The 57,671-nt window shown below is 53.5% G+C and carries 44 protein-coding genes and 4 pseudogenes (1 of these 48 running past the window's edge); 26 read left to right on the top strand and 22 right to left on the bottom strand.

Annotation, left to right across the window (positions count from 1 at the left end):
• Positions 1 to 39: the start of a helix-turn-helix transcriptional regulator gene (locus F3H10_RS07060; RefSeq protein WP_004599500.1), read on the bottom strand. Its footprint begins 243 nt before the window's first position; only the first 39 of its 282 coding nucleotides appear in the window; its start codon is at positions 37 to 39; its stop codon lies beyond the left edge, outside the window.
• 661 nt (positions 40 to 700) lie between these two features.
• Here F3H10_RS07060 and F3H10_RS07050 point away from each other — a divergent pair.
• Positions 701 to 1,561: pseudogene (locus F3H10_RS07050) on the top strand (IS5 family transposase).
• A gap of 596 nt (positions 1,562 to 2,157) precedes the next feature.
• Here F3H10_RS07050 and F3H10_RS16565 read toward each other — a convergent pair.
• Positions 2,158 to 2,418 carry a MarR family transcriptional regulator gene (locus F3H10_RS16565; RefSeq protein ID WP_149784091.1) on the bottom strand — a complete coding sequence of 87 codons (261 nt, stop codon included), beginning with the start codon at positions 2,416 to 2,418 and terminating at the stop codon, positions 2,158 to 2,160.
• A gap of 121 nt (positions 2,419 to 2,539) precedes the next feature.
• On the opposite strand from F3H10_RS16565, the gene F3H10_RS07040 reads away from it, so the two are divergent.
• The 3 genes from F3H10_RS07040 (at position 2,540) to F3H10_RS07030 (ending at position 3,862) form a co-directional block, all read left to right on the top strand.
• Positions 2,540 to 2,779 (top strand): HalOD1 output domain-containing protein, encoded by a 240-nt coding sequence (locus F3H10_RS07040; RefSeq protein ID WP_149784090.1) that lies wholly within the window; start codon positions 2,540 to 2,542, stop codon positions 2,777 to 2,779.
• A gap of 475 nt (positions 2,780 to 3,254) precedes the next feature.
• Positions 3,255 to 3,461, top strand: coding sequence for a hypothetical protein (locus F3H10_RS07035; protein ID WP_149784089.1), 207 nt, complete (start codon positions 3,255 to 3,257; stop codon positions 3,459 to 3,461).
• Between the two features lie 164 nt (positions 3,462 to 3,625).
• Positions 3,626 to 3,862 carry a HalOD1 output domain-containing protein gene (locus F3H10_RS07030; protein WP_149784088.1) on the top strand — a complete coding sequence of 79 codons (237 nt, stop codon included), beginning with the start codon at positions 3,626 to 3,628 and terminating at the stop codon, positions 3,860 to 3,862.
• Positions 3,863 to 3,901: 39 nt separating this feature from the next.
• Here the strand turns inward: F3H10_RS07030 and F3H10_RS07025 are convergent, their stop codons facing one another.
• Entirely contained in the window at positions 3,902 to 7,228 is a 3,327-nt protein-coding gene (locus F3H10_RS07025) for a PAS domain S-box protein (RefSeq protein WP_149784087.1), read from the bottom strand.
• Positions 7,229 to 7,861: 633 nt separating this feature from the next.
• Here F3H10_RS07025 and F3H10_RS07020 point away from each other — a divergent pair.
• Entirely contained in the window at positions 7,862 to 8,092 is a 231-nt protein-coding gene (locus F3H10_RS07020; protein WP_149784086.1) for a HalOD1 output domain-containing protein, read from the top strand.
• A gap of 169 nt (positions 8,093 to 8,261) precedes the next feature.
• Here F3H10_RS07020 and F3H10_RS07015 read toward each other — a convergent pair whose 3' ends face one another.
• On the bottom strand, positions 8,262 to 8,918 hold the full coding sequence (locus F3H10_RS07015; protein ID WP_149784085.1) for a helix-turn-helix domain-containing protein: 657 nt from the start codon (positions 8,916 to 8,918) through the stop codon (positions 8,262 to 8,264).
• Between the two features lie 215 nt (positions 8,919 to 9,133).
• Here F3H10_RS07015 and F3H10_RS16020 point away from each other — a divergent pair, with 215 nt between their 5' ends.
• From F3H10_RS16020 to F3H10_RS07005, 3 genes are all read left to right on the top strand, one after another.
• A complete protein-coding gene (locus tag F3H10_RS16020) occupies positions 9,134 to 9,310 on the top strand; it encodes a hypothetical protein (RefSeq protein WP_188127891.1) in 177 nt (58 codons plus the stop codon).
• 89 nt (positions 9,311 to 9,399) lie between these two features.
• A complete protein-coding gene (locus F3H10_RS07010) occupies positions 9,400 to 10,455 on the top strand; it encodes an ATP-binding protein (protein ID WP_149784084.1) in 1,056 nt (351 codons plus the stop codon).
• A gap of 213 nt (positions 10,456 to 10,668) precedes the next feature.
• Complete coding sequence (locus tag F3H10_RS07005) at positions 10,669 to 11,841, top strand: PAS domain-containing protein (RefSeq protein WP_149784083.1); 1,173 nt, start codon at positions 10,669 to 10,671, stop codon at positions 11,839 to 11,841.
• Here the strand turns inward: F3H10_RS07005 and F3H10_RS07000 are convergent.
• Positions 11,838 to 13,112: an IS4 family transposase gene (locus F3H10_RS07000; RefSeq protein WP_128904732.1), complete on the bottom strand. Its 1,275-nt coding sequence runs from the start codon at positions 13,110 to 13,112 to the stop codon at positions 11,838 to 11,840. The genes F3H10_RS07005 and F3H10_RS07000 overlap by 4 nt on opposite strands.
• 270 nt (positions 13,113 to 13,382) lie before the next feature.
• Here F3H10_RS07000 and F3H10_RS06995 point away from each other — a divergent pair, with 270 nt between their 5' ends.
• Entirely contained in the window at positions 13,383 to 13,874 is a 492-nt protein-coding gene (locus F3H10_RS06995; RefSeq protein WP_149784082.1) for a redoxin domain-containing protein, read from the top strand.
• Positions 13,875 to 14,948: 1,074 nt separating this feature from the next.
• Here F3H10_RS06995 and F3H10_RS16610 read toward each other — a convergent pair.
• The 4 genes and pseudogenes from F3H10_RS16610 to F3H10_RS06970 form a co-directional block, all read right to left on the bottom strand.
• Positions 14,949 to 15,074 (bottom strand): annotated as a pseudogene (locus F3H10_RS16610) (IS5/IS1182 family transposase); the annotation flags it as partial.
• A 76-nt stretch (positions 15,075 to 15,150) separates the two neighbouring features.
• Complete coding sequence (locus F3H10_RS06980) at positions 15,151 to 16,980, bottom strand: PAS domain-containing protein (RefSeq protein ID WP_149784081.1); 1,830 nt, start codon at positions 16,978 to 16,980, stop codon at positions 15,151 to 15,153.
• Positions 16,977 to 18,518: a sensor histidine kinase gene (locus F3H10_RS06975; protein ID WP_149784080.1), complete on the bottom strand. Its 1,542-nt coding sequence runs from the start codon at positions 18,516 to 18,518 to the stop codon at positions 16,977 to 16,979. The genes F3H10_RS06980 and F3H10_RS06975 overlap by 4 nt, the downstream gene beginning before the upstream one ends.
• Before the next feature lie 50 nt (positions 18,519 to 18,568).
• Entirely contained in the window at positions 18,569 to 20,047 is a 1,479-nt protein-coding gene (locus F3H10_RS06970; RefSeq protein WP_149784079.1) for an ATPase domain-containing protein, read from the bottom strand.
• Between the two features lie 297 nt (positions 20,048 to 20,344).
• On the opposite strand from F3H10_RS06970, the gene F3H10_RS06965 reads away from it, so the two are divergent.
• Entirely contained in the window at positions 20,345 to 21,013 is a 669-nt protein-coding gene (locus tag F3H10_RS06965) for a tyrosine-type recombinase/integrase (RefSeq protein WP_149784078.1), read from the top strand.
• An 88-nt stretch (positions 21,014 to 21,101) separates the two neighbouring features.
• On the opposite strand, the gene F3H10_RS06960 is transcribed toward F3H10_RS06965, so the two are convergent.
• Positions 21,102 to 21,425 (bottom strand): hypothetical protein, encoded by a 324-nt coding sequence (locus F3H10_RS06960; protein WP_149784077.1) that lies wholly within the window; start codon positions 21,423 to 21,425, stop codon positions 21,102 to 21,104.
• A gap of 109 nt (positions 21,426 to 21,534) precedes the next feature.
• On the opposite strand from F3H10_RS06960, the gene F3H10_RS06955 reads away from it, so the two are divergent.
• On the top strand, positions 21,535 to 21,879 hold the full coding sequence (locus F3H10_RS06955) for a winged helix-turn-helix domain-containing protein (protein WP_149784076.1): 345 nt from the start codon (positions 21,535 to 21,537) through the stop codon (positions 21,877 to 21,879).
• A 680-nt stretch (positions 21,880 to 22,559) separates the two neighbouring features.
• Here the strand turns inward: F3H10_RS06955 and F3H10_RS06950 are convergent.
• Both F3H10_RS06950 and F3H10_RS06945 read right to left on the bottom strand, forming a co-directional pair.
• Entirely contained in the window at positions 22,560 to 22,997 is a 438-nt protein-coding gene (locus tag F3H10_RS06950) for a TRAM domain-containing protein (protein ID WP_149784075.1), read from the bottom strand.
• Between the two features lie 514 nt (positions 22,998 to 23,511).
• Positions 23,512 to 24,495: a hypothetical protein gene (locus F3H10_RS06945; protein WP_149784074.1), complete on the bottom strand. Its 984-nt coding sequence runs from the start codon at positions 24,493 to 24,495 to the stop codon at positions 23,512 to 23,514.
• Between the two features lie 705 nt (positions 24,496 to 25,200).
• Between F3H10_RS06945 and F3H10_RS06940 the strand changes: the two genes are divergently transcribed.
• From F3H10_RS06940 to F3H10_RS06930, 3 genes are all read left to right on the top strand, one after another.
• On the top strand, positions 25,201 to 27,258 hold the full coding sequence (locus F3H10_RS06940) for a CapA family protein (protein ID WP_149784073.1): 2,058 nt from the start codon (positions 25,201 to 25,203) through the stop codon (positions 27,256 to 27,258).
• Positions 27,255 to 28,472 (top strand): poly-gamma-glutamate biosynthesis protein PgsC/CapC, encoded by a 1,218-nt coding sequence (locus F3H10_RS06935; RefSeq protein WP_149784072.1) that lies wholly within the window; start codon positions 27,255 to 27,257, stop codon positions 28,470 to 28,472. Before F3H10_RS06940 ends, F3H10_RS06935 begins: the two co-directional genes overlap by 4 nt.
• Positions 28,473 to 28,696: 224 nt before the next feature.
• On the top strand, positions 28,697 to 30,055 hold the full coding sequence (locus F3H10_RS06930; RefSeq protein WP_223174241.1) for a folylpolyglutamate synthase/dihydrofolate synthase family protein: 1,359 nt from the start codon (positions 28,697 to 28,699) through the stop codon (positions 30,053 to 30,055).
• A gap of 145 nt (positions 30,056 to 30,200) precedes the next feature.
• Here the strand turns inward: F3H10_RS06930 and F3H10_RS06925 are convergent, their stop codons facing one another.
• A complete protein-coding gene (locus F3H10_RS06925) occupies positions 30,201 to 31,025 on the bottom strand; it encodes an IS5 family transposase (RefSeq protein ID WP_149784070.1) in 825 nt (274 codons plus the stop codon).
• 159 nt (positions 31,026 to 31,184) lie between these two features.
• Between F3H10_RS06925 and F3H10_RS06920 the strand changes: the two genes are divergently transcribed.
• Positions 31,185 to 31,709, top strand: a complete 525-nt coding sequence (locus F3H10_RS06920) for a hypothetical protein (protein WP_149784069.1) — start codon at positions 31,185 to 31,187, stop codon at positions 31,707 to 31,709.
• Positions 31,710 to 31,754: 45 nt separating this feature from the next.
• Positions 31,755 to 32,210 (top strand): hypothetical protein, encoded by a 456-nt coding sequence (locus tag F3H10_RS06915; RefSeq protein ID WP_149784068.1) that lies wholly within the window; start codon positions 31,755 to 31,757, stop codon positions 32,208 to 32,210.
• Between the two features lie 163 nt (positions 32,211 to 32,373).
• Here the strand turns inward: F3H10_RS06915 and F3H10_RS06910 are convergent, their stop codons facing one another.
• Positions 32,374 to 34,023, bottom strand: coding sequence for a sensor histidine kinase (locus tag F3H10_RS06910; protein WP_149784067.1), 1,650 nt, complete (start codon positions 34,021 to 34,023; stop codon positions 32,374 to 32,376).
• Between the two features lie 156 nt (positions 34,024 to 34,179).
• Here F3H10_RS06910 and F3H10_RS06905 point away from each other — a divergent pair.
• Positions 34,180 to 34,820: pseudogene (locus F3H10_RS06905) on the top strand (IS6 family transposase).
• 208 nt (positions 34,821 to 35,028) lie between these two features.
• On the opposite strand, the gene F3H10_RS16305 reads toward F3H10_RS06905, so the two are convergent.
• The gene (locus F3H10_RS16305) at positions 35,029 to 35,841 is read right to left on the bottom strand and encodes a uracil-DNA glycosylase family protein (protein WP_223174240.1); all 813 of its coding nucleotides are present in this window, start codon (positions 35,839 to 35,841) and stop codon (positions 35,029 to 35,031) included.
• 143 nt (positions 35,842 to 35,984) lie between these two features.
• Here F3H10_RS16305 and F3H10_RS06895 point away from each other — a divergent pair, with 143 nt between their 5' ends.
• A complete protein-coding gene (locus F3H10_RS06895; protein ID WP_149784066.1) occupies positions 35,985 to 39,590 on the top strand; it encodes an Eco57I restriction-modification methylase domain-containing protein in 3,606 nt (1,201 codons plus the stop codon).
• A gap of 10 nt (positions 39,591 to 39,600) precedes the next feature.
• Here F3H10_RS06895 and F3H10_RS06890 read toward each other — a convergent pair whose 3' ends face one another.
• The 3 genes from F3H10_RS06890 to F3H10_RS06880 all read right to left on the bottom strand — a co-directional run bounded on the left by F3H10_RS06890 (position 39,601) and on the right by F3H10_RS06880 (position 45,584).
• A complete protein-coding gene (locus F3H10_RS06890) occupies positions 39,601 to 43,413 on the bottom strand; it encodes a helicase-related protein (RefSeq protein WP_149784065.1) in 3,813 nt (1,270 codons plus the stop codon).
• 183 nt (positions 43,414 to 43,596) lie between these two features.
• The gene (locus F3H10_RS06885; RefSeq protein WP_223174239.1) at positions 43,597 to 44,484 is read right to left on the bottom strand and encodes a hypothetical protein; all 888 of its coding nucleotides are present in this window, start codon (positions 44,482 to 44,484) and stop codon (positions 43,597 to 43,599) included.
• Between the two features lie 5 nt (positions 44,485 to 44,489).
• Positions 44,490 to 45,584, bottom strand: a complete 1,095-nt coding sequence (locus F3H10_RS06880; protein ID WP_149784063.1) for a hypothetical protein — start codon at positions 45,582 to 45,584, stop codon at positions 44,490 to 44,492.
• A 467-nt stretch (positions 45,585 to 46,051) separates the two neighbouring features.
• Here F3H10_RS06880 and F3H10_RS06875 point away from each other — a divergent pair, with 467 nt between their 5' ends.
• The 3 genes from F3H10_RS06875 to F3H10_RS06865 all read left to right on the top strand — a co-directional run bounded on the left by F3H10_RS06875 (position 46,052) and on the right by F3H10_RS06865 (position 48,883).
• Positions 46,052 to 46,582: a hypothetical protein gene (locus F3H10_RS06875; protein WP_149784062.1), complete on the top strand. Its 531-nt coding sequence runs from the start codon at positions 46,052 to 46,054 to the stop codon at positions 46,580 to 46,582.
• 100 nt (positions 46,583 to 46,682) lie between these two features.
• Positions 46,683 to 47,768, top strand: coding sequence for a hypothetical protein (locus F3H10_RS06870; protein ID WP_149784061.1), 1,086 nt, complete (start codon positions 46,683 to 46,685; stop codon positions 47,766 to 47,768).
• Entirely contained in the window at positions 47,765 to 48,883 is a 1,119-nt protein-coding gene (locus tag F3H10_RS06865) for a hypothetical protein (protein WP_149784060.1), read from the top strand. Before F3H10_RS06870 ends, F3H10_RS06865 begins: the two co-directional genes overlap by 4 nt.
• Before the next feature lie 15 nt (positions 48,884 to 48,898).
• Here F3H10_RS06865 and F3H10_RS16445 read toward each other — a convergent pair whose 3' ends face one another.
• Positions 48,899 to 49,033 (bottom strand): hypothetical protein, encoded by a 135-nt coding sequence (locus tag F3H10_RS16445; protein WP_262488561.1) that lies wholly within the window; start codon positions 49,031 to 49,033, stop codon positions 48,899 to 48,901.
• 214 nt (positions 49,034 to 49,247) lie between these two features.
• Here F3H10_RS16445 and F3H10_RS06860 point away from each other — a divergent pair, with 214 nt between their 5' ends.
• On the top strand, positions 49,248 to 50,207 hold the full coding sequence (locus F3H10_RS06860; protein ID WP_149784059.1) for a metallophosphoesterase: 960 nt from the start codon (positions 49,248 to 49,250) through the stop codon (positions 50,205 to 50,207).
• Positions 50,208 to 50,554: 347 nt separating this feature from the next.
• Here F3H10_RS06860 and F3H10_RS06850 read toward each other — a convergent pair whose 3' ends face one another.
• Positions 50,555 to 51,829: an AAA family ATPase gene (locus tag F3H10_RS06850; protein WP_149784182.1), complete on the bottom strand. Its 1,275-nt coding sequence runs from the start codon at positions 51,827 to 51,829 to the stop codon at positions 50,555 to 50,557.
• Between the two features lie 864 nt (positions 51,830 to 52,693).
• Between F3H10_RS06850 and F3H10_RS16495 the strand changes: the two are divergent.
• The 3 genes and pseudogenes from F3H10_RS16495 to F3H10_RS06835 form a co-directional block, all read left to right on the top strand.
• Positions 52,694 to 52,798: pseudogene (locus tag F3H10_RS16495) on the top strand (AAA family ATPase); the annotation flags it as partial.
• Positions 52,799 to 52,908: 110 nt separating this feature from the next.
• The gene (locus F3H10_RS06840; RefSeq protein ID WP_149784058.1) at positions 52,909 to 53,202 is read left to right on the top strand and encodes a hypothetical protein; all 294 of its coding nucleotides are present in this window, start codon (positions 52,909 to 52,911) and stop codon (positions 53,200 to 53,202) included.
• Positions 53,203 to 53,480: 278 nt separating this feature from the next.
• Positions 53,481 to 54,509 carry a Cdc6/Cdc18 family protein gene (locus tag F3H10_RS06835; RefSeq protein ID WP_149784057.1) on the top strand — a complete coding sequence of 343 codons (1,029 nt, stop codon included), beginning with the start codon at positions 53,481 to 53,483 and terminating at the stop codon, positions 54,507 to 54,509.
• A gap of 346 nt (positions 54,510 to 54,855) precedes the next feature.
• On the opposite strand, the gene F3H10_RS06830 is transcribed toward F3H10_RS06835, so the two are convergent.
• Together F3H10_RS06830 and F3H10_RS06825 are read right to left on the bottom strand one after the other, a co-directional pair.
• Positions 54,856 to 55,365, bottom strand: coding sequence for a DNA-binding protein (locus F3H10_RS06830; protein WP_188127890.1), 510 nt, complete (start codon positions 55,363 to 55,365; stop codon positions 54,856 to 54,858).
• Positions 55,358 to 56,053 (bottom strand): nucleotidyltransferase domain-containing protein, encoded by a 696-nt coding sequence (locus tag F3H10_RS06825; protein ID WP_188127889.1) that lies wholly within the window; start codon positions 56,051 to 56,053, stop codon positions 55,358 to 55,360. Before F3H10_RS06825 ends, F3H10_RS06830 begins: the two co-directional genes overlap by 8 nt.
• 396 nt (positions 56,054 to 56,449) lie before the next feature.
• Between F3H10_RS06825 and F3H10_RS06820 the strand changes: the two genes are divergently transcribed.
• Positions 56,450 to 57,457, top strand: coding sequence for an IS110 family RNA-guided transposase (locus F3H10_RS06820; RefSeq protein ID WP_149784056.1), 1,008 nt, complete (start codon positions 56,450 to 56,452; stop codon positions 57,455 to 57,457).
• Positions 57,458 to 57,671: the final 214 nt, after the last annotated feature.

Below are 57,671 nucleotides of genomic sequence, written 5' to 3'. Positions count from 1 at the left end.
GTACAGCAGATCGCGCTGAAAGCCAGTGAGATCGTACATGTCGCAATTTACTCATTCGAGTTTTGAAATACTACTGATCTAGCCCTGTATAGAGCGAAGGGATTCATCACTCTCCTCGTGGGTCACCAACCGGTATTTCACCATATTCTGGACATGAGACCCATCCCTGTCCGAATGCCCCACCCATCCCTTGGTCCGGGCTCCATTCGTGTTCATCCCCACAATGTGGACAGTCTACCAGTGGCGGGTCAATCTCCAGTGCCTCTTGCTGGATGAAATGATTTCCTTGGTAAGAATCACAGTGCTGACAGACGTTCCCCCAGACTTTCTTGCCGAGGGTATTGCTGTAGACCCGTTCAACAGGGGTTTCGTAATTCGCTAATATATCTCCGAGGGGCGTATCAAGATGGTCTCCTCGTGGCCAGACCACAGGCGTTTGCTCGCCACACTGCCAGCATTCTGTTTCCCACGTCAGCAATTTCTGGCGATCAACTGGGAGATCGTCTGGAAGCATGACAATAAATTATACTCTGATTGACTATTTGATTCTTTGTCTCTGATTCTCTGTTGAAATGTTTAAGAGCCGAAAGGATCTGCTTGCGAGATACAGAGCGCGGGCCTTGTTTAGACGAGAAAGTCGCTCAGTGTAACTAGTGTCGTCTTGCTAGTAGCTCCGACAAAGTACCAAATTTACTAAGAAGTGAAGCGGGACAGATTGTGTGTGCAAACCAAGATCTCCCGCTTCGCAGAGATGGTTGTATCGCTCTCCAAAAAAGCCGTCGCTGGCGAGCCAGCTCCGGCATACCGACCCGGAAAAGAAGGGTATGCCGACTGGGTGATTCTTGCTGTACAAGGCTTCAAAGAGTATCTTGACCACGATTACCGGAAGCTGATGGATGTTCTGCGAGAAATGCCGAGAGTCGTTGAATCGATTGGTTTGACGGTTGAGACGCTTCCTCACTTCTCAACAGTTTGTGCGCGGAAGCAAGTGATTCCGATGAAGCGGTGGCGAGCGATCCTTGACGGATCGGTTGAATTATACGAACTCGGAGATGTTCAGGCAATCGACGCAACCCGCGTGGATCGCGTTCAAGCGAGCCAGCATTACGCGAAGCGGACGGATTACACGTTCGAGGCGGTCAAAACCACGCTGCTCATCGATTGTGAAACGAGTGCAATTCTAGACATACACTGTTCGATGAAACAACCGCACGATACACAGGTCGGTTTACAGGTTTTGGTGCGGAATCTCGACGATCTGACGGCTGTAGCGGCTGATAAAGGATACGACTGGGAAGCACTTCGGACGAGGGTGCGTGCTGAAAGTATCACACCGCTGATTCCGCAACGCGGCCCCGGTTTCCGAGGATGGGCGAGAAACTTGCTTATCCACGACCGGGCGTATAATCAGCGTTCGAACGCTGAATCGGTGTTTTTCGGCTTACGGCAGCGATACAGTGAGACGCTGTGGTCGAGAATGTGATTCGGTCAATTCCGCGAACTTGTCATGAAATCAGCGGTGCGAAACATTGAACGCGCGATCGAGGGGGCACACCGCTGAACGCTGGCGTCTAAACAAGGCCCAGGGGCTGTAGTCAACAGAGAGACGTCCCGATCTGTCCTGAACGCAAATCGGCTTTCAGACATCGAGCCGTTGATAGCCAGTCTACTGTGTTGTTCATCGGGAGAACAAGCACAGCCGGCGCGGTCGGAGTGATCACGGGCGATATTGTCGGTATCGGCACCCGAATGCTACTGTGTCTGTGTGGCTCAGATAGTGCCCACAATGAACCCAACACGCTTAGTGCGGATTGCTCTGCTTTCATTTTGTCTACCTGAAATATAAGGTGGATGGATAGTTATATCGCTACAGGGGGGGGCAAAGCAGGCTTCGCTGAGGACGGTCCAGCTCCGAGCAGTGTTACACGCTTCCCCTCATTCCCCTAAAAACTGTAACCGATCGAGATATGCTACTCAATAATCAAACGGGAGGACTTGGTGGCTATCCACTCTACGAAGCAGTAGTCGAAGATTGGCGAACCTCTAGTGTGAAACTCAACTAATTATGGGAGAATCTAGTAACGACACACCGTTTCCAGCGCTTCCAGATACTGACGAGCATACTATCCTCAGCTTTCTCGTCCCTAGCAGCTAACACTATTCAGGCTTGAGGTCACGAACATCGAGGTCTCCAGCGAGATACTGTTCTCCCAGTCGGGTTATATCGTAGACTCCGTTGCCAAGGTGGACGAGAAGACCGTAGGTGATCAAAGTCTTACAGCGAGCATTGATGTGTTGCCGAGAGAATCGAACCCGATCGCTGTCTGCCATTTCCTTCGGAGTGTCAGGCCCATCCTCAGAGAGATGCTCAAGAATCCGGTCATCGGCGCGAGACATCCATTCAGCATCAAAGCGCATAATCGCTTCTGGTTGCGCCGACGCTATCCCAAACGCGCTAAGTCAAGTAACAAATCTCTAAGCTTCTGTAATTGACTCCGAACTGTTTAAACGCCTTCTAACTAGTGCTTCAAGTGTTCAAATGTATACCTCGCCATCGAACAGTTCCAACGGACCAGATGATCTCGTGGTCGAGATCGTCGAAACACTGGAGGCCTGCGGACTAGAGTACGACGCTTATCAACTGCATGAGTACGTCGATGTTGAAGCACTCGATAAGTTGATAGCCTCACCAGACGGCAATGTGACTGTTAAATTTACTGTCGAGGGGATTCGACTGAGTGTGTCAGCGGAGGGCGTGGATATTCTTGTGGAAGAGTAGCCCAGTTTCATTGGTAAGTGGGTCGGGAAGTGCCAAGAGCTACTCACCCTGGCTCGAGGATATCACTACAGGAAGCAATTTTCAGCCAGTCGGAGATACCTTAGTGAACGACCCCACCCTACTCGCTTACCGATGACGTGATTAATTGTAGATCCTGATTTCTTTTGCAGTAATAACGACCCGATGGTCCCAGATCTGGGTGCTGAGATAGAGCGGGCGATTCGAGGACCATTGGAGGGTATCAAAGACATCAGGATTGATCCAATCGACGAGCCGTGTTGGACGGATTGATCGGCAGTAAGCTCTGATTACTGGAGTCCTTCCAAAACCACTGATTGTAGGAAGTAGAAGACCCACAGTATAAAATATACTTTGCTTACCATGGGATATACACATTATCTTCGATTAATAACTTCATAATATGATACAATCAAGCAGATACACCGCTATAACAGATCTAAACAAGCATGGCACGATGATGCTACAAGGAAAGCCTCCTAATGGGACGATATACATTGTTGAGTGCGTAGACGCCGACGTGGAGACTAAACTCGAGAGAGTCAAAATTGGCACAGATCTCGATGTAGAGGTAAAACGAGTGGGGCGGCGCGGTAATGCGTGGCGTGCAACAGCAGTAGAGGAGTTGAACACTCGTAAACAAGACGAAGAATATGAGATCTGATGTACCAACTAGTGGCGGGCTTCGAAAGCTTAGAACTGTGTTATAACATAGATCAATCACCGCACGTATCACAGCGAGTTAACGAGCAAATCAATGTTTTACAATTGAGCCGCAAAATTTAATATAAATTTTGTTATATTTGATTACAATTAAGCCATTTCAATATGAACGAAATTCTCCTTGAGTCGATCATCGAGAGCATTGCGGAGGTAGAGGGCGTTGAACCCAGCGACCTTGATTCGCAAATCTATTACTACGTCTCAACTGACGCAATTACTAACTTGAATAATCATGAGAGTAATTCATGGCGACTCCAGTTTGAAATTCCAAACCACGTCGTAGAAGTCACAGGAAACGGTGAGATACTCATCGACGGAGTACAAATGGAAAAGGTAGATTGAGAATTACGTTGTGTTTTTGAAATAATCTGAGGCGAGATTTCACTCTGCGGTGAACTTTATCCCGGTGACCTCGAACCGTGCGCCCCCGTCAGGTCCGTCTGTTACACGGATATTCCAGCCGTGAGCCTCGACGGTCTGCTTGACGATCGTCAGCCCGAAGCCTGTTCCTTCCTCTCTTGTCGAATACCCGTCCTCGAACACGTACTCACGTTCGGCGGTATCAATACCGATACCGTCGTCTTCGACGTAGAATCCATCGTCTAATTCACCAACCGTTACCGTCACGTTTTCGCCCCCGTGTTCGATGCTGTTTCGGAATAGATTCTCGAAGAGTTGTTTTAGCCGTCCCTCATCCGCTTGAATCGGCTGCATACTCTCGACGGAAAGCGTCGCAGTGCCCGTTTCAACATTCGCCCAGCACCTAGTGATAATCGTGGAGAGGTTGATCTGTTCGGTGTCTGCGACTGTCGAAGGGGACCGTGCCAGCGTGAGTACGTCGTCGATCAGCGATTCCATCCGCCTGTGAGCGCGCTCGATCGGTTCGAAATGCTCGCTGTCGAGTTCGTCGGATGCGAGGTCTAGTCTCCCTTGTGCGACACTTAGTGGATTTCGGAGGTCGTGTGACACCGTCCCTGCGAACTTGTTCAACCGTTCGAGTTTTGCTTCGAGCTCCCGTTGATGAGATTTCCGGTCAGTAACGTCACGGCTGACGATGAGATGCTGGTTCGGCAAAAAGTAGGGCACAGCCGTGTACTCAATCGTCTGTGGACCCCCGTCAGCACTCAACACGTCTACTTCGTCGCGTTTCATCTCCGCGGCCTGGGCTGCCCCCCACTCCGCCTCGAAGTCGAACTCTGTCGGTAGAAACTCTTGCATCGAGCGGCCCAGAAGCTCGCTTCGTTCCTCGCCGTAGATCTGTGCCGCTTCCGCGTTAACTTCTAAGATACTCCCTTCGTCGTCAGTGATGGTGATGCCATCGCCCGCCTTTTTAAACGCCGCCTCGTACTGCTCTAGCTTCTGGATACGGTTCGTTCGCTCTGTAACGTCTTGGGCCGCCGCGACCACTCCCGTGACCGTTCCAGCGGCATCTCTGAGCGGTGCTGCCGAAAGTTCTAGCTGTAAGACGTCGCCATTCTTCGCTCTCCTCGTGACTCTCAGATCACGAATTGTTTCACCCGATAGCAAACGGGCGAACCGATCTTCAAACGATCCGCTCTGGACGGCGTCCAACAGGCCCAGTGACTTTAACTGTGTCCCGATCACCTCATCTCTGGAGTAGCCGAACACGTCTTCCGCCGCGTCGTTCCACAGTTCGATCCGCCCGTCGACGTCCAAAACGAAGATCGGGTCCGGCGAGATCTCAACGACCGATTCGAGCCGCTGAGTGGCTTCGGCGAGTTCGCGTTCTCGGCCTTTCTGAGCGGTGATATCCGTTGCAATACCGCACGTGGCCGACACGATTCCGTCGTCAAAAATCGGACAGATCCGCGTTAGAAACGTTCGGGTACTGTCGCTCGTTTCGACCGTTTCTTCGATCTCGACCGGCTCGCCCGTTTCCCAGACGCGCTGATCGTTTGCCTGGAATTGCGATGCAATGTCTTCCGAGAACAGATCGTCGGCCGTCTCTCCGTTGACCGGAGCGTCAGTTTCGATGCCGAACAGCTCTCGGAAATGTTGATTTATCAGGACGTATCCGTCGTCGGCGTCTCGGATCCACATCGCCGCGTCCACGTTGTTCATTACGGTTCGGAGCTGTCGAGTCCGGGAGTCGAGGATCCGTTCGCGTTCTTTTCGGTCGGTGATATCACGGCTGATGATGAGCGACTGGCCGGGCACAAAATCTGCTTTCGCCGTACATTCGATCAGACGACGCGTCCCGTCTGTGCTCTGTACCGACATCTCACAGTGTCTCGAATCACTGTCGGCGTTCTCCCAGATCGTGTCGTAGCCGACGTTATCAGGGAGAAACTCTCCGATCGAACGGCCGAGCAATTGCTGTTTATCCAGCCCATATGTCTGGGCTGCTTCGGTGTTCACGTCCAGAATGTGTCCCTCTTGATCGGTGATCGTCATCCCGTCGCCGGCCTCTTCGAAGGCGGATTTGTACCGATCGCGCGCCCGGGAAAGCGAAGCAACTTGGTCTTCAGTAGTCGAAACCTGCTGTCCCGGCACGGACACGGTCACCGTGGTCCCGTCGTCACTGGATGTGGCGTCGATCGAGCCGTCGTGGTTGGTCACGATCCAGTAGACGAGCCACAGTCCCAGCCCTGACCCGTGAGTGAGTGGAGTCTCGGAACCTGCCTCGAATACGTCTATTTCGTGTTGGGCTAACCCCGGCCCGTCGTCCGAGACAGTGATCTCGACCGCGTTCGGCACGCGGGTAACGGTGATCGTGACCGTGGGAGTGGTACCGCTGTGCTTGACCGCGTTCTTGATCAATTCTGTGATTGCTCGCTCGAAACTCGGCAGGAGGTCGGCGGTGATTTGTTCGTCCGAAAGTACTGAGATCGAAGCTTGCGGGTGTTCTTGCTGGATTTCGTCGGCAAGTTCTTGAACGAGCGCTTGGACATCGGTCTGGACGCTCTCCTCTGTACTGGCGATGATACGATCCAGTTCGCCCGCCTTTTCGCCAAGGTCTATGAGGCGATCGATGTTGCGAAGCGAGATCTCCCCAATGGTTTTGTTGTCCAGCTTATCGGCCATAATCTGGGTATATCCGCGGATAACGGACATGTTGTTCCGCAGGTTGTGCCGGAGAACGCGGTTGAGCACCACAGCGAGATTGGTCTGTCGAGTGAGTAATGACTCGTGGCGCTCGTTCTCGAGTTCGCGTTCGAGCATGCGGGCGATCAGTTCCGTAAACATCGTCTCGCCCTCATTGTACGGATCAGCACGGGGATTCTCTGAAACGAAACAGAGCGTACCGTACGGTTCGCCATCGAGGACGAGCGTCGTGCCGTGATAGCAGTGGAGTCCGTGCGCCTCGAATGCAGGGTCATCGGCCCACCCTTGGTTTGGGGCGTCGTAGAGTGCGATCTGGTCGTCGGCTCTGATCGTTCGTCTACAGTACGTTGTCTCGAGATCGAGTTCCAGCCCGGGCGGGAAGTCTCCGTCGGCCGAATCTGTACTCATGATGGCTTCCCAGTGATCGGTCTTCTCGTCGATCCGTGTGAGGTGCGCGTTGTCCACACTTAGATACCGTCTCCCGAGTTCGAGCGCAATCCGAGCTTTCTGGTCGAATGAACGATCACTGCGCATCACCTCGTAGAGTTGCTGTCTCGCCTGACTTGGCGAAGGCGTCTTGTCTTGGTTGTCACTTAATTCAGAGAGATCAAAATCAATTTCTGTTTCGATACTGTCACTCATATTTTACTATCACGACATCGGATCCGACCAACTCTGAGACACCTCTGTGATCGTGATCTGCCTATTCGTCGACAGTGAGTGTTCTCAAGAGTGGAACTGAGGGCCAGGAGAAGCTGTACCGCTTGTGAACTGGTACTAGAACTTACTTCCCAGTGATTGGGTTCCTCGATACTTATTGGATATTTATCGTTTACTGATAGAAATTCTCTACCGAACTCCAGGACCTGCTTGATTTTGTCTTTAGAGATGTAATTCAGATGTGTTACGTCAGTCAGTTGTTCTCTAACCCGCTCCGAGCCCCCTATTGATTCGTCGTCAGCCGGTTTACTCTTTTCAGGCTCAGAAGTCTCTTTCATATATTATGTCTAATCATATCAACAGTTAGATTGAGGGCTTGGTCAACAATCCAATTTATATGTAGATATTACTCTGAAATCAAAATTTGACGGGGAATAGTAGCAAAAACGAGCGACTGAACGATCAACGCCCCTCTTCCGGGGTCGGGCAACTAATTAGACTTCAATGTTTGTCTTTGGGGTTGGTCTACAATGGAATTTATAAGATTTGACTCAGACGATCAGTTAAGATTACATTAGGGAGGGATTATTACATTAGAACGTCATTACCCATTTGATGAAATATGAGATTGATACTGAGGAGTCAGTAAGTCACGGAGTTACGATTGCCGTAAGTAAATTGGAGAATATCGCGATCTCTGATCTTCCGGAACTAATCACGGCGATAGACCCCGATGCATTAGATACAATATTTGTAGATAGAACAAATGCCTGTGTCTCATTTGCGTACAGTAACTCCATTGTTAAGGTATACAATGGAGAATATCTCACAGTCAATGCTGCTTGAAATCCTCCCCGCCCTGAACAGTAGCTGCCGAGCCTCTCAACGCGCCGCATATCGAGGATGCTGATCGCCAAATTCGGCGCATTCTATTTATACATCCCATTATTGAACAATAACTGAAGACTGTTGGCCGATACAAACTGATTCGGCAACTACTGTAAGGATCCAGGTTTTAGTCTTCCTGTTTATCGACCAACAGCGTGTTCATCACTATCGTGGATATTCCCCGCCGAAGACGTTCAGTGACGGCCTGATCAGAGATGTCAAACGTGTCTGCGAGCTCTTGTGTCGATATCTGCCGCGGCAGCGAGTAGTATCCAGCCTCTACAGCGTGCGTAAGCGTTTCGCGTTGCGGCGGTGTTAATCCGTACCAAGGCCCTGCATCGGGTTTCGTTGGATTGTAGATTCGTTTGATCGACACCTTGATCTCCTCCGTAATATAGAATTCCTGGAATTTCGAGAGCGCCTCATGACTCGGAAATCTAAGTTCGAGTTTCCACGTGTCGGCGGTTCCGGTTGCATCCAGTAGTACCGCGTCCAGATCGAGAATCCGCCGCAGCAGCGAGGAGTCAGATGGTTCCCAGTCCAGCGAGTATAGCGTTTCGTCCCCGTGTGTGTTGACGAGTTGGATCGCGTTGACTGACGGGTGCTCGCGGACGGAGCGTTCGAACATCTCCCGTTCGTCGTTCCGGATCCGAATGAAAGGTGTAGGTCTCCCACCTAACGGCACCATTGTTTCGAGCGTGATCTGAGTTGCCCCTTCGACCCGGAGGATCCGTCCCAACTCGAACGCCCCGGATGGAATAGTTAGCTCGACAATAACACTCATTCAATACGTGTCCGTTCTGACGCAACTGCGTTAAAGCCTCGGTAGAGGTCTTCTTCTGACGAATGTGTCCATGGTGTACCATGCTTTTCGGTAGTGTTATGACGTGTGAGGATGTGAGTAATAATGTAAGAGACACGCGACTACGGTCCCGTTATTTGTACAGCGGCAATTCCCACACGGCTCCAACCAGAGCCCAGTCGCATGTGTCCCACACTATGACAACTGAGTTCACACCCGACGACGAGCTGTCGAGTACAGAGGAGTTCGAGGCCGCCCTCGGTCGGGTGATCCTCGCCGCGCTTGAGAACGATATAGATCCGCTCGGAACGTGGGAATACCGCGCCGACAAAGGCTCGGACATGGAGGTCATGGTCGTCGAGCTGGCGGACTAACGCTCGGCTACCCACGCCGGTGGGTGCTATGTTAAGTTCCATGGTCGACCATCCCGAGAGGGTTCACATACAGGGACTGATATTCTTGTATGATGGATGCTCTCGATTCACCTAGTCATCCGGATGAACAGTCCGAATCGGGAGAGGCTGTCGCCCATCGTCTTCTCGAAGGTATCTCCAGTCACGCGATCTTCATGCTCGACGCCGACGGAAACATAATCTCGTGGCCCGCACCAGCGGTAGCACTCTACGGACACGACGCAGAAGCGGTGATCGATCGGACCGTGAGGCTGTTGTTCGCCGACGACGAAGACGGGTCAGAGCCCAATCCCCTCCCTGAAGAGTTCTTTGAGGAACCGAAAACTGACGTGGTTGAGTTCGAACACTGGCATCGGCGGGCCGACGAATCCGTCTTCTGGGGAACGCTGACGCTGTCTCCTCTGTGGAACGAAACGTTTCACGGGTACGCAGCGGTTAGTCAAGACACAACAACGACGAAGGAGTACGAACGGATGTTGGAGCGCCAAAACGACCGTCTCAAAGAGTTCACCGATATCCTCGCGCATGATCTCAGGAACCCACTAAACATTATTGAAGGGAATATGACCCTGTACGAGGACACCGGTGACGAGAAGCATCTCAAAACGATCAACGAGACGATCAAGAGGATGGGACGGCTCGTCGAGGATCTGCTCCGCGTGGCGCGACAGGGCAACGTCATCACCGACCCAGAACCAACTGATATCGGTGACGTCATTGAGACGGCCTGGCAGAGCTTGAACGCCGACGCCGGTGTAACCCTCCGATACGAGACGATTCCGTCGGTGAGCAGCGAACCCGACCGACTCTGTGAGCTGTTCGAGAACCTGTTCCAGAACGCCGTGGACCATGGTGGGGGTGACGTAACGGTCCGTGTCGGCCCGCTCGACACAGGTTTCTTCATCGAGGATGATGGTCCAGGAATCTCCGACGAGCACAAAGGGGATGTCTTCAATCATGGGTTCACCACAAGCGACGACGGCCACGGCTACGGGCTTTCAGTAGTTCGGACGATCGTCAACGCACATGGGTGGGATATCATCGCCACCGACGCGCGATCCGGTGGGGCGAGGTTCGAAGTGACCGGAATCGACTTCCTCGGCTGATCTCGGCATTAGGTCATTGGCCCTGTTGAAATCCTCTTCTTCAGACATATTCTCGCCTGAATTAGCCGGTCAATGAGAGCTGCGTATTGAGCAGCACACTATTGATCACAATCAGTGAGACTCCAGGCTGATAGACCATCCAGGGCTCGTATTGCACGCTTGTGCGGAGTAGAGAACCCCCTGCTACTTCCCTGTGGGGAAACATAACATACTATGAGCAGGGAATCGTCGGATTCCGAAGAAACCTCTCGGAAACAGGGAGTGGAAGACCCGGACCACCGGTCAGGCCACGAGTACGAGCAGTTCGTCGATTTCTTCGAGAACTCGCCGGTGCCCATGCATTGGGTTGGACCCGACGGAACCGTCATCCATGCCAATCAGGCCGAATTGGACGCTCTCGGATACTCCCGTGAGGAGTACGTCGGGAGTCACATCGCCGACTTCCATGCGGATCAGGACGTTATCGACGATATTCTCGACCGACTGCGTTCGGATGAGGAATTGAACGACTACGAGGCGCGGATGGAGCGGAAGGACGGCTCTATTCGACACGTCTTGATCGATTCCTGCGTGAACAGGGAGGATGGCGAATTCGTTAACACCCGCTGTGTCACGCATGACATCACCGAACGCAAAGAGCACGAACGTGAACTGGAGGAAATCTACGGGCGAATCTCGGACGCGTTTTACGCACTCGACGAGAACTGGGAGTTCACCCATCTCAACGAGCAGGCCCACGACGTGATCAATCCAGATGGACGTGAACTCGAAGGAAAGAACGTCTGGGACGAGTTCCCGGCAGCGACAGAGCGGAAGTTCAAGCCGAAGTTCGAACAGGCGATGTACGAACAGGAAACCGTCTCCTTCGAAGAGTATTACCCCGAACCGTTGAATGCCTGGTTCGAGGTGCGGGCCTACCCCTCCGAGACGGGGCTATCGGTGTACTTTCGAGATATCACGGACCGCAAAGAGCGTGAGCGTCAACTCCGTGAATCGGAACAGCGCTACCGGACGCTCGCCCAGTCGTTCCCCAACGGAATCGTCACGCTGTTTGACGAGGAGTTGCGATACACGCTGGCTTCTGGACGCGCCTTCGAGTACCTCCCCGTCGCCGCAGCGGACGTGGAAGGATCTACCCCGAGAGAAGTCTGGGGGGATGTCGGTAGAGACGTATTAGAACCGGCGTTTGAGGCCGTCCTTGACGGGCAAGAGCGGTCCGTGGAAGTGGAATATAGTGGTTGGTACTGGGTGATTCATGCAGTCCCGATCACGGATGAGTCGGGGAACGTGCTCTCGGGCATGACAATAGCCCAGGACATCACCGAGCGGAAACACCGTGAAGAAGAAATTGCCGACCGAGAACAAGCACCATCCGTCTTCAGTTAAGACTCACACCTCGGTTGTGTAGCGGTAGCGAGTGTCTCTTGTAAGATTGGTCGTTGCTTGTGGACCTTTTGAGCGTCTTCGATCAGCCGGTCGAGCAGCGGCGGTGGTGAGTAGCCGAGGAACTCACCGAGTTCGTGGAGCAAAAGCTGGGCGTGCGACCGAAAGGTCGCCGCCCAGCGCTCTGTCGGAAACACAAGCTCATCATCCGCCTGCTCAGTGACTAGATCCAACAGATCGCGGCTTACAAGCAGCGACAGCAGCGCTGCGTACAATAAGATCCTCACCACGTGTTCGTCACTCGTGTCGAACTCGTCTAGTTCGTACTGTGTCTTCAGCTCCCGGAACAGCAACTCAACTTCCCACCGACAGCGGTAGATCTCCGCTAAATCCGCCGGAAAGAACTCTTTCCTCGCTAAATTCGTCATGTACAGGTGGTAGTCGTCGGCGTCCTCGTCGCGGACGCCGACGACGCGAAATCGCTTCGTATCTAGCGACTGCGTCCCATTATACGGCCCTCGTTTGAACTCTACTTCGACTTCTACATCGATGTACTTCCGATCGAGATCGTTGAGAACAGCTCGGAGCTGCTTGCCCTCTAAGGGAATGGCGCGGCCGCGCCATTCCCGTAATTCTGCCGTAATCACCGGGTTCGCGTTCTGCTTCAGCCGACTCACGAAGTAGCCGTCGTTCTCGTCGATCAGCGCAAACCGGCGGTACTTGAAGTAGGCGAGATCGAACAGCATGAGGCGATTCTCAAGCCACGGCCCTGTGTTGAACAAGGTGCTGTCGTGTGTTTTCTCGTCAGCAGTATCGATCCGTTCGATCGTCTGCTCTGTGGCATTGTGGAGCAGGTGGAGCTTCGCTCCAGCCTGCTCCTCATGGCGGGCTTCGAACTGATCTGAAAGAAACTCATGTAACCGCAACACCGTTCCATCGGCGATCATCACGTCTCTAAATCGGTCGATATCAGCGTCAACAGCATCAGGAACAGCGACCTCGTCGAGACCGCGCTCGACGAGGTCGCGGAGGTACTCCGCAAGCGTCGGCGTCAACCGCTGATAGAACCCGCTGGGCGAGATTGTCTCATCGGCAGTTGAGTTGTAAGATCGTCTGAACCCGGCGAGTGTTCGGCTTTCGCCTGCGGCGAAACCGAACACAAATGTCCAGACAAAGGCAGGGATCTGAAGCTTGCGGTCACGTTCGACCACGCCGAGTTCCTCGGCGTGCTCTTCGAGAAACTCAGAGGGAAACAGTGTAGTGAGCCGACGCATAATCCGAGATGAGGAGCCGTTGGGCACAAACTCGGCTTCCTCATTCCTTCCGAAAGATGTCTCGATAAGCCTCCGCTATCACGCGGTTTCTTGCTTAACTGAAGACGGATGGTTCACTAAGTGAGTACCGTGCGACAAGCCCACGGTAACACGGCTGATTCGCTCCGATTTCGGGCACATCTAGACGTACTGTGTGCGAATTTTTGAATTATATAAATAGCATTGCTGACCATCCCTAAGGGGTACTTGTTGTTGAAAGAAGTATAATCCATGATAGACGCTGATTCATTAGCCTTTGATTTCTCGTTACCGGGCACGGAAGGCGATGAAATCAGCAAATACCGATTGAGCAACCACACGAACGGTGGGGCAGTAGTGCTCGTGTTCTACCCGTTCGATTTCAGCCCTATCTGTACCGAGGAACTCTGTGGATTTCGGGATGCCGAGTGGCTCACATTCACCGATGATGTCGAGGTCTTCGGGATCTCCCGTGACTCGTGTTACGCCCACAAACGATTCATTCAGAAGTACGATCTCTCGTTTCCCCTATTGAGCGACACGGAAGGCGAGGTCATCAAGGAATTCGATCTCATGTACGATGAGTGGGAGCATCACACAGGAGTTCCGAAACGAGCGCTTGTGACACTCAACGAGTCGCACGACATCTGCTACAAGTGGCAAACGGAAGACGCGTATAACAGTCCCAATATGGATGAACTTGAACAGAGTGTGCTCTCCTTAGTAGACAAACAGCCTCAATGATTTCCTCTGCTCCGAGAAATGTCAATGCCTAACGTTCTCCATCATATATGTGCCGCAGAAGGAGGTTCTGCTCAGCTTCAGTACCACATCCAAGATCCCGAGTGGGTAACCATTCAATTCGTCTTAGTTGATGATGGCCAGTTCGGCGGGCGCTTGGAATCGCTGGATGACGGGAGCAAGTACAATATTCTCGTCAACATGTCGGATTGGCTCTCGAATACCGCTGATCAGCGAGTACCACTCTACCGAGAGAGTATCCTCGATGAGCCAATCAAACGAACAATTCTCCCACCTTGCCCCGACCAAAAGCCCTCACGATGGATCGTCGCTTCCTACACGTCGGAAAACTCTTACTAGAGTTTCCTTGACCGTTCTTCGGTAGCAGATTGTTGACCAGTTCTCAGCAGTAACTGGAAGTCACAGCGGGCAAGGATGACGCGGTCGCGTCACCCGACGAACGATGTTCCCAATCAAGACGTTCGTCTCGAAGGGCTGCGTTGGTCACCAGATGGTCCAGACAGCTGAATAGAGAACGAATACAAGTCGATCAAGAACGATTTTCTCGCGAAGACCTCGTCGGGTGCTCTCACGGAACTATCGGTACCAGAACTGCGAACGCAGGACTCCGTCCCGCGTTCGCCTGACCGTTGAGTAGGACGTTTCCGACATCCACCGCTGTGTACCCTTTGCTCAGATGAGCGCGTTATTCGCTGATCTCGTATCGAGCGAACGAATGGTAGAACGTGGTTGGATCAGGTGAAGTGTCCGAGCTGATCTCAAGTCGGCCACACACTTCCGGCATGAGACTGAGCCGATCGACGAGCCCAGCGTAACTATGGCCTTCTTTTCCGAATACAGTGTACTGCTCTGTTGAATCCGCTGAAGGCGTCGGGATCGAGTCATTCTGTACTCGGTTCTGGACCGTTACCGAGAGAATTCAGAGATGGAATCTTGGCAAAGAGCGAGAGGATCAAGATCACTGGATGGATCGATCCAATTCATCGACGACGAAGAGCGAGATAACCGCGCCTTCAGAGATCGTAATCCCTGTGCCGTCATCGGATTCAACAGAGCACAGTGTACGACGATGTGTGCTTCGCGGGCAAGCCCACCTGAGTCGGGCTTGCTCGCTCGTTACCCCAGCACTTGTTTGGCTACACGTAGTGCTGTCTCAACGAGGTTGAGCAAGGCGACGCCCATTATCGTCTTCTCGACCTCGTTTTCCTAAACTCATTACGCCGTGATCCCGCTTCTGTCTTCCATTTTCAATAGAACACTATACATCGGTTTCCAGCGGAAGCCAGATTGTAATTTCGGTGCCGCGTGGCTCGCGCTCGTCAACGTGAATCTCACCTCCGGAATGGTTAATTATCCAGTAGACCAGCCACAGTCCCAGTCCACTACCGTGTGAGAGTGTCTCAATAGCCTCTCCCGCTTCGAGGACATCTGTGTCGAACTCCGGAATGCCCGGACCGTTGTCCCGCACGCGGAGAACGCCGCACGATCCGTCGACAGTGAGGTCGACACACACATGGGGTTCTTCGCTGTCGTTGTGGATTACAGCGTTGGTAAACAGTTCTTCGAGTGCGGCACTAATCGATTCGTTTGCGGAGACGACGAGCTCTGTCGGGCCTGTAACGTCAATCTCTGCGTTGGGCCAGTCGCCGGCTATCTCTTCGGCGAGAACCCGAACCACCTGCCCGATATCTGCTGAGATCGGCTCGCGTGGGTCACTGAGAACAGTCGTAATCTTCCGCGACTTCTCGCTCGTCGTCAACAGTGTTTCGGCCCGGTCGACGATGGTGCCGGCAGCGGCTTCGAGTTCGCCCTCTAGATCGCCTCGGAGCTGCTCACCCCGACCATGGATCACGTTCAGCTCGTTGCGGATATTGTGCCGCAGGATATTATCGAGTACGTGGAGCTGTCGGGTCCGTTCTTCGAGATCAGTCACGTTCCGGCAGATCGCCAGCGTCCCCGCGAGCTCTCCGTCCTCGTAGTAGGGGTACCGACTCGTATAGAAGATCGCCTCTCTGTCGCTGTGCTTGAACGTCGGCTCAACGCTGTATTCGACCGGCTGTTCCGTTTCGATCACGCGCTGTTTCTGTCGGGCGATCGTCGTGGCAGTTTCTTCATCCATAAACGTGTATTCGCCGTCGCCGAGCAGTTCATCTCTCGATAGCCCGGCGAACGAACACAGCGCGTCATTAACCAGCCGAAACTCCCCCTCACAGGTCTGGATCATGATCGGATCCTCAAGCCGTTCGATGATATCGCGGTACAACGAGAGCCGACCTTCGAGTTCTTTCCGTTCGGTAATATCGGTCTGGACGGCGACGAACGCTCTCGGCTCCCCGTCTTCGACGATGGGTGCGATCGTCTGATCGGCGACGTATTGCGAGCCGTCGCTGCGTTGGTTGGTAATCTCCTCGTGCCACGTGTCACCAGCGGTAATCGTCTCCCAGAGGTCGCTGTAGAAGTCGTCGTCCATCTCTCCGGAGTTGAGAAGATTCGGTGACTCGCCGACAGCCTCGTCTCGGCTGTAGCCCGTGATCGATTCGAACGCCGGATTGACGTAGTTGATCGTTCCGTCCGTATCGGATATCCAGATGGCGTGACCGGAGGCTTCGACGGCCTGCTTGAACAGTTCCAGCGTCTCTGTCCGTTCTTTGAGGCGCTGCGACTGGGTTCGCAGCCTGACGAGCGCCTGTGTCCGCCACTCTAGTTCAGCCTTTTTAATCGGCATCGAGACCACCTCGTCGGCGGTTTCGAACACGACGCTGTCGGCAATCTCCCCACTGTCAGTTTCAATGAGTGAAAGGTCCGCCTCCGGTATGAGGAGAAGACACGGCAACAGAGCCGGCTTCGCCTTGCGTTTTCGGGCTCGAAGCGTCTCAGCGTGTGTCTGTAGCATCTCCCCATCGAGGATACAGCAGTCGAACGTCGCTGTTTCGACCGGCTGGTCCGGATCGACCAGCGTATAGCGGTCATGGGCTTGGATCCACTCAACCACCAACCGTTGATTCCCCTCTCCAGAGAGTAATGGGAACAAGGCTGCCTGCCCAGCGCCATCATCGGGTGAATCGTCCGTAGGGTACGCGTCGTTCATTCACGTCCTCGATCGATTTTGTCCTGTTTCGCCGTCGTCCGTAACTCGACGATAAAAACCGTGCCGGCTGGATCCGCTTCGTCAGGAGTATCGAACAATTCGCTCTCCACTCTGTCCTCGATCCAGACATTTCCGCCGTAACTCTCAACAAGACTGTCGACGAGAAACAGGCCCATTCCGGTTCCCCCGCTTTCAAGCCCTTTCTTACCCTCTCGGAACAGGCTTTCTTTCACATCGTCTGAGATTCCTGGCCCGTTATCGGCCACTCTGATGCGGACTGACTCGTCAGATTCCTCAACAGAAATCATCACCTTTGGTTGAGCTGTATGGTTGTGCTGGACGGCGTTGTTGACGAGGTTCCGAAACACCGACGAGAGCAACTCGTTCGCCAGCACGTGTGTCCTCTGATCGGGAGGATCTGCCATCGTGATCTCGGCATTTGCGAACGTTTCCCGGCGCTTTTCGAGTTCCTCACTAAGGAGCTGTCGAAGTGAGATCGGCTTGAGGTCCGGCGTCCCGTCACCATGAATGATTTCTGAGAGATCTCGGGCGACATTCGTGAGTTCGACGACGTGTCGCCCCGCCCGGAGAATCCTGTCGAGTTTCTCCTGTCCAGTTGGCGTTACCTCATCTTCAAGCATTTCGCCCCACGCGACAACAACGTTCATATCGTTCCGGATGTCGTGTCGGAGAACTCGGTTCAACACGTCGAGTTGCTCGCGTTGCTGGCGGAGACTCTCTTCTAGCTCTCTCAGCTCAGTAATTTCGTGGTTGACGGCGATGAACTGCGTAATATCTCCATCAGGGCCTTCTACCGGAGCGATCGTCTGTTCGATAACATACCGATCCCCATCTTTTCGACTGTTGATGACTGTACCGTCCCAGACGTCACCCGATGTGATGGTGTTCCACAACTCCTCATAGAACGCCTCATCGTGTTCACCTGATTTGAGAATGCGCGGGGTGTTACCGACAACTTCCTCGCTCGTATAGCCTGACTGAGATTCAAATCCTTCGTTCACGTACTCGATTGTTCCGTCTGTGTCGGTGACTAACACCCCGTGACCGGCGTGTTGATTCCGGATCTGCCGGAGTTGTGCTCGCTGATTGTATGCGGCGATCGACTGATCCCGAAGGCGTAGAAATGTCTCTAGCTGTTCACTGAGTTGACTTTCTGCGAGTGGCATGTCGATCAACCCGTCAATCGCATCCCACAGTTCCGGATGTTCATCCCGGAGACGATTACGGATCTCTCGATGTCTTGACTCCGGAACCAACAAGAGATACGGGAGAATAATCTGCTCGCTTTCTTTTCGGTTCAGGAGTTTCGACCGGTGTTTGTCCAACTGCTTTCTGTCGAGCAGACAACAGTCGAATGCAGCCTCGGCGATATCCGAGGTTTCGACGAGCGTGAACTGATCGTGTGCGGTTAGCCACTCTTCGAGGACACGCTGATTTCCCGGGTCAGTGACCAAAGTGAGCACGCGCTTGGATTCGTCGACTGCTTCTCGATTCGTATGCTGTTCGTTCGTGGGCATGATGTTCGGATCGGCGACTCCTATGACTGTTCTCTCATTTCGTGCGACAGTTACGTCTGTTCGTCGTTGTCAACGTCGTGTTTGCTGGCAGTATCCGTATCGTTCCACTCCGGCGTCCCGGTGAGAATACCCCGAAGCTGCGGAAGAGGCTCTCCGACACGGATCCCGTCCGCCGTAATTTCGAGTTCCCGGAGGCTACGTTCGAAGTCGCTCGTCCGCATCTTCAGCGTCCCGATGACCTTCCGCACCTTCCCGCGATACTCAACATGACGCAAGAACATGATGTTGTCCGCGAGATTGCTCGTCCGCTCTTCGGTCGCATGGAAGTCTCCAGTGATATTGTGAACCTCATTGACGAGGATCGTGGAGACGCCAGCGGCCCGCAAGAATCGGCCGATCCGCAACAACGCACCCGTCGTGTTGTCAAGCCCACGGAGATTCTCCTGAAAGCCCTGTGAGCCATCGATCATCACCACTTCGGTACCGTCGGTGACCGCCTCGCGGACGAGATCCTCAAATTCGCCGACCGTATACTCTTCCGGATCGATTTCGACGATGGAGAGCTGTCCGCTGTCCAGCGCATCCTGTAGCGGGAGGCCGATCGCGTCGGCTCGTTTGCGGATGGTCCGCTCTGCCTCTTCAAATTGGAATAGAATGCTCTGTTTGCCCTCAAGAGCCGCCTGAATGAGAAACTGGAGACCGGTCGTGGTCTTGCCGACGCCAGTCGGACCGCTGAGTATTGTTACGGTTCCCTGATCTAAGCCACCGTGGAGCAAATCGTCAAGTTCCGCCACACCCGAAGAGAGCGTCCCCGATTCGACCTCTCGCTCCTGTTCGCCGGGAACGAGTGTCGGCCAGACCGTCAGTCCCTCGTCAGTAATATCGTAGGAGTGATTTCCACGTCGGAACGACGACCCTCGGAACTTGGAGACGTTGACTGCCCTGCTTTCGGGAGTCACATCAAGTGAGATGACAGCGTCGACGAGGAACTGAATATCGTCGTCCGTGATTGAACCGCCAGCCTGCGAAGTGAGCATCACCGTCGCGCCAACCTCTTTGAGATAGTCGAGGAGGCCAAGAACACCGGAGCGGAATTGCCGTTCATCGCTGGTAAGATATCGAAACTCTGTGATCGGGTCAAGCAACACACGATCTGGTTTGATTTTGTCGACTTCGTCGCGTAGATCTTCAATAAACTCCGGCTGTTCGACTTCAGCTGATTCGAAGACGCTGTAGGAGTTGCGCTCTGAGAACTGCTCTTGGGTCGGCGAGAGGTTATGAAATTGTATCTGCTCAGTATTGAGACCGAACGCGTCGGCTGTTTCTTCGACGTACGCCTGCGGCTCACCCATATTAATGTACAGAGCGGTCTCTTCGTCATCTATCCCAGCCGAAAGGAAGTGTAATCCGAAGATTGTCTTCCCCGAACCCGGCGACCCACGGACGAGAACATTTCGGCCCCGAATGAGACCACCGTCCAGAACCTCATCCAAACCACTAACGCCCGTTGATATCCGTTCAACTGACATAATCTGGTTTTATTCTTAGTCTACAAGTATCTTTTTTGTGGAGAACGTATCCGTTTGTTCTAGCGCGAGTACGCGTTCACAATCACTGAGTGTCGATGTGCGATACGCGCGCTGTATCTTGTATACCAGTACAGATATTATTCTTAGCTAGCAGTTTTATCACCGAACAGTTCGCACTCTCTTCTTTTGAGGGAGAAGATAGATCTGCCTGTGCTCACTGAGTTTCCGACTTTGTTAAGAAAATCAGAAACTCAAAGGACCAAGCGGCCCAATCAGCGCCACGAGTTATTTAAAGAGATGAGCGAGTCAACGAATTCGGAAACTCAGAGCGAGCAGGCCAGAGTCTGGCTTACGCCCGAGCAGGTCGACGCGATTCGAGACGCCGCCACCGACACCGGCGCCAAGTACCTCCGGGCTCGGAACGAGACCATCATCGCACTCCTCGCCGATACCGGCCTCCGCAACGAGGAGCTGACTCAACTCACCACCGAGATGTACCTCCGCGACGCCGGCGAGCTGTACCTCCCAACAAATATCCAGAAACAGTCTGGGAATGGTCGCGATGACTGGCCCCGCTCACACCACCTCGAGCTGGACGTCGACGGCACGATCGGCACCCAGCGGTCGCTCAATACCTATCTCGACAGCCGGTGGAAGGACAGTCCCTACCTCTTCCCCTCACGACAGTCCGACCAGATGACGACTCGATCCGTCCGGAACGTCGTCAAGCAGCTTGCGCACGAGGCCGATATACAGCCGTTCAGGTACGATGAAAGCGGCGAGTTCGGTCGGGGAGACCCAGACGACATCCACCCTCACGTCTTCCGACACAGCCTCGCCTATCGACTTCTCCACGATCGCGACCGCGATGACGGCCAATTCGATATCTACTTCGTCCGGAACCGACTCCGCCACGCCAGTCTCCAGACGACGCTCCGAAAGTACGACCATTTCCGTACGATCTGAGTTCCTATACAATCTGCTGGGACAGCATCAACTGTGTACTATTATTCCCTGTGAGCGTGGAAGATGGACTCTCTCAGAGGACATCAACCTACTCGTCTTCGGGTGGTTCCCAATCATCTTCGATATACTCTCTGAATCCCCACGGAACGTCGCCGCCGTGTTCATAGAGATACCGAACTGCTTCCTTGACATCGGCAAGTTGCACGTTCTCACGTGCCCCTCCTCCCACCTGTTGGATCGATGCCTCTGCGTTCGGTAACATTTCATCCTTTAATAGGTCACGGGCTTTCCCCTGTTCGCTGTCACGAACAGAGTAGTTGAGTAGGGTATCGATAGATGTCTTGTTAGAGCCTGTTACTCGCTTGTTTAGTAAGGTATTCACCACCTTGTTTTTGAGGTCCTGATCAGTCATTATGTATCTATAACTTACATTTACTCGCAGTTAAAACTTGTGTTGTTTTGTGATATTACTGTTCATCCTATTGGACAGTTTTATTGCTCCAGACATATTGGATACAGGTATGGGAACAACAGGAACGACGCAACGGGAGACACTCGCCGGCGAAGGGGCACTACCAACGCTGTTCAAATCCGAGGCGCGCGCCACGATCATAGAGGCCTTCGTCACGAACCGCAACCGGGAACTGAACGTGAGTGATATCGCTCGCCTCAGCGACACGTCACGCACCACCGTCTACGAACAACTCGAACGCCTCACCGAGTTGGGAATCGTCGAAGAGGTCGAGGTCGGAGGCACCACGAGATACACGCTAAATAACGACGACGAGCTGGCAAACACACTCTACAAGCTACAGGGCCTCACACTCCATCGCCTCTTCGAGCTCGACGACGACGTCGAGCTGTAGAGGTCCACCTCATTCTCCTTTGACACGCAACTCGACCAGCTACTGCTGTATATTTCAGCGAGTTAGTCTCAAAACCGGGAGAACCATCTGACTTTTTCGGGATCAAATCGCATGCAGTGAGCGGGGGAAAGCCCTAGCTCTGGGATTACCGTCTCAATCCTTGTTCTTTTAGAATACCGTGGCTCTGTTTTGAATCAGCCGATAGAATGCGCTTGCGTACGTATGCCCTTATACGGACTAACGTAGAGGGTTATAGTATGACAAACAATAGACCAGAGACAGCACTACTGACGGGCCTTGGTCTTCTCTTGCTCATATATGGTGTAGCCCAATGGACGAATGTTTTCACGTACACTCCTCCTGCTATCGTTTACTTCATCGCAGGTGTTGTTCTCCTGCTGTGGGGTGTATCACTTAATCGACGCTCGTGACAGAGCTCAGCAGTATTGACCGTAATCGGATCAACATGTGTTACCTACTCAGAATTCCAACTGATAGTCTGTATCCTCCAGAACCCGGTGTACTCGACCCAGAAAGCTGCCAAAATCTTACGTTCAAGGCCTGTTAACGTTCATTTGGAAGGATAGTGTCACACGCTCCTTCCACTCCCCCACTAACTGATTTCCACTGGGGTGTGAGAAGTGCTCGATACCGCACTTGCCAGTGCGAGTCAGCGAGTCCTAGACTTCTTGGCGAGGGTTGCGATCGACGACATCTGCGAACGCAACGTTTTCGCGCACCTGTCGCATCTCGACGGTGACGCGGTCTCCGACGCTCGTTTCGGGAACGATCACGACGTAGCCGCGCTCAACTTTCGCGATCCCGTCACCTTGGTCACCGAGGTTCTCGATTTTAACATCTCGCTGCTCACCTTCCTCAACAGGCGGGCCCTCAAAGTCCTGCTGCTGATCTTCGTGGTTAGCACGTTGGGTGGAGTCAGTCGTCTCTGTATCGTCAGCATCCGACGCTGACGTCGAAATAAGCGCAACACGGTATGTCTCATCTTCAGCGATTGTCCCGGTGGCTATCTCGCGTTCCGGCACGGTGATCTGGTAGCTCCCATCATCCTGCTCAACAGTCGCAGTATACAGTGTCTGGAGTGTCTCAGAGATATCCATAGATTGCGTATCTCTCGACTCGTGCTAGAGAACTTGTTTCTAGCGTTTCTGTTGCTCTCAATTGATCACCGTCATTCCGAGCGAGAGACCCGAGAGGCGATTCAGGGCTTATCGCCACGCTCAAACACAGCAGCAAAGTCGTCAAGAAGCTCCTGTGGAGATCGCTCATCACCACGAGACGGGAGGGGTGCTTCCCAGCATTCGATCTCGAGTGTGCGCGCATTCGACACTGACTCCGGCTCAGTTACCACATTGAAGATGCCGGTGCGATAGATAGCCAGTAGTCGCTGATCGTGAACACTGACGTAATCGATTCCAGCCCGATTCAGGACTGCTGGAACGTCAGTCGGCCCAGATAGCGAGACTGAGGCGCTTGGTGACGCCGAGTCGCTCATACGGTGGCTTCGTCCATCACACCGATAAAGACCAGCCTCGAGGAAGGTCCGGATACAGTATCTAGCCAATTCCCGTGGCCGGTCTGTCGTCTCCCAACGGGTACGGATGTGGGTACCGGCTACCCACCAGTTGAACGAGTATGGAAGGATGTCCCGGAGTCAAAGCTGGTGAGCTCGGTAATACGCTGCTCCAGTTCTTCGATTTCAGCTTGGAGCTCGGTTGTGTCTTCGTCGGCTCCAGCCAACTGGTCTTTGAGCCCTTGGAGACGGGTTTCTTTCATCTCTTCGTCGACGTCTGCCTTCCGTACATACTCGCTCTCTTCAATCTCGTAGACATCGGATTCAGAGAGTGACGTTACCTCCAACGCGTCGTCGAGTTTGCTCGTGTCGACGCTCATCACGCGCTCGGGATCGATCCCTTCCGCTTCCAGTCGCTCAAGGACCGTTTCGTCATCTTTGAGTGTTCGATTTCGACGAACCGCCCGTTGAACCGACCCGTATTGCCCACTTACTGGTTGATCGTGATGGAGACGGTCAAGCAGGACTCCACGGACCTCTTGCCGAAGATCGTTGGCGTTGCGCTGGACATCTGACAGCAGCGTGTAGAGGTTCACAAGCGTCGGCACGTCTAGTTCGGTGAGTGACGTCACATCATGCTGCTCGAGCGCGTCGATCAACAGGAGGGCGTCTGCATAGACCGAGATATCGGGCTCTTCTCGCGGGGCATCGTCGTGTTCGACCGTGTGTGCATCGACGAGTGGGGAAGGTGTTGGCGTCTCGCTTTCGGCAAGGGTGCCGTCTCGATCATCGATCGTGAATCGCGGATGCAGACTCATCACGGTTGCATACGGCTCAGCGCCGGGGGGGAGGCGATCGAGATCGAACGACCCAGTCGCATGGTCAACGCGCTCAAACAGCGTCTCAAACTGGTCTCGCTGGAGCGGGACGGTCTCACTGTCAGCCTGATACTCGATGAGGACTCGGTGTTGCTGGACGTCGGTAATGTGAAACGGCTTCCGAGAGAGCGGAGTGAGGAGTGTGGCGTCTGCTGGAAGTTCCTCCACGTTGTCGAGGAGATTGTCCCACGTCACTCGAAACGACATACTGGCGATTCAGGACTGCGGAACAAAAGCATACGGGCGCACGTGAGGCAATAACCCCACTCGTATGTGGAACCGCGGAGCTGTCCAATTGCTAATGAGAGGGGACTCATACACCACTTTTATCAAACAATCTATACCAAACCGCATCGAAGACGACGAAGCTTACGAAGATTGCGAAAGTGTGTAGGAGAAAATCAGAAACAAGTGGTGTCAGAGTAGTTATTTCGCCAGTATAGATGTTGAAAAGGGTGATCACGATTGAGGCTACTACTGCCATAGGGAGATGAGTAGAGACCAATTCACGGATTTCCATAATCGCACCAGTCCGTTTCGAGTGAAATAGATGCCGCTCACCGAGAACGACTCGAGTTTCTATTTCGGTCAGTTCGCAGACTCATTCTATCGGTTGGTTCAGAATTTAGACGAAGAAAATAACGCAGTTCTCATGCTGACTGAATTCTCTGTATCTCGCACGACGTTCCTGATAGGGCGCAACTAACTCTGGGGATTGAGCGCTACGTGAGTTCCTTACACTGAGCAATAAGGTATTCTCCTACACGTCGTTCTCGTGCTGGTGGTTTACTGTATAAACGAACGGGTTTTTCGCGGTTTAGTGTATACCACTTCCTTCTCGGCACAGTTGAGCAAAGAACGTCTCCGACACATCGTTGATCTCAAATATGTAGAGAAGATAAGTAAACTAAGTTGAATAGAAGAGGGTACTTGGGGCTTTCAGCCGCTGGAATGGCCTCTCTTGCTGGATGTTCTAAGCGACTTCGGAAAATAGTCTCAGATAGCGATGGCGACAAGACGGCAGCTACTGGGACCGTCACCACAGAGAATGATCCGCTATCAAACGCGTCGGTGACCGCTTATCGAAACGGCAGCGAAATCGCACAAACTACCACCGATGTTGATGGGTCATATGACATTTCTCTCGGTAGCTTCCCAGCTTGGGTTCGCTTCGACCACCAAGAGTACAATTCAGTTACGAGGGCACTCTCACCAGGATCGACGAGGAACATCACACTAGAGTCGGGAGAGGGGGCAGTCAGCTTAGCGTTTGGTGGAGACGCGATGTTTGGACGGCGGTACTACGAACCAAGAGACGACCCGCTTCGATATTACTACCGGTTACAACCAAGTGACCGCCGTGATTCTCATGACCGATTGCTCAATTCGGTCTCGCCGCTCCTTGGGGACGCAGACATTACATCGATAAACCTTGAGACGCCGCTAACGACATCAGAATGGCGACACCCGTCGAAGACGTTTGTTTTCACCAGCCATCCCGTCGCTGCAGCGGCGATGGCTAATGCCGGCATCGATTACGCGGCACTTGCGAACACACATGCCTTCGATGCTCTCACACCGGGGCTCGAAGAGACAGTTACAGCTCTCGATGAAGCCGAGGTTGCTCACTCCGGCGCCGGTTTGGAGCCTTCCACCGCTATCTCCCCAGCCGTTCTCGAACGTGATGGGGTAACCGTTGGCTTCGTTTCGGCAACGACGACGGCAGGCAGACAGTATGACCGCGACTGGGCGGCTGATGAGACGACTGCGACGTACACAGTCGATCGTGACGGCGAAACTCTCACAGTCCAGGATCGTGCGGGGGTTGCTGAAGCGACGCCCGAGACGATCCGTGCCGGCGTACAGGCTGCGACCGAACGTGCGGATGTAGTCGTGACACAGATTCACGGCGGCGAGGAGTACCAACGGACGCCTACACAGGAACTTCAAGATCTGGCTGATACCGCGATCGCTGCTGGCTCAGACTTAGTAGTAAACCATCACCCACACGTGTCGGGAGGACTTGAGACCCGTGACGGCGCGCTGATCGCGTGGTCGATGGGTAATCTCTTTTTCGACCAAAACCTGTGGACTACGTATCGATCGTTCGTCCTACAGGTGACTGTTACTCCGAACGGAATACAGTCCGCACGAGCGGAACCGATCCTCATTGAAGGGTACGCTCCACGGGGCGTGACCGGACCACTCCGAAACCGGCTGACATGGGAACTCGCCGGACTCTCAGACAGTTCGTTCACGATCGCTGATGATACACTAACCTACCAGCCTAGTGTCGAACGGCCCCCACAAGAACAATTAACGCTCGATGGTGGAATCCAACGCAGAGTGCGTGGGTGGATTACTGACTCTGATGACTCAGTACAGGTCGGTCGTGAACGATTCATTACCGGATCGTTCGATGATCACGATGTTGACAGCGACGCGTACGAGGGAACCCTGTGGCGCTACGGTCGTGAATCACGTAATAGTGACCAACCGATTGGCCAGAACGATTCTGGCGGGATCGAACTTGTCCGTGTTCGAGCAAACGAGAATCGAGCATTACTGTCGCCATGGAACCGTCTGCCAGTTTCCAATGAGGAGTTCACACTGTCAGGAACATACCGAACGAACGCGGATGGAGAGCTTCGCCTACTAGTCTCGTGGTACGACGATACATCTGGGAGTTCGTTCCAATCACAGGAAACGTCGCTGGCGCCGACAGAGCGTGAATGGGCTAACTTCTCAGTTGAATTAGAGCGTCCTGTCGATGCCACACATATCGATGTTTTCCTGTTCTTGAGTCCGCCTGACGGTGTCAATGTCCTGCGGGCGGCGTTTGACTCGTTAAGTCTCGTTGAGTGGGAACCGGCTGATGTCAAAGGCGGCAGGCAGTTCGATACCATTCGAGGTCCATCGGGGGCAACTATTCGCACAATCCCGGTTGACGGCGAGGTGCGCTGGCAATGATCGTCGCTGTCATCGTCACCGCGTTCGGGCTCCTCGCAGTGGCGGGATTGACACAGGTGTATGGGTACCGACTTGGCGGTACGATTGCGATACCGATTCTCGCCGTGTACACGCTCAAAAGCTTTGTAATGCTCCCAATCTACGTTCTTAGCAGTGCCGTCGCGTATCTTGGACTCGGGCTGTTGAAGGACAAGACGTTGATTTACGGCCGGGCTGAACTGATCTACGCGATCTTGATTGGTAGCCTGATACCAGTCACAATCTTCCTGACATTCGGCTTTCTCATCCAAGATCTCTTCCAGACTGTTGTGTTTATCGGGAGTATTCTGCCTGGCCTTGCCGCATACAACTATCACCAGCTTGATGACGAGACCCGTTATTGGGATCTATTGACCGCAGCGGTAGTGTTCGTATGTTTGTTCGGGCTTGGATGGTTTCTTGTCTCAGCGGAGTTCGCACCCACACTTGCGACTGCCGCCCCCGTTACGCTCTACTCGCGTACAGCAGATGTGGCAACCTGGAAAGGTGTCGCCGTCACTGAGCCCCTATCGCCGGTCATCCTCCCTCGACTTGTAACCGTGTTGTTGTTCGCGGTTGGAATGCTCCTGTCAGAGCGTGTCCGCGAGCGGTACGACATTCGGATTGGTGTGATTTCGGTAGCCTTGCTCGCGATCTTTTCGCTCGCTGACCGTCGGCTCATCTATCTATACATCTGTCTAATCGTCATTTCATATATCGCCGTACAAGTGGTCCACCGTTCCTCGTTGTTATATGGGCGTGTGCTCGTTGGTATTGGCGCAGCGGTTGGAATCGTCACAGCCATACCCTTGTCGATTGAACTGGGGATTACACGTGGTCTTTCAGCGTTCTTTGTCGGTATCTTAGCGGGGGTAAACGCGTACAACGTTCACGTCGCACAGCCGGCTATTCGACGCCTGTTCGTCCCCCTTCAGTTTGGATCGTTCGTCTTCTTGCTGTGCTTGACCAGACTCACCGGAGCGGTCCTCCCGAGGGGATTCCCCCGCCAATTTGGTCTCACTGAGATAATAATCGGCCTGAGCATCGTCGCTGTATGCTTCGGATATGCTGAGTGGCGAACGATCCGAAAACCCGACGAAGAAGCAATTTCTGATCGATCTATTTTTAATCAGCCTGACAATACCCAAGATGCTGCCGCACTCGACAATGAAACGTCGCGAGAGATAGATACATGACCCGTGATAGCCGGTTCGAGGTGTATGATACCTCTGCGGGGTGGCGATGGCGATTGCGAACCAACAGTCTCGTCTTAAGCCAGTCTACAGAGACGTTTTCTTCACCCGAACAGGCTCGATCGGCAGTCAATCACGTCCGGGCAGCGGCATCTGTCGTCGAAGATCTGCCGGAGCAACAATTCAATGGTTCTCAGGCGAGTACCCAGGTTACTGACGTACAGTGTATGACCGTCAATAATGGCGGCCAGTACGAGTGGGTGCTTGTTGATGGCGACAATGTACTTGCGCGATCGACGGCGACATACGAGGCCAAATCCAATGCTGTGACGGCAGCCACGTCATTCTGTGCGGCTGCCAGCGTTACAGAAACCGCGTTCCTCCTTCGGAACCAGAACCAACAATCATCAGCATTTGATGTCGGCTCAACCTCCGTACTGGCGGCGCTTCGTTCCCTAGCTACGCTCCCAATTCGGGGATTCAAACACCGTCGGACGATCCAGAAGATAGACACGCGGATAGTTGTCTCTGGCATTCGTGGAAAATCTTCGACCACTCGCCGACTTGACGACGTGTTTAGGCGGCGGGGATATGACACATTAACAAAAATCACTGGGAATCAACCCCACCTGATCCACAACGGTGGTGTAGTCCCGTTGAACCGCGAAGGACCCAGAACGACCCTATATGAGAATATCGACGTTTTTCGAGAGTATGTCCCCAAGCTCGCGAAATATTCCCCTGAAGATGTCGCAATTTTTGAAAATCAAGGTATTACGGAGTACACGACACGTTTGATTAACGAATCATTCCTAGATCCTCATGTTATTGTTCTGACTAATATCCGGCGTGATCATCAGGACACGCTTGGCGAAACCCGAGCCGAGATCGCACGGTCGTTTGCCAAATCAGTTCCGCCTAAAGCCCACATCGTGTGCGGTGAACAGCATCCGGTCATCTATGAGTATCTGGAACGTGAGATCACGGCCACGGAGGCAACGATCGAACAAGTAGCAATCCCAGAAGAGCACGAGGGGCTACTTGGAGCGGAGACAGCTCATGCGGTGAACCACACTCTTACAGCTGTCGGTGAATCCCCTGTTCCTTCGGATGAGATCCGAGCGTATCTCGAGCAGATTCAGCCGGCATGGACTACTGTCCCGAATGGACTCGTTTTTAATGCAGCAGAGGTGAACGACGTCGAGAGTACTGAAGCGGTTAGACAAGCTCTTGAAAACTCTGATCGTATCACACCATTTGTATTCTTGCGGCCAGACCGACGCGGTCGAACTGCCTCCTTCGTTTCGTACTTCGATCACCTTGCTGACCAGGGGATCATCGATGCTGGATACGTGATGGGTAGTGACAGTTCCGTATTCGCGAAAGAAACGAAGTGCGAGGTCACGGAGATAGACGCTGACGCCGATCCAGAAGCCGTGTTAGACCGGCTGCTCGATCACGGTCGACCCGTGATACTTATGGGAAATACTGTTGACGAGTTTATGCGAGAGATCGATTCAGAAATCGACTCGCGAGCACAGGGTAGATCGTTGGTTGATAGGCCAGATGAAGTACCAATTTCGTAGTTCTCACGCAATTTTTTCATAGCCGCCTATTGTTGCTCAACGCCTCGCGGTATTTCTTCCCGCCCCTACCGTTCCCCAGTCAAATGACGGAGTGGTTGTTCCACAGAAGAATGGTTTGCTGTGTTGAATAGATGATGAGTCACAGTTACAGCGGCTCACACAGTGGTTCTATGTTAGTGATGGTGAACATCAAGACGATTTCACGGAACTGCCGATACCAGCCCAGCGCTCGCACGGCATCGCCGAGCGAGCGCTTCGTTGTCGAATACGATATTTCGGCCATCCACCGCTGAGAGTAGCCGTTTGCTCGGTTGAGCGCGTTGTTCGCGGCTGCTTTCGCTGACGATCCGCGGTAATGAACAAGGTACTCAACATCATATGCGGCGATTTCGTACTCGGTATGCCAGTCTTGGAAGCCGTTGTCGGCGGCGACGGACTGCAGGTCGTCCGCGTTTCGGCGGACGACCTGCGGTCCGATCTTCGTATCATGCTTCCACCGAGCTGCGATGTGAACATCAAGAACAGCAAGCGATTCCACATCAGTCAATGTCGTCACTTTTAGCGTCTGTATCGTTCGTCCTGCCCGCTGGCGGAAGTACGACGACGCACGTCGGCGGTCGAAGAACGTGCTGTCGAGAGCGGCGTGGCCGGACTGCGGGTGGTGCTGCGCGGAAACGCGCAGCAGCGCCCGCCACGCCCACATTTTCAGCCGATCAAACGACTTGTAGAGCGTGCTATAGTCAGGCAGATCGTCCCGATCTAAGTCGAGTACGTCACGAATCTCGGCCATGTAATCCAGCCGATTCGGCGTTTCGCGGTAGCTGTGGTCTTCTTCGAGCCGAAAACAGTGTAGAACGACGTGTTTCCAGCGGGCGAACCCGCCGCTGGCGGGCTCGCCCGCGTGCTTCCCCAACGCTTGTTTGACTAGGTGCCGACACTGCTCAACGAAGTCGAGGAGATCGACTTCCATGGACAGAATCGATTTCCTCGGCTTCGTCCTTCTACTCCGTGATATAAGCCGATTAGATCGCTATTCAACACAGCAGAAATAACATCTAAAGTAGTCTATTCCGACTTGGGTAAGCTATAACTTCTTACTGCTCGGAGGGTTGTGTAAGAGCTCTCTCATATGACTCTTTCCCAGCAGTTACTCGAAGAGCAAGAAATCGCATACGAGGCAGAGGAAGGTCAATACACCGAGGAGATTGACCGCCTCGAAACACTACCTCTCGCCTTCGAGGATGGGTCATGGTCGGTTGAGGACGTGGAGTGGATTGTTCGCTGGAAGAGCAGTCGCAGTATCGGGTACTTCGAGCGGAACGGCCCCGAAGAGGTGAAACACCTCGTCGACGACGCCCTCAGTGCGAACAGCGTGAGCGAGAAGGTCAATATCCTCACTCGACTCGACGGCGTACAGGTCCGAATGGCCTCGGCAATTCTGTTGTTCGTGAATCCCGACCGCTTTACCGTCCTTGATTGGCGGGCATGGGACGTACTACACGAGAATGGGTACTTGCCCGATGAGATGCCTGATGACCCATCCGTCGAGGACTACTTACTGTATCTGGGTGTATGTTGGGCGATAGCGAACGAGTACGACGTGAGTCTCCGCACGCTCGATATGGCGCTGTGGGCGCTCGGAGGCGACGAGTAAAGCACCGCCGGCGATTAAACCCTGTCAGGACAAATACTACAACGCATGGATAACCCCGAACGGCCCGAACGTCCCGGCTCCGACGCTGATGCCGCCGAGATAGCTCGGTGGATGGAGGAAGACTTCGGGTGGGCGCTTGCCGAAGGGGCTGCAAGCGTAGATGACGAGGACGAACCCGACGACGAGCAGGAGGTCGTCGAGGTTGAGATACTCAATCACGAGCGGGGTGAGGTCGTCGGGACGATAGACACGGACGGGAACCTCGATACGGAGAGCGACGTATTACGCGAGGTTTCGCAGGAGTATCTCGAAGCGGGTGTACCCGTACTCGTCCCCACGACCTACGAGAACGAGGATGGTGAGACGGTTCAGGCCGACGGTGAGGTGATGATCAAGCCGGGAGACACGGGATTCGTGCGGGCCTTGGTTGACGAACTCCCGAGTCCATTCGACTGTGACATGGAGGCCCTTGACGACCTACCGGTTCACAACAAAGGATAGCGAAACAAACACTCTTCCTCGGCTGAGGCTGTTCCGAATATCGAAGATTGTAGTAATTGAAAATTCTGGCTCTGTTGAAATCCTCAGCAGCTGACAGTTTTACCCCAATCGCTCAGTACAGCGGACACATTTTGCAGAACAGTCAGAGCCTGTCAGTACAGAATCACGCTACGATTTCAACGCCGAGGATCTCGAAGCGAGCGCCACCGGTCTCACTCTCAGTCACCTGTATCTTCCACCCATGTGCAGCAACTGTCTCGGCGACGATAGCGAGTCCAAACCCGGTCCCTTCCTCGCGGGTCGTATACCCCGGGTCGAACACGGACTCACGGTCACTCTCAGGGATACCGGGCCCATCATCAGCCACGTAAAATCCCGGCCGGTCAGGAAGCACTCCGACGGAGACCGTCACGTCCGGGCCGCCGTGATCGATTGAATTCCGAAACAGGTTCTCGAACAGTCGTTGGAGCCGTGTCGGGTCCGCTTTGAACGTCAGGTCGTCCTCGACGCGTAACTCGGCAGCGTTTGTCTCAACCATCTCCCAACTGTTCTGTGCGACCGACGAGAGCAACACTGCATCCCACTGCTCGACTGGTCGGCCATCACGGGCGAGCGAGAGAATTTGCCTAATTAGGTCCTCCATCCGAGTTAGCGCCCGTTCGATGGCTGCTGCGTGTTCATTCTCTGCAACCTCCTCGACATCCCCGCGGAGTAATTCGAACCGCCCTGTGGCCACGTTGAGAGGATTACGGAGGTCGTGACTCACTAAACTGGCAAACTGTTCGAGACGTTCGTTCTGTCGCACTAATTCCTCTCGGTACCGCTCACGGTCAGTCACGTCGGTCAGAAGGATGGTTCGACCGAGCCCAGCTTTTGCTGTCCCATACGGTGTCTCTGTAACATGGTAATACCGGGGGCGGCCCTCTTGTTGGAGTTTCAAAATAGCGTCGTCGCTGTCAAGACAGTCAGCTACTCGTGGAAGTGTCGTCTTCAGAGGGGTGCCCTCGGCACCGTCAAGGTCAGGGAAGAGGGTCTGCGCAGCGCGATTCGTGTCTCGAATGTGGTTGCTCGCGTCAAGCGCAATAATTGGCTCGTCCCGTTCGCCGGCCAATTGGATGGCATCGAACTGGTCGATATAGACGAACGCGACACCAACGGCGAAGACGGCGACCCCGAGCGGCTCGTAGGTAATATCGATGAGGTAGGGCGTGGTGTACCCGATAATATCGAACACGACGGGCAGGCCGGTGATTCCAACGAGAGCGAGGAGCGCTCGTGTGTCGAGATCGATCTCGGTGAACAGTTCCAACAGCATGAAATAGCCGACAAAGGCGAGTGCATACGAGAGCCCCATTGCAGTCCAATGTAGCGGCCCTGTGTATACGGACAGATGGGGGAACGGGGTGGCGACGGCTGTCGTCGTGAAGTATCCTTGGTGGAGAGGATTGGTGACCTTCACCGCGACAAGTACGATGTAGACGGCGATAGCAAGGCGACGGTATGTCGGATTTCGATGGTAGGTCCGACCAGTATACGCTGAACAGAAGTAGAGCCATGCGCCGACAGCTGCGAGTCCCAGCACGAGCCCGAACGTATACCACGCGAGTTTGAGTGATATCGTTGGAGAGACAAGAAATCCGACGTGAGCGGTCGCCCACCCGCCGCTCGTCAGGAGGAGTGCCCACAATCCCCGTCGCGTATCAGCATTTGTGATACGTTGAAGGCGTGTGAGACTTATAAAACAGGCCAATGCAGCCACGACGAAGAGACCAACATAGAGCAGAAAGAGAGGAGATGTCGTCGAGACAGCCATATTGGACCGTCCCGGGGGCCAGGGTAATACTTTATGAATCTGTAAGGTGACGATGTCTTGATAGCGCGTGATAGACGCGCACTCTTCAGTAACCGGCTGTTTCAGGCAAGAATATGTCTGAAGAATAGGATTTCAACAGAGCCGCTTGATCCAAAGCTGCTCAAAGAGACGTTGAACACGGCGAATATTTGATACAGGAAGCACAAGCAGACTCCGACACCCGTCCGGCTCCACGCGACCGACCGTACGCTTCGAGAAACGAAAGAAATGCTCCGATTGTTTGACTAGAATACTCAGTTCAAGCGATCTGCCAGTAGATTCATCGGTTGTAGATCGCGTTGGAAACCCACCGACGTCCCAGCAGTCACGGATCGCAGTTGACGAGAGCGCTATCAAGATTACCCGCGAGTGGTCTTGACTGTATTCTACAATAGATGTTGGCACAAAACTGTCTCTTGATGTGGGGCTGTTCGGACAGCACGGGGCTGATCCAACGGCTGAAGTGCTACATGGCTCCGTGAGAAATACAATCTCTCCGATGGCGTGTGTCTTGTTGATCAGTTCAGCTATCGGGCTACAGTCTCTCGCTTAGGACCCCGCGGTAGGGTCAACGACACAGACCGAAATCTCATCGAAAAGCGGTTCATATAGTCAGAATACGAATCGACCGTTTCCACAACTCGTGGGTCGACAGTCGGGACAGCGCACCCAAATTGCTTGAACAGTTCATGCATTATTACAATCACCAGAGACCGTCTCAACCACTCAACAGACAAACATCAAGAAGCCGTGGTTAACCAGACAGCGCCCTCCACAGCAACTTCTAACATAACGTACTGATCAACATGAGTATCTCATAGACTGTCTGGCACTCAACCGTAGTACTACGTTTCGGGGTTACGGCCCCTATCTCGCCATGTAGTCCGCCCAAACACGTGACTGCCCACAATCAGTTGAGTCGCTATCTCATATCGAGACGATGCGTGTCAGGCTCCGTCGTTTTCGCTACTGACGTTCGAGAAGTTCAAGCGCCTTGCTGAGTCGCGAGATGTACTCGTCAGGTGGGAACCGCCACCAGACCTGCCCACTCATGTGAGCCAGCGGGAGTACGTGGGTATCGACCGGATCGGAGATTCGGTGGAGTGTCCCATGGATGGACATAATGCTCTCGGGGTCGGCGTCGGTATCCACGACGGGTTCGGGTGCAGTCGAGCGTCGGAGTGCCGGCCACGCGTTTCCGCCGAAGGTGATCACAAGCTCTGGATCCAACGCCCGGAGTTCTTGCTTGAGGAGGTGTTGATACGAGGCGCGCTCGGCGGCAACTCCGAAACCGTCGACGCGGTACTTCACGACGTCGCCGAGGTAGAAGTCTCGATAGAACTGCCCGGATTCGACGTACTGGTGCCAGCCGTTCGGGAGCGAAATGAGATCGTGACGGGCGAGCGTCTCGAAAAAACGCTCCGCGAAGTCGGCGTTTCGCCCGGTCAGCCAGCTCTTGGCAAACTCGCGGTAGACGCCGATCTGGTCGCGAGCCGAACATTCGCCGGTGAGTGGGTTCTGCGGACGCAGTTCCGACAGGTGACGTTCATGGAGGTTTCCGGGGTCCTGAACGAGGAGGACGATGTCCGGATCGTCAGTCTCCCAGTCGTAGTAGAACGTGTATGAGAGTCGCCGGTTGACCTCCTCTCGGGTAGGGAACCCAGCGTCCGAAAGGACCGTCTCGACGCTTCCGATCGCCATCTCCTGTAGCTCTTGAAGCGTTGGCTCTGTCGGCTTGTCGATCTCCGAGAGGAGCTTACGAGCGGTCGTTTCGTCCATCATCTCTGAGTGGTATCTAGCGGGCTAATTGATAGTTCGGGTTGTTCAATTAGGATAAATCTGGCTCCGTTGAAATGCTTAAGATTGGGACATTAGCAGAGGATTCCCATACTTTCATACAAGTAACGGGTGTCCCAATATGTATGTCAGTCCAGCAGATTACTGCGAAAGATATCGCAGGCTGGGATTCCCTCCAAGATATCGCCGACTCCTTCGAGAAGCGCGGACTGAAACCGCGTCAAAACCTCGGAGAGGACAACGAACTTGTCCTTCAGCTCGCCGATGACGAGTTCGTCGTACTCGTCAACGCGGGTCCTGGTGAGACGGCGACGGATTTCAAGCCGGACAACCGATCTCGACACACGAACCTCGTCGCCACGAACGACTTTGAAGAGTTCACCTTCCTCACCCGGATGCGTAGCTGGGAAGGGCAACAGCACGGGCGCATCAAGCACCAGAAGATCTCGTTTACCAAGGAGCAGTTCACGAGCGACAGCGGCGAAAAGAACACCGTTCTGAAGAAGCTCAACTCCATCGAGTACGGCTCCTCCGCCGCGATCTACGACACGCTGTACGATACCCAGCAGGTCGTAAAGGAGTTCTACGAGGAGTTCGAGGAACTTCGGACGAACCTCGTTCAGGAGGTGTCCGGGATCCCCGACGATCGCGGCGACGCGAAGCAGCGGTACGTCCAGGTCATCCTCGACCGGATGATCTTCCTGTATTTCATCCAGGAAAAGCGCCTGCTGGACCGGAATCCGAACTACCTCCACGAACAGCCCGGCGACGTCGTCGATGACGGTGAGGATCGGTACGAGAACTTCTACCGGCCGCTGTTCTTCGACTATCTCGCGGAGGACAAGCAGAACCCAGAGTTCGGGAGCCTGCCGTACCTGAACGGCGGGCTGTTCGCGAAGAATCCCGTCGAGGAGGAGTTCCCAGACGCGAAGCTCGGCGCGTCCGCCGAGGAGACGAACGATCTCTTCGATGATGTCTTGGAGTTCCTGTCGGGGTGGAACTGGAACGTGGACGAGCGGCTCGATATCGTCGACCCGAAGAACCTCTCACCGGCGATACTCGGTCACATCTTCGAGCAGACGGTCAACCAGAAGGAGATGGGCGCGTACTACACGCCCGAAGAGATCACCGGCTTCATGTCTCGCCGGACGATCCATCCGTACCTTCTCGATCAACTCAACGACGCTGTCGACGCCGAGTACGACGAGATCGACGACGTGTTCGGTTTTCCCGAATTCGAAGCCGCCGAGGGCGAGACGGCAGTCGCGGACGGCGGGACGATGACGCAGCAGGCCGCCACCGAGAACGTGGAGACGAAGCACGTCGAGACGCTGTACCACGACATCCTGAAGGAGGCGCACGTCCTCGACCCGGCGGTCGGGAGCGGCGCGTTCCTGCTCGCCGCGCAGGACGTACTGGTGGACATCTACATTCAGTGTATCGAGTACTTCCAGCAGCTCGAAGCGGAGGGGAAAGGCTGGGAGTTGGAGTCTCGTACCCGTGACGAGTTAGAGACGATCAACGAGGGGCAGGGCGGAGCGTCGCTGTACGCGAAGCGGACGGTCATCCTGAACAATTTGTACGGGGTCGACATCGACGAGGGCGCCGTCGAAATCTGTAAACTCCGCCTCTGGCTCTCGATGGTCGCGGACATCGAGGATGAGCCCAGCGAGGTCGAACCGCTCCCGAACATCGATTTCAACATCCGGCAGGGGAACTCGCTTATCGGGTTTACTGAACTTGTAGAAACAGCAAACGACGGAGATGCGCAGTTATCCAATTATGGTGGCGGTGTAGGTGAGAGCGTACACTCGCTATATGACGGCGTTATTGAGGCTGTTAAAAAACACCAACACGCTAACTCCGGGAAAGAAGCAGCAAAATGGCGTAACGCCGCAGAAGAAAAAATTGAGAATCACAGTGAAGAGTTAGATAAGAAGATACTGGAACAATTCGAAGATGCGGATGTTGACGATCTGACTCTTGAACATATTCAAGAATACCATCCATTCCACTGGGTATTGGAATTCGCTACAGTCTACGAGGACGGTGGATTTGACGTTATTATCGGCAATCCCCCTTGGGATCAAATTCAGGCAAATCCAGATGAATTCTTTGTTGAATATGAACCGACCTTCTCTTCACTACCTAGTAAACAAAAAGAGACAAAGCAGAATGATTTGCTGGACGATCCATTAGTAAGTGAAAATTGGGAAAAGTACAAAGAAAGAACCCAAAAGAAAGCACAATACTACAAGAAGAGTGGAGAGTACAATCTTCAACAGCCTGTAGTCGGTGGCACAAAACAACCGATTCCTAATGACTTGTCTGCTCTCTTTTTTGAGCGGATTTTCAATCTCACACAAGACGGATCACTTATCTCGTTAATACTCCCAAATGTCGTCTTTAGTGGCGCAATGGGCAAAGATCTCCGAATGGAGCTTCTAAACAAGAATACAGTACAATCGATTGTCGGATTCGAAAATAAAGGAATATTTTCTCATGTTGATGATCGGTACAAATTCAATATTGCGGTCTTCAAATCTGGAGGAGAGACACAGAGTGTTAGCGGTATTGGCTTACAGAATAATGTTAACATTCTTCGCAATATTTCAGAACATGCCATAGAGATCTCCAAAGAGATATTGGTTAAATATTCTCCCGAAGCACGCAGTTTCCCGAATATCCGGTCCAAAGACGAGCTAGACGTCATTGAGAAGATTGTTCAATGGCCTCCTATCGGAGAAGAGCACGGAGACGACTGGTATGCTGATGTCTATTATGAACTGAGGAAGGGATATGATAATGATCGCTACACCGAAGATGCTGAAGTCGGAGATTACCCCATTTTTGAGGGGAAGAACATATATCAGTATTCATATGATAACGAGTTCTTTGATGATATTGAAGAGCAGAAACTGTGGGGCGTTGAAAAAGAGGTGGATGGCGTGAAAAGCGCGAAGGAGCGAATCAGAGAGCGAAATATTAGAAAACTGAAAAGAGCCGTTTATGATGCGTTTGATGGCTCGGGATCGCAGAAGCAATTTGTAAATGACTTACTTCAGAAAAATAGAGGAAGGGGACTAGAGAATGCTGACGTCAAGCTGGACGGATCTGAGTACCGGCTTGTATTTCGAAAAATATCAAACCCCACTAACGAAAGAACCGTCATTTCTGCTGTACTCCCGACCGGTAGCGTGACCGTAGATTCTGTTTATACTCTTCGTCCATTTGAACTGAATGTTCAAAAAGAAGATACTGTAGAAGGTAACTTACATTCGGCATATGATCGGATATTTACTGATAAGGAACTATTCGCTGCCTTAGGGCTCTGTAATAGCATTCCGTTTGATTTCCTGATGAGAACAAAAGATGCTCAAAACTTGCTAGCATTCCGATTTGAAGAATCTCAGATGCCTCGTCTCGCCGCAGGCGATGAGTGGTTCGAATACATTAGCAAACGAGCTGCTCGCTTGAACTGCTATGGAGATAAATTTGAAGGAATGCGTGAGCGGTTAGGAGGGATAGAACCAGCGACAGATAACCAAGAGCGTCGTGAAATCCAATCCGAAATTGATGCTGCCGCCTTCCATGCGTATGGCTTAGACCAGTCCGAAGTAGAGTTCGTTCTAAATGACTTCCACCAAGTAGAGAATCCGCGTATGATGGATGATGACTACTTTGATCTTGTGAATTCAAAATACACTGAGTTATCAGAAGAACACTTGTAGAATGGGTCTATTATGAACTGACCACTCCCCAACACATCAGTCGAGCCTGAACCTCACTTTCACCCACGAGCGTATCCTGATACTCCGTCGACTCCTCTACGTTCTCTTTTAAGAACGCTTCTAACTCATCTAAGAACTCCATTGGCGGCCAATCTGGGAACGAGTCGTACTCCGTCGTGTCTCGGAATGTCTCTCGAAGGATCCGATCCTCGTCGGTGTTGGCTAACTTCACGTCTTGGAGGCGTTCGCTGAGGCTCTCAGCCCACTCATCGAGCGTGTCGTACTCCTCCGCAGGGACCGACTTCTCCCCGTAGTTCGGTTGTAGATGGTACGCGATGAAATCCAGAATCGTCTCCTGCTCCTTCGAGAACGAGTCGCCCTGTTTGAACGCGCCTTCTACCTGGCCTTCCCGAATCGCCTCCAGCCGCTCGTCGAGGACTTCCTGAATCGCATCTCGGTTGGACAGGACGCTCTCGGCGTCACCCGAGATCGGCTCGCCCCTCACCTCGGGGTCGATTTTGAGCGTGCCGACGGGACGCTCCTTCACCTCGTCCCCGAACGGCTTGTAGTAGAAGGCCCGCCGAACGCGACCCAAGGGAGACTCGTGATCGTCGTCGTCGAACCAGAGGTGCGCGAGCCCGAACACGCCCGGACGCGGCCCGGAGTCGTGGTCCGTGACGTTCGTGTACAGGCGCTCACGCTCCGCGGGCGACTCCTCGAAGTAGTCCGCGGCGTACTCGAAATCGTCCTCGGTGAGCCCGAACTCCTCGTTCAGCTCCTTCTTGAGCAGGAACCGCTCGTAGGCAGCGTGTTCGTTGCTCCCAGCGTTGCGGAGGAGAGGGTTCTTGCTCGTGTCGTCGAGCTCGTTGATGTCCTCAACCTCCCGCGACTTCTGTAGCGAGTCCTCGATCTCGTCCACCTGGAGCTCGCCGATCGTCTTCTCCGTCTCCACGCCGGTCTGTTCCAAGATCTGGTCCTCGTTCGGATCGAGGATGTTGTTCTCCTTGCCAACGATGAGCGCGATGTCGTTGATCTTCGCCTGAAGCCGTTTCAGCAGCTTAATCGCCGCCTCGATGTCACCGTCAGGGTAGAAGTTGTGGACGTACTTCTCGTCGGTACTCCCGATCCGGTCGATACGCCCCACGCGCTGAACAATCCGCATCGGGTTCCACGGCAGGTCGAAGGAGATCTGGACCGATACGTCCTGGAGATTAACCCCCTCTGAGAGGGTGTCGGTCGCGATGACGTACTGGAGTTCGTCCTCGCCGGACTCGGCGAGCGTCTGCTGATACCCCGACGCCTCCGGGGCGAACCGCTGAATGACGTCCTGTTTGTTGTCGTCGCCGCCTTTGACGACCGCGCTGTTCGCCTCCGTGAGCGGTGAGTCGGGATCGTTGAGCAGCGTCCGGTGGACGTAGTCCGCGGTAGCGCGGTACTGCGTGAAGACGAGGACTTTCTCGTCGTCGTAGCCGTTGAGAACGTCCGTGAGCCGCTCGACCTTCGGATCGCGGAACTCCCGGAGCGAGAACACCGCCTCGTAGAACTCGCGAGTCGCACCGTCGACGTCACTCAGATCGCTCCGCGGGTAGAGGATCGGATTCAGCTCCTCCTCTGGAACGTCGGGAAGAACACCGGCGTTGTGCTCGTGAAGCCACTGCCTCGTTGAAACGGCCTGGTCGCTCACGTCGCCGGAGTCCTGTGCGATATCGCCGATGAACTGCGAGAGGAAGTACGCGATCAGCGTCAGGTCCTCTCGGATGTACGTCTTCACCTCACCGATTGTCGCGTCCGCCAATTCGTCCGGCGCGTCGGTCTCCGTGTCTTCGTCCGCACGAACCGCGGTCGTGTCGAACCCGAACTCTTCGAGCGTCTGTTCGAGATCTTCGGCGGCGTCGTCTCCTTCCACGAAGTCGTCGAGCGTCTCCGCCTGCTCCTCGTCTTGGGCCGCCCGCAACAGGTCGATCTCCTTCTCTTCGGGGAGTCCATCGAGAAGCCCGAGAAGCCGCCGCTCGCTCTGGTGTAGCGTCTGGATCGACTGAACGAACGCGTAGGTCGACGACTCCAGCCGCTTGAGCAGGTTCAGCTTGTACAGCGCCTTCAGCGTCCCGCCTGCCTTCGGGTTCTTCACCGTAATGTGCGGGAGATGGAGTGCGTCCATCACGTCCGGCAGCATCCGATACACCGGCTGGTACGCCGGAGGAAGCGAATACTGCTCCTTGCTGAGCGTCGGCGGCTTGAAGCTCATCTCGAAGTCCTCCTCGTCTTGGATCTGGTCTTTGACGTGCTTCCGCGTCCGCAGTACCATCACCTCGTTCAGAATCTTCGAGATCTCCTCTGAATGGCGCTGGAGTTGCTCGGTGATACTCTGTAGCTTTTGGTCACTAGCTTCCTCTTTCCCGGCGGCGATCTTCTTCCGAGTCTCAGAGAGTTCGATGTACTCTTCGAAGGCACCGAAGTCTAACGACGCCTTATTTCGCAGTTCTTCGGGGCTAGTGAACAGGCTGATCAAGTTCTCTAAGTCGGTCGCAGAGTTGTTAATCGGCGTCGCCGTCAGCATTATCATCGTCTTGCCACGGAGCTGACGGAGGTTGGCGTGGCGACGCGTTCCCTTGTAGTCGTCGTCGTGATCCGGGGTCGGTCGCCACTTCCCGTGATTCCGGAACCGGTGGGCCTCGTCGACGAGTACAACGTCAAACGCTTCTTTGAGGTCTTGAACCTCGTCGTACGCGAGATTCTGGAACTTACTGATGCTCATTACGTCGAGGTGCGTTCCATCAACTTCGAGACCGAAGTACGGATTGCCGTCTTCGTCCGTGTCGTCTTGGAGGAGGTCTTCCCACTGCTCGGTGAGGTTCGCTGGCACGATCAGTAAACAACGGTCTCCACGCTGGCGGTAGTCGTGGAGGAGCTCGCCGCCGATGAAGGACTTCCCGAGACCGACCGAGTCGGAGATGATACAGCCGTTGAACTGGGAGAGCTTCTCTTTCGCGCTTTCGTACCCGAGCGTCTGGAAGTAGTACAGCGGACTGTCGCGGATGTTGACGTTCCCACTTAATTCGTCGTACGCGAGGAGCTTGTACAGCTCGAACGGTTCGATGTACGTCCCTAGGTCATCGGGTGTCTCGTCGTCATCAGAATCGTCTTCTTGTTGCTCCTGCCAGTCCTGATACTTCGTGCTGTTCTCGATGACCCGGATGATCTCTTCGCTGAAGTCCTCGGCATTCGCCCACTGGTTGTCGTACCAACTTTCGAACGCCTCCGCCTCGCGCCTATCCTGGCTCGTGAGATTCAGTTCAATGTTGTTCCGGTGTCCGCTAGCCGTGAAGTTCGACGACCCGACGACAGTCGCACATGGACGTGTGTCTGTATCGTCTTCAGTCGCCCAGTCATCATCGTCGCGTGGGGCTCTGAACGAGGCCCCTTTGGCGTGGAAGTATCCGTTTTCTGGATTTCGCACGCGGACGCTAACCTGATCTTCTGCTATGAAATCTCGTAGCCGATCCAACCGCCCCAATTGGGCGTTATTCAGCTCCTCAATACTCTCTTCAACCTCATCTTTGAGATTACTGCGTAGATTTTGTCCGTCCCCAATCTCATCTGCTGTACTCCGATTCGTCTGCCGGCCCATCAAGATACGAATGGGAGCATGACCGAGTTCATCAGGGTCAGCAAGTTGTTCGAGATCCTCGCGGTACAGATTGAAACCGGAAAGATAGAAATAGCCAGTAGCGATACGTGCTTCTTCGGTCTGTGGGATTATCTTTTTGTAGACGTCTTCGACCGTCCTATCAGCATTGTCGACGATTGGAGGGAGAGAGATCATTTAGGAAAGAGGATCACGGGGAGGCAACTTAGTGTTTAGTAGAGAGGGTGTCATAGAACGATTAGCACACCAAAGAGCAGGGTGAATGCTGAGGTGGATGAGCTCAGCGACCCTACAAGATGATCCTTCGGTCAAGTCGTTCTTCAATGCCGTGGAAACCGAGACGTTAGCGCTGCTTGATAGTCACTCGAAGTCGTCAAGCGACGTTTGCTCCAACTTCTCCTGAACGTCATCTACGAATCCGTCCACCTTCCGTTGGAGCGCCTGTAAGGACTTCGAGACCACCCTCCATTCGTCTTTTCTCCCTGCCTGAACTTTCTCGATGTGTTCATCCAGTCCCTGCAGCTGGTACTCCGTGAGGATGGTCTCCGTGTGTGCTCGTAGCTCGTTTTTTAGGTTGTTATCGAGGTCAATCCACAGCGGGTGCGCGTTCTCAAGCAGATCGTCGGCGTCAAACGTGTTCTGTTTGAGTGCAACGTGAACAGTGGATTGGAGGATGCTGATGGTGAACTGGCGGTAGTCATCATCACCAGTCCCCACGTCAAATGGGAAGTAGTCTGTTGGCAGCCGGCGTGTGTTCGTGAAGATGGGAAATTCGTCTTGGAGATCAACGAGATTGAATTCGTAGTTGTCTAGCGTCCGAATGATGTACTGGTTCGCGTCCTCATCGAAGTGAACGACCGCAAAATCGTTCTCAGGTAGGTGTGGGTTTTCGTTGAGGTCTTCGAAGGATGAGTACGAGAATTCAGCGTCGAAGTCCTCTGTGGCATCGGCGGCAGAGACGATACCGCGAGTCAGCAGGACTTCGGGTGAGTGATGTATTGACTCATACTTCTGGTTCTGTTCCTCCTTAATGAAGTACGACTTACAGTCGATGATGATAGAATGGTTATGGGCGCGGCTGGTGAGAATCAAATCTGGATTCACCGAGTCGCCCTCATGGACAAAGCTCGGATCAATGATGTCGACGGTGTAGCCTAGGTTCCGCAGAGCGTCGGGGAACGTCCTGTCGAGCTGGCACAGCCCAATCCACGCATTAATCTGGAGGGTGTGATCGGAGAGGTTCTCCATCACACTCATTCTTCCACCTCCATCGTAGCGTTCGAGTCATAGTGCCGTTGAAGATTCGAGTAGATGCGGAGAGCGGTGTTCCCACATGCCTCGTCGCCGAGGTAGAGTCGTAGCCACTTGGGGCAAATCTCAATGGTGTATTTGTCGTTATTGTGGAGATCCACGCCTTTTATTTTCCAGTACTGGTCATCGAGTTTGGTCTTCGCACCCCAGAGTCGAAGCGGGTTCTTCGCCGTAATGATATTCTCGATGAACTGCCGGACGTCTTCGATCTCGTTGTCCAGTTCGATCACGAGTGGGGTACCGTCCATCCCCGTCCCGTGTTCCTGAGATTCGTAGGAGAGCCGGTGGTTCTCCTCGATCTTCCGCAGAAGCGTTGCGTATCGCCCCTTAATCTCAGCAACGGTGTCAAGATGGAGTTGGATAGAGTCCCCTCCACTAGTGGTGAACCGTCCGTTGTGGGTTACTCGCTCTAAAATGAACGAGCCGTTCACGTTCCGTTTGATGCCGACGCTGGAGAGGGAGAGGAAGCTGGATAGTTCGTCATGACTGTCGAGAATGTCGAACAGAGTTCCGGTTCCACGACCGCTACTGCGCACCGAGAGATCGCCGAAGTCCAGCCTCTCGTCGATGTAGTCCTCGGAGAACACGTCGTCAGCGTCGTAACTGACGCCCACATCGCGGAACTCGCCCATGTCCATTACCTCACGCTGTTGCTCGATCGGCATCCACGTGTAGTCGAGTCCGTTGCGGATGCCGCTCACCATGTCTTGGACGACTTTCTTTGCGTCCTCGGATTCTTCGAGGGTGTAGAGCGTCCAGAATCGAGAGTCCTCGTGATCGAGGAAGAAGGTGTACTTGGTAGCGTTGCGTTGGATGATGAGTTCTTGTAAGTCGAAGTCAACCTCGCGAGCCTCTGTTATGTCCACTCTCTCGTGGAGTTCCTCCGGAGTGACATTGGACTCAATGAGGAAGGTCTTGAGCATTGTCTGCCCGGGTTGCAATTCTTGTTCTTCCACCAACTCGTCGTACGTACCCTCGATGGTGTGCTGGAAGACGTCGAAGAGGTCTCGTCTGCTCTGGATAGACGAAGTGGACATCAGCTTTCTCGTATTTGATCCTAGTTCACTAGGTGTGTTAGTAATTGGCAATCCACGGTGAAAGTGGATCCATTACGGCGCGTGGGTGTTCTTTTGTTGGTTTGTGGAAGGGCTATTTAAATTCGTGGTGGGTAGGGAGAGACAACGCACAGTAACCCGCTTCTGGTCGTGATTATTGCGCTAGTCCCAGCCACTCAATAGTCTAGTCGACTCGGAATGAGCGTTTTCAATCTTGTTCCCGTGATATTGAGGCTTGGAGTCTTATGTAACAACCTGGTAAGAATAGAGCATAAGATGTTACACAAGGTAATCAAATGACGATATCATTATTCGGCATACACTACTCTATTGAACCCACAGAAGGCGTCGGGATCTGTCACTATACAATCGATTCAGTGTCGTTATCAAGAGAATTCGGAGAGGCAACCCTGGTAGAAAACTGGTATACATAAGGACTGAAAACAAGGGTGATAACCGTGCTACCGCTTCAAGTCGATGTCTGGTCCCTCCTCACCGACGTAAGCCTCGGTACCTGGCTCGGCTTCGTCGTCACACTCATCACCAGTGTCGGTGTCTACCTACTCCGACGCAGTCAACAGAAAACCAAGCTCCGGCGCTCCCTGATCTCCGAACTCGAAGAACAAGACCTCGATCGGGTCATCAAAGCCGTCAACTCCTCAGAATCCGCTGTGCCACCAGACGACAACGGTGAAAGCCCGGAACTTGATCCATCAGAACTGCCTCCTGCCGGCACCCTCCCCACCCAGATCTACACATCCAACGCCGGCAGCCTTGGCATCTTATCACAGGACGAAGTCGACGACATCGTCTCCTACTACTCAGGCCTCCTCACCCAGAAAGCAATCATCAATTCAATCCGCTCAGACAACGGATCGATGGCCGCCGACCAGAAAGAACTCCGAGATAAGATCACAGACCTAGAAGACGAACGCTCCTCACTCGTCGATACACTAGAGAACGCTAAGTCAATCCGCTAACGACAAGGAATAGCCGGTGAAACCAGTCAAACACCTGAAACAAATGCTTTTTGCTCCTTGGATATAATTTCCATAGTACACGGCCAACCAAGAGTTCTAAATGTCCAGTACAGAAGCGGATTTCCTCAACGCGATCGATCGCAGCTTCTCCTCCAGAGCTGATTTTATCTCCTACATCCAATCTGAGGTAAACCTGAACAAACTGGACAACAAACTCAGTTTGATCGGCTCAGTCTCCGACCACAACCGAGAAACCTTCATAGACCGGCTTAGCAACCACTTCAAACTCGTCAACCAGAACGACGACTTGCTTCTACTGTGGGCCTCCGACGAACGAGTCCCGTACTACGTCCACTTGGAGGACAACGAGTTCCCGATCTTCTTCACTGCAGCGAACAAGACCGACGAAATCCCAGACACACTCGTCGAATACCTGAAGAAAGATCACGCAATGAGCCGGATGTGGGTCGGAAAACGGGAAATGGAGCGTCTCCGCCAGCAAATGGTGGATCAGCACCGGGACCTGATTATCCCACAGTTCACCGCCAAACGCTCCAAACACACTGATATTCCAGCCAAAAAGAGGCCGGAATACAACCGGACGATGCGGTACTGGGCGGACGACGGCTTGGAGACCTACCGGCACATGAAAAGCCGATACGGTGTCCTGCCTACGAACATCCAGTTCGAGGTTCCCGGTAACTTCAAATTCCAGATCACTCAGGACGGAGTGTTCACCGCTATCGACGGCGGCGTTGACAACATCGCATCCCTGATCGACCAGTCCACGAAGCGGCTTCGGCTCGTCAAGAAGATCATCAATACTTCGGACTACGATGAGAACGGGTCCGGCTTCCTCGAAGATGTCTCCCTGCCGTACAGCAAGCCGTGGGCGATACAACTGGATGACAGGCCTGCAAAGGATGACATCCGTCACTTCGAGGGGAACGTTGAAGCAAGCAATCTCGAGTTCAGCGTCGTCCATTTCGACTCTTACCTCGACTCACGCGGATTCGACGCCGAGCTGATGGATAGGAACAACTACGGGAAAACCGCTATCCGGACAAAAGAGGATGCGATAAGGATCTATCCAAGAGAAGAGACAGGGATCGATCAGTCGTTCCGTATCTACAATTTCGTTGACGATCACATCGAGGCAGATCCTGAGGCAATCGAAGTTGTATGAAGGATCCCGAGGACCCTTGGACGTTCGATGACGGATATCTTGAGGATCTTAGTTCGCGTAACCAGGAGCGTTTTGAAGAAGAGTTCGATGACAACTTGGATGAGTTTAGCGAGGATACGGTGGAACGACGGTTACAGACCCGGTTCAACCAAGCAGAAGAACATTTGAAACTGGTTAAGGCCGCAGCTGCCTGTTTCCATCCTCGGGAAGGCGCAGGACGTTCTGAAAGCGGGTTTCGTTATGTTGGTGTGGACCCCCTACAAGCTGTAGACGAGAACCCCGCAGATATCCTACTGGTAAAGCCGGAGTACAACGGAGCCTACTTCTGCGTGGTTTGCTGCGAGATCGGTGGTGAGAGCAGGAAGGACTGGGTGAACAATGTGAACGAGGCACGCCACGTGTTCGAGTCACAGCAGAATCGGAGTGTCCTGACTGAGCAGCTGGGAATCGAGAATGATGATCTCTCGTTCCAGTATGTGACGTTGACTCGGACGGATGACACCGTTGAGATGGATTTCTCAGTGCTTGATCGGAACTGTGACGCTGACACCTATGCCGTCTGGTCCACGGATGTAGAGGACAAGTGGATGATGTACGAAGACGGTTCATTCGTCCATACCGACCTTCGCTCCGCTTTCTCAGAGAAATTGGACTACATGCGTCGTGAAGACCCATTGAAGTACACAGTCGGCACCCATCCAGTGTTCCCCCTACAGGATATCGTATATCAGGTTGTCAAAGAGAAGTTTGAGTTCGACGACGAACACAAATCCGAGTTTGCTCACGAGACGTTCTACGAGTTATTCGAAAAGGGCCTTCAGATCCAGTGTAGTGGTAAACGACGGGAGCGTGTGGTGTCGTCAGAAGTGGATAGATTGCTGGATATGGCGTTGAAGACCGGTGTTTTCTCGGATGAGGATGATGACTTACGGTCAGAAGATCAAGATTACAGGATTATGTATTCAGGGACTCGTGGTCCAGATCATGCGGAGAATGCTGTAAAATCAAAGTATTCAGATAATGCGGCCAAGGTCCAAGTTGGACAGTTGGCTTATGATAAGACCCAAAATGAATTTGATCCGGAAACGGATCTCGGCAATTTCGGAGCGTTGTAGGCCGTCGAAATCGGATTATTCGTCGATATACCGGTAGGCCGGTATGTCGTACACCTTTTCGTACAATTCATTAAGAAGGCCGAGGAGTTCGTCAATCTTGTTGAGATCGTCCAGAACGGACAAGGTAAATCGTTCCTCAACGTCGTCCACTAAGGCAAGTCGAATCTTCGTATATGCCGGATTCCTTCCCGTGTATCCTTGTCGATCACTCCTGCCTTTGTTAGGAGATCGGCACGTCCCGGATACGATCCGACCTGTTCAGTATATATCGAGGGGATTAGATTTCTGGAAGAAACCAGCCAGCGATGGGAGCCTCTAACAGTGTAACTGATATTTATATGTGGACAGTTGAACTATCTAATAGATGACTCAAAGCCGGGAGGAAGTCTCCTGTCCAGTCACCGGCTGTTCTTATAGGGGGCAACCCGCATCTGTCGCAGGACATGTGAGTGGAAAACGGGATGAGCGACACGACTGGCAACGGCTTGGATATGACGGTGCGCGTCACTACAAAAGAGAACAATCTCAAACTCAATCAACTGAGGAACCGACCCCAGTATTCCCAATCCTTACTGATAGTCACGTTGGCAAACAATCGGGTGGCTACGGTGCCTCTACTTGGAAAATTGATCCGCTTGAAGACTTAGAGACCGTCCTTGGATTCGTGGATAGCTTACACAAAGTAGACACAAAAGAAGGCCAATTGCTCTTTGAGCAGATCCTCTATACGGGAGACCTATTCCAGAATAATCGCGGCGGGATAGGCAACGATGACGTCGCAGCAGTACGAGCGATTTTTGAGGATTTACCCACGGATGTGCTGCCAGTCCTCTATATTTGCGGTAACCATGCTCGCTCAGAGGGCCGACAGGTTTGGAACGAATTTGAATCCGCCGGCCTTGCACAGAGCCTTTCTACGACGCCATATGTGCTGGGCAACACAGCGATCTATGGAATCGACCACCACTCCGAACAGTGGTGGGAGTCGGCACCCACGCTTGAACCGAGCTCGGCTCCCCTTCGGGTTCTCTGTCTCCACCAATCGATCGAACCCTTCCGGAAATCGTCGACAGCTGAATTCGACCTCCGAACAATGCTTCCCAGAGTCAGTACTGCAATTGACGGCGTTCCGGAGGTTGTGATCGTCGGACACATGCACGAGATCATCGATGAGCAAATCTCCGTGGATGGACAGAACGTTCGGGTGATTAACGCCGGCTCAACCACCAATATCGGGGCTACGGAAGACGAGATCATACCTGGAATGAGTCTCCTATACCCTGATTCAGGATCTACGAAGTCTCTTCGCTTTCCGGATGAGTAGATTGGTCACGGTCGACTCTTCCGCTTCGCTACTGCCTTTACAACGACGCTATCCCGCCGCCTTCTGCGGATTCAACAGAGAGGAATACACCATTTCCGGAGGGTTTCAATAGACCCGGTTGTAGCCAATAATTTGCCTCCCGATGATTTCCACTCAACCATGACCGGAATCGTGATCCTCCCCGCTGGTCGCGACGACGCGTTTTAGGACTACAAACAGTTCATCCGAGATGGGCACCCAATTGAGGATATTGAGTCATATCTTAATGACGAGGACCTCGAACTATTTCACACTACATCTGAAACAGCCGGTTGAGAAAGAGTACGAACTGGCTGCGGACCGGACTACTAATCCCGCAACCGTCTCTTCACGACCTCCCCAAGTTCTTTCGCAGGAATCTCTTGGAGTCGCTCGTCTTCGCTCAATGTATCTAGAACAGCGCCAACAGGCTCGGTAAACTTGAAAACCAAGTGGACACCCGATTTGAATCCACCACTGACCCGTTCGCTTTCCAGAACGCCGTACGTTCCGGCCTTATTGATGTGGCTGTTGACTGTTTCTTGTGTGTATATCTCCATGTCGCTTCCCTCACAGAGAATTTTGTAGATGTCGTACACCACAGGGCTCGGAGCCGCTCCCTTATTCTCTTTCGCGACAAGTGCGGCAGCGTACAGAGACAGCTTCTTTTGGACAGACATCCCACCAACGATCTCAAGGACCCGATTCTTCACCACAGAGTCGTTTGCCGATCTGACGTGGTCCTGCGTCACCACCGGGTCGCCCGCCCGGTTCGCGATCTCTCCAGCATCCCGGAGCAGATCGATCGCGCGACGCGCGTCACCTTCGTTTTGAGCACCGTACGCAGCCACGATCTCGATTACTCCGTCTTCGAGGGCGTCTTGTTTAAACGCATCTCGACGTCGTTCGAGAATTTCGATGAGCTCGTTGGCGTCGTAATCCGAGAAATGAATCCCGTTCGGATTGTACGAGCTGTCAGTCCGGCTGTCAAGGTTCTCGCGGAACTTCGGGTAGTTAGTGACAACCACCGTTGACAGCTGCGTATCAACATGCTGTTCCGACATGACTCGGCTCAAACTATAGAGCAGTCGAGAGTACGCCGGTTCGTCTGCTCCCGTACTGCCGGTCAGCGCGTCGATCTCGTCGAGGATGAACACGAGTGAGTCGAAGTGATCGTCGACAATCTCGTAGAGCCGAGTGTATTTCATATCGGTCGAGACACCCGACCGAGGTACATCCCAAACCACGCCCGCTTTCCGTGCCGTCTGGTGGCCTAGCTTCCACACAGCGCGGTCGAGCGTGTGGGACTCCATCGTTTTGAAATTGACTGCCACAAAGTCGAACTCAATACCGCTCTCCTGAGCTCGTTCTTTGACTTTGTTCGCGACGGCTTTCACCGTCAGGGTCTTGCCTGTACCACTGGGACCGTACAAAAGCAGATCCGGCGGTCGCTCACCATCGAGAGTGTCCCGAAACGCCCGAGCTTCGGCAGCGAGTTGCTCGTCCCGGCCGTAGATCCGATCCTGATCGACAATCGTACTCGAGTCAACCAGGTCCTTGTTTTCAAAAACAGTCTGTACGTCGCCATCGAGGATGCTATCCACGACAGATGATCCGGACTCTTGTGACCCACCAGACTCGGTATCTGGCTGCCCCGAGTCGGTTTCGTCGCCTTCCATAGTGGTCATTGTGATCTAACCCTTAATAGCCTTTGTCGAAATGAAGGGGGTGGAGTCGAAATGAAATGGGCGATGTCGATATGAACACCCCTCCGTCGAAATGAATTTCCTGCCCCTTTCATATCATCACACACCAACTTCGAAGTGAAGACCCCTCCATCGATATGAAATCTCAGACAGCAAGACAGACACCCCTTCTTCGAAATGAAATCCCACCTCAGAGTCCTGGCCGCGGTAGATCTTCTTCGAAGTGAGCACCCCTCAGTCGATATGAAGCCATCTAGCCCGGAAATCAGTCCCATCCACACACCCCGTCATCGAAATGAAATACGAAAACACTGTGTGCGAGCCCGTCCATGAGATTTCATTGTGAGGAATGGCAGCAGGTTCTTCGAGATGAAATGCTCGAACAAAACACGAATACTGCCGTATTAGACCGTACAAATTGGATTTGGAGCAATTTCTTCTGTGGAAGAACCAATTTCATATCGAAGACGGTGTATGAGAGTCATCTTACTTCTACGTCAATCTCCGATTTCATATCGAATATGGGGTGTGAGAGCTACCGATATGATCTCCCGTTGTCCGCTCACAGTAGATACCCCGTTTGTTTTCACATTATACATTCTCTTCACAAACTCTTTTCACAGAATTAATTCACTGTATAAACCGCTCTACTGTGGTTTTACAGCGGCAACGAGGGATCCATCTCTTTCGATCCACCATACCATCTCTCCGTGAGATGTTTACAGCGGCAACGAGGGGTGTTCGACAGATAATCCCTGATGCCTCGAGCACCGCAACGCCGAAATCAACCATCCCTCCAGCGTCCTCGAGTCTATCACGAACGGAGAACCCGCCAACACCGCCATCGTCACTGGGCCTAGCGGCGCGGATAACTTAACCAACAAGATCCTGCTACTGTTGCTTTCTGTTGATTAATCATCGAGAGTAGGACCTTTCCCGAGATGGGTCTTTATCCGTGTGATGGACCAAGCCAAGGTATGAGCGACTCGGCGTCTCCAAGCGCCTCTGTCTCGCTATCTGCGCCCACAGACATTCCAGCAGTCCTGGATCGGGCTGGTATCGATTATGTCGGTGTTCATGACCAGCGACTACTTGCTATCTATCACACCGGTATCTTCAATGTAGTAACCGATCCGGAGCCGGTATCGAATGCGCACACACTCCAAATCGAATGCTGGGAAGTACCACTTCCATCTCGCGATGATGAGAGGTCACCACAGGAGCTTCTCGAGGACTTTGCCGCCGTATTTGACGCAGGCAACCAGAGCTAGAGTTGTCTGTCTGTATCTACGACCTAGCGATCTCGATGAGCACGTCAGACAGTACCCTCCATGAGGTCCATCCGGCTCGGGCTATCGTGATTAGTATAGAGCGAGCACCACACTGTTGACTGGGTTTCTGAATGTTTCCGGAAACAGTGTGTTTCCACAATCAGAATCGAGAGACGTCGGAGCAATCGAGGAGGATATACGACTGCGATCAGAGCTTTTCCGGAATCTACCCAGTCACACTTTTACCACTTACCCAGAGAATAGCTACCTACTCACAGATGATCCGTGATGCTCGCGTCCTCCGCGCTGGGTTCGTCCCTCGAGAAGTCGAGCATCGCGACGCCGAAGTCAACCATCTCTCGAGCGTTCTCGAACCGATCACGAACGGCGAGCCGGCTGACACAGCCATAGTCACCGGCCCGAGCGGCGTCGGCAAAACCTGTGTCTCGAAGTTCGTTACCGAACGGCTCCGCGAGGAAGTTCTCGACGTCGAGGCCACCTACGTCAACTGCTGGCGAAACTACAGCCGCTTCCGGACACTATACCAGATCCTCGACGACATTGGCGCGACGATAGACATCCATCGCCAGTCGACACCCCACGACGAGCTCATTGATCGGCTCCAACAGTACGACGGCCCTCGAACCGTCGTCATCCTCGACGAGGTCGACCAACTCGAAGACCCGAGCCTCATCTACGACCTCCACAGCATGGAGCAGTTCGCGGTGATCTGTATCGCGAACAAAGAAGAAGAGCTGTTCAGCCGCGTCGACGACCGCCTTGTGAGTCGATTGCGCTCCAGCGAGCATGTCCGGATGGACAAGTACCACAACGAGCAACTCTACGATATTCTGAGTGCTCGAACGAAGTGGGGCCTTGAAGAGGACGTTATCACCGACAAGCAACTCTATCAGATCGCTGATGCCGCCGCTGGCGACGCCCGTCTCGCGATCGGGATGCTTCGCAGCGCAGCCAGCACGGCTGATCGCGAAAATCACGAGGAGATCACCAACGATATTCTCATAAACGCTGCTGAAGATGCTCGGGCACAAATCAAACAGAAGAGTCTCGACTCGCTCACACCACACCAGCGGGTCGTCTACGATATTGTTCGCGACCACGGCCCGCTTGGACCCAGCGAGATCCACGACCGCTATACTGAGGCGGTCGACGATCCGCGGACGAAGCGCACCGTCCGGACCTACCTTTCGAAGATGGCCCAGTACAACCTCCTCGAAGCAGAAGGCACGAGTCGAGATCGCGAGTACTCACTCGTTGATTCAGCAGCTACATCGCCGATACAGTGACTCAGAGGCCGTGGAGTAGGTATCTCGTGGCTTTGTACAAGATCCCTTCTCCAGATATATCTCCTCCGAAATAGATGTTCGTGGCAGGCTGCGAATTCAGAAATAGGCCTTAATAACAGGACCTAGCGGCTGGCCATCATCCAAGTGTACTATCTCCTGCTTCACTACAACAAATCCCGTCTGAAACTGCTGTAATTGTAATGAACCCTGTTTCAATACACTACTTACCAGGGTACAAAATATGTACCCTGTACTGACCACACCCTAGACAGAATATATCACTTTCTAAGGATTTCAACAGAACCGATATAATGATATACCATATACGGCAAAGACGTATCGCCCGTCAGTCGCAGAGACAGACCCCTCCTTCCCGAATCTGGTTCACGCTGAACTGGTGGACGGCGAGGGAAAGATTGGCCATTGCGTCTGCCTGCTCTTCTGTCGGTCTCCCGCCCCCGTAGTAGCTCTCTGTCCGGTTCTCACTATACAGATCCTTCATGTCTTCTGCTGTTTCTTTGGTGAACAGACCGATCTGGTGTGCGCGTTTGTAGCTGAACTCGTGATCTTTGAAGTCCTGAAGCTCATCGTTCGACATCGCGAGGGCGTACGCTTCGATGGATCTCTCTATGGTTCCAAAACTCACCTCGATGACCGCTGTGTAGTAGTCTCCCTGCGCCTGAAGCGTGTCAGTCACCTCTATGAGCCGGCACGCTTTCGTCAGTTGGGTCTTCCAGTCGTCGTCAGCACTAATCCCTTCCTCGAACTCTGCTCGACCACGGCCTGCCATCTTGAAGGCGTCTTGTGCCCGCTCCAAGGACTCGAGGATGTCAGTTGGATCAGACCTGTTACTCATCGCTATCACCTTCCTCGAGGAGGAGCTTTTCGACCGTCTCAAACTTGGTAGTGCTGTAGATTGGGATTCCTGAAACGACAATTTCCCGGACGTCTTCTGTATACGTGGGAATCGCTTGGACCGCCTCAACGTCAATGTCGTAAGCATACCTGTTCCCGTCGAACTCGGCGTCTTCGAGGTCGCGACCAACAGCGTTCGCCTCTCGTTGGTTTGGAGCTCGATCGTTCGTCGTGAGCACCCAGAGGTCAATGTCGCTGCGCCGATCGGCTTCGCCGCGCGCCACACTTCCGTAAAGAACGATCCCGATGACGCCGTCGAGACGCTCAGTGAGTTCGTCGACCGCGGCCTTCACCGGCTTCTGGAACTCTGGTTGCGGTATTCGGAGGAGAGGGTCGTCCGGAATAGCGAGTCGCTCTCGGTTGATCTGAACGAGCCGTTGATTGTTCTCGGGCGATTCAACCACTAATCCGTTCTCGACGAGGGTATTGATCGCTCTCCGAACCGTCTGTTGGGAATGGCCAATCTGATCAGCTACTTCGCGCTGTGAGAACTGTTTGAATCGGTGGTTCGTTAAAAACAGTAAGATGTCGTTCGTTGCCTTGCTTTTGAACAAATCCGCGTCTGCGGCGGGTATTGGAACGGATATGGACACACCCTGGGTGGCGTTCGATTCCGTCTCACGGCTCATGTGCCATGCTACGGCTCACTACTATATAAACTTTATATAAAATACGGGCAGTACTTAACAATAATCGAACGCCGGTTATCTGTCGATTTCTTCGATCGCCTCAACAGCGGGATCACCGAGCTCTCCAGCTTCAATATGTGAGTACTGTTTCCGAACCATCTCTTCGGAGTTATCGGCTCTGATGGGATGAAAGCCTGCTAAGTCCCCAGCGTGCGTGAAGAGGCACTGGGGCGGTCAAAGGCCGATGATTCAACAGCGTCATAGAACGCGTGGCTCTGATTGGCCTACCTGCCAAGGACGCACTATCATGGGAGGCCGCCCGGATGCCGTCAGCATCCGGGCGGCGAACCCGAATAGGTGTGGCTCCCTTCACGCACAAACCGCCTCACAGGAACCATGTACTACCTCGGAATCGACCTTCATAAAGATGAGTCGCACGTCGCTGTTTTGGACGACGATGCCGAGGTCGTCGAAGAGATTCGCGTCAAAAACGCGAATCTCGACGACGTTGCCGAAGAATACGCTGGAGCCAAAGCGGCGCTCGAAGCAACCAGCAACTACTACACGGTCTACGACACCCTCGACGAACACCTCGACGTGGTTGTCGCAGATCCTACCCAAACCAAGGCGATCGGCTATGCTGAGGTGAAAAACGACCGGCTCGACGCGAAGTTGCTTGCGCAACTTCGCCGAGCCGGCATGATCGCTGAGAGTTACGTCCCGTCCGAAGAGCTCCGAGAGCGCCGCGCACTTGTGCGCGGCCGGAAGAGACTCGTCGAAAAGCGCACGGACTTCAAAAACGAAGTCCACGCCCTGCTCGACAAACACGGGATCACCTACGATTGGGATCCGTTCAGTGTGAACGGGCGAGACATCCTCGCCGGCGAGGATGTCTCGCTCGGTGTGGTCGGCGATCAGTTGATGGAGTCGTTCCTCTCGATCATCGACGAGTTAACCGCTCAAATAGAAGAACTCGAATCGTTGATCGAGGAAACCGCTGCGTCTCTCGAGGAGACGCAGCTGTTGATGACGATTCCGGGCGTGAGTTTCTACTCATCGCTGCTAATCACCTCGGAGATCGGTGAGATCGACCGGTTCGACGAGGCAAAGCAGGTGGTGAGTTACGCGGGATTGGATCCGGTCGTCCGCGAGTCAGGCGACTCGCGGACGGAAGGATCGATCTCGAAGCGCGGAAGTGGAGACTTACGCTGGATCCTCGTTCAGTGTGTTCAAACAGCGGTTCACCGGTGTAACGATCCGTATCTTGAACGGTTCTACGCTCGATTGAAACAGCGGAAGAACCACCAGATAGCGATTGTCGCAACGGCGCGAAAACTGCTCGTGTCGATCTTCCATATGCTTGATCGCACGGAGGTGTACGATCCACCAGAGGTGAGTGCCTGAGGGCCGCCGGCTCGGCGGCCCTCATCGGCCGGTCGCAGCGGGTGTGAGCCACAGCTAACGCGTTCACGTTCTGACCGCCTGCCGGCTGGTTCCTGAGCCATCTCCGTGCCTGCGTGTGGTTTCTCTCTCGTGACTAAGCTCGGATCGATCTCGGCGAAAAATATAGTATCGCAGACGTGGTTTGTTGCGCTAGCAGGCTTTCATAGGTGTTGAA

Origin of the sequence: Halorubrum aquaticum (assembly GCF_900113615.1) — an archaeon.
In the GTDB taxonomy this organism is placed as follows: domain Archaea; phylum Halobacteriota; class Halobacteria; order Halobacteriales; family Haloferacaceae; genus Halorubrum; species Halorubrum aquaticum.
Note: the sequence above shows the minus strand (reverse complement) of the source record. Positions and strands in the feature narration are given on the sequence as shown.

Bases quoted from the DNA above. Each gene is read 5' to 3' on its own strand.
- F3H10_RS16565 (WP_149784091.1), bottom strand. From the start codon at position 2,418: ATGCGCTTTGATGCTGAATGGATGTCTCGCGCCGATGACCGGATTCTT.
- F3H10_RS07040 (WP_149784090.1), top strand. From the start codon at position 2,540: ATGTATACCTCGCCATCGAACAGTTCCAACGGACCAGATGATCTCGTG.
- F3H10_RS07035 (WP_149784089.1), top strand. From the start codon at position 3,255: ATGATGCTACAAGGAAAGCCTCCTAATGGGACGATATACATTGTTGAG.
- F3H10_RS07030 (WP_149784088.1), top strand. From the start codon at position 3,626: ATGAACGAAATTCTCCTTGAGTCGATCATCGAGAGCATTGCGGAGGTA.
- F3H10_RS07025 (WP_149784087.1), bottom strand. From the start codon at position 7,228: ATGAGTGACAGTATCGAAACAGAAATTGATTTTGATCTCTCTGAATTA.
- F3H10_RS07020 (WP_149784086.1), top strand. From the start codon at position 7,862: ATGAAATATGAGATTGATACTGAGGAGTCAGTAAGTCACGGAGTTACG.
- F3H10_RS07015 (WP_149784085.1), bottom strand. From the start codon at position 8,918: ATGAGTGTTATTGTCGAGCTAACTATTCCATCCGGGGCGTTCGAGTTG.
- F3H10_RS16020 (WP_188127891.1), top strand. From the start codon at position 9,134: ATGACAACTGAGTTCACACCCGACGACGAGCTGTCGAGTACAGAGGAG.
- F3H10_RS07010 (WP_149784084.1), top strand. From the start codon at position 9,400: ATGATGGATGCTCTCGATTCACCTAGTCATCCGGATGAACAGTCCGAA.
- F3H10_RS07005 (WP_149784083.1), top strand. From the start codon at position 10,669: ATGAGCAGGGAATCGTCGGATTCCGAAGAAACCTCTCGGAAACAGGGA.
- F3H10_RS07000 (WP_128904732.1), bottom strand. From the start codon at position 13,112: ATGCGTCGGCTCACTACACTGTTTCCCTCTGAGTTTCTCGAAGAGCAC.
- F3H10_RS06995 (WP_149784082.1), top strand. From the start codon at position 13,383: ATGATAGACGCTGATTCATTAGCCTTTGATTTCTCGTTACCGGGCACG.
- F3H10_RS06980 (WP_149784081.1), bottom strand. From the start codon at position 16,980: ATGAACGACGCGTACCCTACGGACGATTCACCCGATGATGGCGCTGGG.
- F3H10_RS06975 (WP_149784080.1), bottom strand. From the start codon at position 18,518: ATGCCCACGAACGAACAGCATACGAATCGAGAAGCAGTCGACGAATCC.
- F3H10_RS06970 (WP_149784079.1), bottom strand. From the start codon at position 20,047: ATGTCAGTTGAACGGATATCAACGGGCGTTAGTGGTTTGGATGAGGTT.
- F3H10_RS06965 (WP_149784078.1), top strand. From the start codon at position 20,345: ATGAGCGAGTCAACGAATTCGGAAACTCAGAGCGAGCAGGCCAGAGTC.
- F3H10_RS06960 (WP_149784077.1), bottom strand. From the start codon at position 21,425: ATGACTGATCAGGACCTCAAAAACAAGGTGGTGAATACCTTACTAAAC.
- F3H10_RS06955 (WP_149784076.1), top strand. From the start codon at position 21,535: ATGGGAACAACAGGAACGACGCAACGGGAGACACTCGCCGGCGAAGGG.
- F3H10_RS06950 (WP_149784075.1), bottom strand. From the start codon at position 22,997: ATGGATATCTCTGAGACACTCCAGACACTGTATACTGCGACTGTTGAG.
- F3H10_RS06945 (WP_149784074.1), bottom strand. From the start codon at position 24,495: ATGTCGTTTCGAGTGACGTGGGACAATCTCCTCGACAACGTGGAGGAA.
- F3H10_RS06935 (WP_149784072.1), top strand. From the start codon at position 27,255: ATGATCGTCGCTGTCATCGTCACCGCGTTCGGGCTCCTCGCAGTGGCG.
- F3H10_RS06930 (WP_223174241.1), top strand. From the start codon at position 28,697: ATGACCGTCAATAATGGCGGCCAGTACGAGTGGGTGCTTGTTGATGGC.
- F3H10_RS06925 (WP_149784070.1), bottom strand. From the start codon at position 31,025: ATGGAAGTCGATCTCCTCGACTTCGTTGAGCAGTGTCGGCACCTAGTC.
- F3H10_RS06920 (WP_149784069.1), top strand. From the start codon at position 31,185: ATGACTCTTTCCCAGCAGTTACTCGAAGAGCAAGAAATCGCATACGAG.
- F3H10_RS06915 (WP_149784068.1), top strand. From the start codon at position 31,755: ATGGATAACCCCGAACGGCCCGAACGTCCCGGCTCCGACGCTGATGCC.
- F3H10_RS06910 (WP_149784067.1), bottom strand. From the start codon at position 34,023: ATGGCTGTCTCGACGACATCTCCTCTCTTTCTGCTCTATGTTGGTCTC.
- F3H10_RS16305 (WP_223174240.1), bottom strand. From the start codon at position 35,841: ATGGACGAAACGACCGCTCGTAAGCTCCTCTCGGAGATCGACAAGCCG.
- F3H10_RS06895 (WP_149784066.1), top strand. From the start codon at position 35,985: ATGTCAGTCCAGCAGATTACTGCGAAAGATATCGCAGGCTGGGATTCC.
- F3H10_RS06890 (WP_149784065.1), bottom strand. From the start codon at position 43,413: ATGATCTCTCTCCCTCCAATCGTCGACAATGCTGATAGGACGGTCGAA.
- F3H10_RS06885 (WP_223174239.1), bottom strand. From the start codon at position 44,484: ATGGAGAACCTCTCCGATCACACCCTCCAGATTAATGCGTGGATTGGG.
- F3H10_RS06880 (WP_149784063.1), bottom strand. From the start codon at position 45,584: ATGTCCACTTCGTCTATCCAGAGCAGACGAGACCTCTTCGACGTCTTC.
- F3H10_RS06870 (WP_149784061.1), top strand. From the start codon at position 46,683: ATGTCCAGTACAGAAGCGGATTTCCTCAACGCGATCGATCGCAGCTTC.
- F3H10_RS06865 (WP_149784060.1), top strand. From the start codon at position 47,765: ATGAAGGATCCCGAGGACCCTTGGACGTTCGATGACGGATATCTTGAG.
- F3H10_RS06860 (WP_149784059.1), top strand. From the start codon at position 49,248: ATGACTCAAAGCCGGGAGGAAGTCTCCTGTCCAGTCACCGGCTGTTCT.
- F3H10_RS06840 (WP_149784058.1), top strand. From the start codon at position 52,909: ATGAGCGACTCGGCGTCTCCAAGCGCCTCTGTCTCGCTATCTGCGCCC.
- F3H10_RS06835 (WP_149784057.1), top strand. From the start codon at position 53,481: ATGATCCGTGATGCTCGCGTCCTCCGCGCTGGGTTCGTCCCTCGAGAA.
- F3H10_RS06830 (WP_188127890.1), bottom strand. From the start codon at position 55,365: ATGAGTAACAGGTCTGATCCAACTGACATCCTCGAGTCCTTGGAGCGG.
- F3H10_RS06825 (WP_188127889.1), bottom strand. From the start codon at position 56,053: ATGAGCCGTGAGACGGAATCGAACGCCACCCAGGGTGTGTCCATATCC.
- F3H10_RS06820 (WP_149784056.1), top strand. From the start codon at position 56,450: ATGTACTACCTCGGAATCGACCTTCATAAAGATGAGTCGCACGTCGCT.